Origin of the sequence: Candidatus Villigracilis proximus (assembly GCF_016717045.1) — a bacterium.
Lineage (GTDB): Bacteria > Chloroflexota > Anaerolineae > Anaerolineales > Villigracilaceae > Villigracilis > Villigracilis proximus.
In genome coordinates this window covers 1-57,671 of the sequence record NZ_JADJUO010000016.1, presented here as the reverse complement: position 1 = coordinate 57,671, position 57,671 = coordinate 1, and the positions used below count along the sequence as shown (strand labels likewise).

The 57,671-nt window shown below is 49.0% G+C and carries 51 protein-coding genes, 6 pseudogenes and 1 riboswitch (1 of these 58 running past the window's edge); of the genes and pseudogenes, 28 read left to right on the top strand and 29 right to left on the bottom strand.

The window, feature by feature from the left end:
- The 5 genes and pseudogenes from IPL71_RS16695 to IPL71_RS16675 all read right to left on the bottom strand — a co-directional run.
- Positions 1-739, bottom strand: partial view of a M24 family metallopeptidase gene (locus tag IPL71_RS16695; protein ID WP_345323582.1) — the 5' portion only. The gene continues 368 nt to the left of window position 1, outside the view; the window shows 739 of its 1,107 coding nt (coding positions 1-739); the start codon lies at positions 737-739; its stop codon lies beyond the left edge, outside the window.
- A gap of 15 nt (positions 740-754) precedes the next feature.
- Positions 755-1,557 (bottom strand): annotated as a pseudogene (locus IPL71_RS16690) (SDR family NAD(P)-dependent oxidoreductase).
- A gap of 91 nt (positions 1,558-1,648) precedes the next feature.
- Positions 1,649-1,894 (bottom strand): S16 family serine protease, encoded by a 246-nt coding sequence (locus tag IPL71_RS16685; protein ID WP_345323580.1) that lies wholly within the window; start codon positions 1,892-1,894, stop codon positions 1,649-1,651.
- Positions 1,869-4,124: an endopeptidase La gene (gene lon / locus IPL71_RS16680; protein WP_345323578.1), complete on the bottom strand. Its 2,256-nt coding sequence runs from the start codon at positions 4,122-4,124 to the stop codon at positions 1,869-1,871. Before lon ends, IPL71_RS16685 begins: the two co-directional genes overlap by 26 nt.
- Positions 4,124-5,458: a bifunctional folylpolyglutamate synthase/dihydrofolate synthase gene (locus tag IPL71_RS16675; RefSeq protein WP_345323577.1), complete on the bottom strand. Its 1,335-nt coding sequence runs from the start codon at positions 5,456-5,458 to the stop codon at positions 4,124-4,126. Before IPL71_RS16675 ends, lon begins: the two co-directional genes overlap by 1 nt.
- A 60-nt stretch (positions 5,459-5,518) precedes the next feature.
- Here IPL71_RS16675 and IPL71_RS16670 point away from each other — a divergent pair, with 60 nt between their 5' ends.
- The 9 genes from IPL71_RS16670 to IPL71_RS16630 all read left to right on the top strand — a co-directional run bounded on the left by IPL71_RS16670 (position 5,519) and on the right by IPL71_RS16630 (position 10,517).
- Positions 5,519-5,890 (top strand): hypothetical protein, encoded by a 372-nt coding sequence (locus IPL71_RS16670; RefSeq protein ID WP_345323575.1) that lies wholly within the window; start codon positions 5,519-5,521, stop codon positions 5,888-5,890.
- 4 nt (positions 5,891-5,894) lie between these two features.
- Positions 5,895-6,179, top strand: coding sequence for a DUF503 domain-containing protein (locus IPL71_RS16665; RefSeq protein ID WP_345323573.1), 285 nt, complete (start codon positions 5,895-5,897; stop codon positions 6,177-6,179).
- 81 nt (positions 6,180-6,260) lie between these two features.
- A complete protein-coding gene (locus IPL71_RS16660) occupies positions 6,261-7,049 on the top strand; it encodes an SDR family oxidoreductase (protein ID WP_345323572.1) in 789 nt (262 codons plus the stop codon).
- Positions 7,050-7,179: 130 nt separating this feature from the next.
- Positions 7,180-7,371, top strand: coding sequence for a hypothetical protein (locus tag IPL71_RS16655; protein ID WP_345323571.1), 192 nt, complete (start codon positions 7,180-7,182; stop codon positions 7,369-7,371).
- A gap of 3 nt (positions 7,372-7,374) precedes the next feature.
- On the top strand, positions 7,375-8,874 hold the full coding sequence (murJ, locus tag IPL71_RS16650; RefSeq protein WP_345323569.1) for a murein biosynthesis integral membrane protein MurJ: 1,500 nt from the start codon (positions 7,375-7,377) through the stop codon (positions 8,872-8,874).
- Between the two features lie 107 nt (positions 8,875-8,981).
- The gene (locus IPL71_RS16645; protein ID WP_345323567.1) at positions 8,982-9,767 is read left to right on the top strand and encodes a hypothetical protein; all 786 of its coding nucleotides are present in this window, start codon (positions 8,982-8,984) and stop codon (positions 9,765-9,767) included.
- Complete coding sequence (locus tag IPL71_RS16640; protein ID WP_345323565.1) at positions 9,749-10,009, top strand: hypothetical protein; 261 nt, start codon at positions 9,749-9,751, stop codon at positions 10,007-10,009. The genes IPL71_RS16645 and IPL71_RS16640 overlap by 19 nt, the downstream gene beginning before the upstream one ends.
- Before the next feature lie 3 nt (positions 10,010-10,012).
- The gene (locus IPL71_RS16635) at positions 10,013-10,315 is read left to right on the top strand and encodes a hypothetical protein (protein ID WP_345323563.1); all 303 of its coding nucleotides are present in this window, start codon (positions 10,013-10,015) and stop codon (positions 10,313-10,315) included.
- The gene (locus IPL71_RS16630; protein ID WP_345323561.1) at positions 10,293-10,517 is read left to right on the top strand and encodes a hypothetical protein; all 225 of its coding nucleotides are present in this window, start codon (positions 10,293-10,295) and stop codon (positions 10,515-10,517) included. The genes IPL71_RS16635 and IPL71_RS16630 overlap by 23 nt, the downstream gene beginning before the upstream one ends.
- Positions 10,518-10,636: 119 nt before the next feature.
- On the opposite strand, the gene rimO is transcribed toward IPL71_RS16630, so the two are convergent.
- From rimO to rplI, 3 genes are read right to left on the bottom strand one after another with little or no spacing between them, the layout of a single operon-like run.
- Positions 10,637-11,986: a 30S ribosomal protein S12 methylthiotransferase RimO gene (gene rimO, locus IPL71_RS16625; RefSeq protein WP_345323560.1), complete on the bottom strand. Its 1,350-nt coding sequence runs from the start codon at positions 11,984-11,986 to the stop codon at positions 10,637-10,639.
- A gap of 21 nt (positions 11,987-12,007) precedes the next feature.
- Positions 12,008-13,681, bottom strand: a complete 1,674-nt coding sequence (locus tag IPL71_RS16620) for a helix-turn-helix domain-containing protein (RefSeq protein WP_345323558.1) — start codon at positions 13,679-13,681, stop codon at positions 12,008-12,010.
- Between the two features lie 29 nt (positions 13,682-13,710).
- Positions 13,711-14,292, bottom strand: coding sequence for a 50S ribosomal protein L9 (gene rplI, locus IPL71_RS16615; protein ID WP_345323556.1), 582 nt, complete (start codon positions 14,290-14,292; stop codon positions 13,711-13,713).
- Between the two features lie 130 nt (positions 14,293-14,422).
- On the opposite strand from rplI, the gene IPL71_RS16610 reads away from it, so the two are divergent.
- The 4 genes and pseudogenes from IPL71_RS16610 to lysA all read left to right on the top strand — a co-directional run bounded on the left by IPL71_RS16610 (position 14,423) and on the right by lysA (position 18,681).
- Entirely contained in the window at positions 14,423-14,800 is a 378-nt protein-coding gene (locus IPL71_RS16610; RefSeq protein ID WP_345323554.1) for an FtsB family cell division protein, read from the top strand.
- 40 nt (positions 14,801-14,840) lie between these two features.
- Positions 14,841-15,664: pseudogene (locus IPL71_RS16600) on the top strand (histidine kinase N-terminal 7TM domain-containing protein).
- Entirely contained in the window at positions 15,661-17,379 is a 1,719-nt protein-coding gene (locus IPL71_RS16595; protein WP_345323548.1) for a sensor domain-containing diguanylate cyclase, read from the top strand. The pseudogene IPL71_RS16600 and the gene IPL71_RS16595 overlap by 4 nt, the downstream one beginning before the upstream one ends.
- Entirely contained in the window at positions 17,380-18,681 is a 1,302-nt protein-coding gene (lysA, locus tag IPL71_RS16590; RefSeq protein WP_345323546.1) for a diaminopimelate decarboxylase, read from the top strand.
- Here lysA and IPL71_RS16585 read toward each other — a convergent pair.
- Positions 18,678-22,684 (bottom strand): annotated as a pseudogene (locus IPL71_RS16585) (GAF domain-containing protein). The gene lysA and the pseudogene IPL71_RS16585 overlap by 4 nt on opposite strands.
- A gap of 322 nt (positions 22,685-23,006) precedes the next feature.
- On the opposite strand from IPL71_RS16585, the gene cyoE reads away from it, so the two are divergent.
- Both cyoE and IPL71_RS16575 read left to right on the top strand, forming a co-directional pair.
- Positions 23,007-23,885, top strand: coding sequence for a heme o synthase (cyoE, locus tag IPL71_RS16580; RefSeq protein WP_345323544.1), 879 nt, complete (start codon positions 23,007-23,009; stop codon positions 23,883-23,885).
- Positions 23,886-23,887: 2 nt separating this feature from the next.
- Positions 23,888-24,493 (top strand): hypothetical protein, encoded by a 606-nt coding sequence (locus IPL71_RS16575; protein ID WP_345323542.1) that lies wholly within the window; start codon positions 23,888-23,890, stop codon positions 24,491-24,493.
- A 63-nt stretch (positions 24,494-24,556) separates the two neighbouring features.
- Here the strand turns inward: IPL71_RS16575 and IPL71_RS16570 are convergent, their stop codons facing one another.
- The 3 genes from IPL71_RS16570 to recG all read right to left on the bottom strand — a co-directional run bounded on the left by IPL71_RS16570 (position 24,557) and on the right by recG (position 28,283).
- Entirely contained in the window at positions 24,557-25,042 is a 486-nt protein-coding gene (locus IPL71_RS16570) for an ATP synthase subunit B family protein (protein WP_345323540.1), read from the bottom strand.
- 103 nt (positions 25,043-25,145) lie between these two features.
- Positions 25,146-25,661, bottom strand: coding sequence for a pantetheine-phosphate adenylyltransferase (gene coaD, locus IPL71_RS16565; RefSeq protein WP_345323539.1), 516 nt, complete (start codon positions 25,659-25,661; stop codon positions 25,146-25,148).
- A gap of 69 nt (positions 25,662-25,730) precedes the next feature.
- A complete protein-coding gene (recG, locus tag IPL71_RS16560; RefSeq protein WP_345323537.1) occupies positions 25,731-28,283 on the bottom strand; it encodes an ATP-dependent DNA helicase RecG in 2,553 nt (850 codons plus the stop codon).
- Positions 28,284-28,369: 86 nt separating this feature from the next.
- Here recG and IPL71_RS16555 point away from each other — a divergent pair, with 86 nt between their 5' ends.
- Positions 28,370-29,317 (top strand): CPBP family intramembrane glutamic endopeptidase, encoded by a 948-nt coding sequence (locus IPL71_RS16555; RefSeq protein ID WP_345323535.1) that lies wholly within the window; start codon positions 28,370-28,372, stop codon positions 29,315-29,317.
- 240 nt (positions 29,318-29,557) lie between these two features.
- Here IPL71_RS16555 and IPL71_RS16550 read toward each other — a convergent pair whose 3' ends face one another.
- Positions 29,558-30,400 carry a DegV family protein gene (locus IPL71_RS16550; protein WP_345323533.1) on the bottom strand — a complete coding sequence of 281 codons (843 nt, stop codon included), beginning with the start codon at positions 30,398-30,400 and terminating at the stop codon, positions 29,558-29,560.
- A gap of 107 nt (positions 30,401-30,507) precedes the next feature.
- Here IPL71_RS16550 and IPL71_RS16545 point away from each other — a divergent pair, with 107 nt between their 5' ends.
- A complete protein-coding gene (locus IPL71_RS16545; RefSeq protein ID WP_345323531.1) occupies positions 30,508-31,872 on the top strand; it encodes a helix-turn-helix transcriptional regulator in 1,365 nt (454 codons plus the stop codon).
- A 55-nt stretch (positions 31,873-31,927) separates the two neighbouring features.
- On the opposite strand, the gene fakA is transcribed toward IPL71_RS16545, so the two are convergent.
- Both fakA and IPL71_RS16535 read right to left on the bottom strand, forming a co-directional pair.
- Positions 31,928-33,589 carry a fatty acid kinase ATP-binding subunit FakA gene (gene fakA, locus IPL71_RS16540; RefSeq protein ID WP_345323529.1) on the bottom strand — a complete coding sequence of 554 codons (1,662 nt, stop codon included), beginning with the start codon at positions 33,587-33,589 and terminating at the stop codon, positions 31,928-31,930.
- Between the two features lie 15 nt (positions 33,590-33,604).
- Entirely contained in the window at positions 33,605-33,961 is a 357-nt protein-coding gene (locus IPL71_RS16535) for an Asp23/Gls24 family envelope stress response protein (protein WP_345323527.1), read from the bottom strand.
- Between the two features lie 174 nt (positions 33,962-34,135).
- Here IPL71_RS16535 and rpmB point away from each other — a divergent pair, with 174 nt between their 5' ends.
- Positions 34,136-34,321 carry a 50S ribosomal protein L28 gene (gene rpmB, locus IPL71_RS16530; RefSeq protein ID WP_345323526.1) on the top strand — a complete coding sequence of 62 codons (186 nt, stop codon included), beginning with the start codon at positions 34,136-34,138 and terminating at the stop codon, positions 34,319-34,321.
- Between the two features lie 58 nt (positions 34,322-34,379).
- Here rpmB and rpe read toward each other — a convergent pair whose 3' ends face one another.
- From rpe to IPL71_RS16515, 3 genes are read right to left on the bottom strand one after another with little or no spacing between them, the layout of a single operon-like run.
- Entirely contained in the window at positions 34,380-35,042 is a 663-nt protein-coding gene (rpe, locus tag IPL71_RS16525; RefSeq protein ID WP_345323524.1) for a ribulose-phosphate 3-epimerase, read from the bottom strand.
- An 8-nt stretch (positions 35,043-35,050) separates the two neighbouring features.
- Positions 35,051-35,671: a serine/threonine protein kinase gene (locus IPL71_RS16520; protein ID WP_345323522.1), complete on the bottom strand. Its 621-nt coding sequence runs from the start codon at positions 35,669-35,671 to the stop codon at positions 35,051-35,053.
- Positions 35,616-36,173: a protein kinase domain-containing protein gene (locus IPL71_RS16515; protein WP_345323520.1), complete on the bottom strand. Its 558-nt coding sequence runs from the start codon at positions 36,171-36,173 to the stop codon at positions 35,616-35,618. The genes IPL71_RS16520 and IPL71_RS16515 overlap by 56 nt, the downstream gene beginning before the upstream one ends.
- A 103-nt stretch (positions 36,174-36,276) precedes the next feature.
- On the opposite strand from IPL71_RS16515, the gene IPL71_RS16510 reads away from it, so the two are divergent.
- The 4 genes and pseudogenes from IPL71_RS16510 to IPL71_RS16495 all read left to right on the top strand — a co-directional run.
- A complete protein-coding gene (locus tag IPL71_RS16510; RefSeq protein ID WP_345323518.1) occupies positions 36,277-37,218 on the top strand; it encodes a diacylglycerol/lipid kinase family protein in 942 nt (313 codons plus the stop codon).
- 2 nt (positions 37,219-37,220) lie between these two features.
- Complete coding sequence (locus tag IPL71_RS16505) at positions 37,221-37,697, top strand: hypothetical protein (protein WP_345323516.1); 477 nt, start codon at positions 37,221-37,223, stop codon at positions 37,695-37,697.
- A gap of 61 nt (positions 37,698-37,758) precedes the next feature.
- Positions 37,759-37,908 (top strand): hypothetical protein, encoded by a 150-nt coding sequence (locus tag IPL71_RS16500; protein WP_345323515.1) that lies wholly within the window; start codon positions 37,759-37,761, stop codon positions 37,906-37,908.
- Positions 37,845-38,102 (top strand): annotated as a pseudogene (locus tag IPL71_RS16495) (gamma-butyrobetaine hydroxylase-like domain-containing protein); the annotation flags it as partial. The gene IPL71_RS16500 and the pseudogene IPL71_RS16495, both read left to right, overlap by 64 nt.
- 232 nt (positions 38,103-38,334) lie before the next feature.
- Here the strand turns inward: IPL71_RS16495 and IPL71_RS16490 are convergent.
- Genes IPL71_RS16490 through IPL71_RS16470 form a run of 5 tightly spaced genes read right to left on the bottom strand, consistent with a single transcriptional unit; the run spans position 38,335 to position 41,365 of the window.
- Positions 38,335-39,300: a tetratricopeptide repeat protein gene (locus IPL71_RS16490; RefSeq protein WP_345323513.1), complete on the bottom strand. Its 966-nt coding sequence runs from the start codon at positions 39,298-39,300 to the stop codon at positions 38,335-38,337.
- Entirely contained in the window at positions 39,281-39,490 is a 210-nt protein-coding gene (locus IPL71_RS16485; protein ID WP_345323511.1) for a tetratricopeptide repeat protein, read from the bottom strand. Before IPL71_RS16485 ends, IPL71_RS16490 begins: the two co-directional genes overlap by 20 nt.
- Complete coding sequence (locus tag IPL71_RS16480) at positions 39,487-40,230, bottom strand: tetratricopeptide repeat protein (protein WP_345323509.1); 744 nt, start codon at positions 40,228-40,230, stop codon at positions 39,487-39,489. The genes IPL71_RS16485 and IPL71_RS16480 overlap by 4 nt, the downstream gene beginning before the upstream one ends.
- 25 nt (positions 40,231-40,255) lie before the next feature.
- Positions 40,256-40,825 (bottom strand): AmmeMemoRadiSam system protein A, encoded by a 570-nt coding sequence (gene amrA, locus IPL71_RS16475; protein ID WP_345323507.1) that lies wholly within the window; start codon positions 40,823-40,825, stop codon positions 40,256-40,258.
- 51 nt (positions 40,826-40,876) lie between these two features.
- Positions 40,877-41,365: a flavin reductase family protein gene (locus tag IPL71_RS16470; protein WP_345323505.1), complete on the bottom strand. Its 489-nt coding sequence runs from the start codon at positions 41,363-41,365 to the stop codon at positions 40,877-40,879.
- 168 nt (positions 41,366-41,533) lie between these two features.
- On the opposite strand from IPL71_RS16470, the gene IPL71_RS16465 reads away from it, so the two are divergent.
- The 6 genes and pseudogenes from IPL71_RS16465 to IPL71_RS16445 all read left to right on the top strand — a co-directional run bounded on the left by IPL71_RS16465 (position 41,534) and on the right by IPL71_RS16445 (position 49,965).
- The gene (locus IPL71_RS16465) at positions 41,534-42,772 is read left to right on the top strand and encodes a C39 family peptidase (protein ID WP_345323503.1); all 1,239 of its coding nucleotides are present in this window, start codon (positions 41,534-41,536) and stop codon (positions 42,770-42,772) included.
- 563 nt (positions 42,773-43,335) lie between these two features.
- A complete protein-coding gene (locus IPL71_RS16460) occupies positions 43,336-44,280 on the top strand; it encodes a formylglycine-generating enzyme family protein (RefSeq protein ID WP_345323501.1) in 945 nt (314 codons plus the stop codon).
- Between the two features lie 102 nt (positions 44,281-44,382).
- Positions 44,383-44,490: riboswitch (SAM riboswitch) on the top strand.
- Positions 44,491-44,562: 72 nt separating this feature from the next.
- A pseudogene (locus tag IPL71_RS16455) lies at positions 44,563-45,643 on the top strand (methionine adenosyltransferase).
- Between the two features lie 1,557 nt (positions 45,644-47,200).
- Complete coding sequence (locus IPL71_RS16450; RefSeq protein WP_345323499.1) at positions 47,201-47,719, top strand: S-layer homology domain-containing protein; 519 nt, start codon at positions 47,201-47,203, stop codon at positions 47,717-47,719.
- Positions 47,720-48,030: 311 nt separating this feature from the next.
- Positions 48,031-48,087: pseudogene (locus IPL71_RS26095) on the top strand (SBBP repeat-containing protein); the annotation flags it as partial.
- 126 nt (positions 48,088-48,213) lie between these two features.
- A complete protein-coding gene (locus IPL71_RS16445) occupies positions 48,214-49,965 on the top strand; it encodes an S-layer homology domain-containing protein (protein WP_345323497.1) in 1,752 nt (583 codons plus the stop codon).
- A 107-nt stretch (positions 49,966-50,072) separates the two neighbouring features.
- Here IPL71_RS16445 and IPL71_RS16440 read toward each other — a convergent pair whose 3' ends face one another.
- The 6 genes from IPL71_RS16440 to IPL71_RS16415 all read right to left on the bottom strand — a co-directional run.
- Positions 50,073-51,518 carry a trypsin-like serine protease gene (locus tag IPL71_RS16440; RefSeq protein WP_345323495.1) on the bottom strand — a complete coding sequence of 482 codons (1,446 nt, stop codon included), beginning with the start codon at positions 51,516-51,518 and terminating at the stop codon, positions 50,073-50,075.
- 107 nt (positions 51,519-51,625) lie between these two features.
- Positions 51,626-53,065: an S-layer homology domain-containing protein gene (locus IPL71_RS16435; protein ID WP_345323493.1), complete on the bottom strand. Its 1,440-nt coding sequence runs from the start codon at positions 53,063-53,065 to the stop codon at positions 51,626-51,628.
- 85 nt (positions 53,066-53,150) lie between these two features.
- Positions 53,151-54,854, bottom strand: coding sequence for an S-layer homology domain-containing protein (locus IPL71_RS16430; RefSeq protein WP_345323491.1), 1,704 nt, complete (start codon positions 54,852-54,854; stop codon positions 53,151-53,153).
- Positions 54,832-55,323: a hypothetical protein gene (locus tag IPL71_RS16425; protein WP_345323490.1), complete on the bottom strand. Its 492-nt coding sequence runs from the start codon at positions 55,321-55,323 to the stop codon at positions 54,832-54,834. The genes IPL71_RS16430 and IPL71_RS16425 overlap by 23 nt, the downstream gene beginning before the upstream one ends.
- A gap of 525 nt (positions 55,324-55,848) precedes the next feature.
- Positions 55,849-56,418, bottom strand: coding sequence for an S-layer homology domain-containing protein (locus IPL71_RS16420; RefSeq protein WP_345323489.1), 570 nt, complete (start codon positions 56,416-56,418; stop codon positions 55,849-55,851).
- A partial coding sequence (locus IPL71_RS16415) for a choice-of-anchor Q domain-containing protein (RefSeq protein WP_345323487.1) occupies positions 56,340-57,671 on the bottom strand: 1,332 nt, incomplete at its 5' end. The genes IPL71_RS16420 and IPL71_RS16415, both read right to left, overlap by 79 nt.

Sequence of the window (57,671 nt, the reverse complement as noted above, 5' to 3'; positions counted from 1 at the left end):
CCTCACCCACAGCGAAAGTGCGTGTCAGGTCTGAGATATAGCCTTCGTACGCAGCGCCCCAATCCACAACCAGAAGATCGCCGGCTTGTAATTTTCTTTCGGTCGGTGATGCGTGCGGATTTGCGCCATTCGGTCCGCCGGAGATGATGGGGAAAAATGGCAGGGCAGAATCAGAGCCGTGCTTTAATAATTGCATCACCAGTTCAGAAGATAACTCACGCTCAGTCATACCGATCTTAATTAAGGGAATGGTTGCTTCAAGTGAGTCCTGCGCGATCTTCACCGCGCGGCGCATGGCATCAATTTCGGCTTTGTCTTTTTTCAAACGCAGACCCGAAAGCACTTCACTTGCATCTGGATATTCAGCCTCAGGCGCGCCTGCTTTTACATGACCGAATTCCATTAAGCGCAGTTGACGTGGTTCGACGCCGATGCGCTTCCCATCCAGACCGAGAGACTGGGCAGCTTTTCGAAAGGCATCATCCCACTCTGAAGGAAGTTCGCCATACGCGAATGCTTGTATTTTGTAGGGAAATAAATCCACTTTGGGGAGTTCCAGTTCGGGCAAGACAAGCACCGGGTCTTTGCCGGGTGCGACAAATAAAACAATCGGGCGTTCCATTAAATGAAATTCGACACCGGCGAGATATGTCAGCGTGGGACCCGGATTCAGAATAACGGCATCCAGGTTCGAGGTCCGCATTGATGCGGTGAGGTTGTTAAGTCGCGCTTGATTCATGAGAGTCTCCTAATTCTATTTATGTTTAATTTTTGAGAAGGCGTATGAGATCCAATCAACGATGACTGGAAACAGCATGTCAAAAGTTGTGAGGATGCGAAACCACCAAGGGATGATCAAACTGCGGCGCGGACGTTTGGCAACATCCAGCACGCGGCGGGCGACATATTCGGAAGTCATGTGGATGTTGAACATGGACTTGACCGAACTATAGGCTTCGTTCTTGCCTACGTGCTGACCAAATTCAGTGGAAGCCGGACCGGGATAAATTCCGCTGACTTTGATACCGAGTGGAGTCACTTCGCGGCGCAGGGCGTCGGTGAATCCGCGGGCACCGTGTTTGCTGGCGGCATAACTTGTGATAAGCGGAGAAGCAAGCAGACCTGCAACGGAGATCATATTAATAATATGACCTTCTCCGCGATTAAGCATGTACGGCAAAACCGCGCGTGTAACTTGCATCAGGGCAATGAGATTAACCTGTACCAGCGTATTGATATCACGTTCAACGGAATGATTCTCAAACCAATCCACGCGGCCAATGCCGGCGTTGTTAAAAGAATATCAATGTGCCCATACAGATCGATCGTGGTCTGCACCATGTTATCCACTTCGGCCGGGTCGACAATATCCACGGGCACGGCGATGGCTTCGCCGCCAAGTTCCTGTATTTTTGCGGCGAGGTTTTGCAAACGGTCTAAACGGCGCGCGGCCAGAACGACCTTGCAGCCTTCTTTTGCAAAGAGCAAAGCGGCGTCTTCGCCAAAGCCTGAGGAGGCGCCTGTAATGAGAACGACTTTATTTTCTAGTGTGGTCATGGGTGAGTTTCCGTTAAATATCAAGTGACGTGGATATTTTATCATCCACGTCACTTGAGTTGGGGATTGTTATGAAATAAAGACGTAAAAACTACTCGTCCTGACTATCATCTCCGCCGCGCTTCTTTGGCCGTGGCGGTTCGACAGTCACTTCCTTGGAAAGCGCAATTGCCAGCACATCATCCATGTGTTTGATCGGGATTATTTTTAGCTCAGATCGGGCAGTCTTGGGAAGTTCCACCAGATCTTTCATATTCTTTTCCGGCAGAAGCACGGTCTTCAAACCCGCGCGATGTGCGGCGAGAACTTTCTCACGTACGCCACCAATAGGGAGCACGCGCCCGCGCAGGGTGATCTCGCCGGTCATGCCCACGTGACGTAGACACCGGACGCCCGGTCAACGCGGAGATGATGGCCGTTGCCATCGTAATCCCAGCCGAGGGACCATACTTCGGGATGCCGCCTTCAGGCATGTGGATATGAATATCCAAACGCTCGAAAATATCGAGTTCAAGTTTCAACGCACCAGCACGTGACTTGATATAAGTCAGCGCGGCCTGAGCAGATTCCTGCATCACCTCACCCATCTGACCTGTCATCTGCATGCCGCCTTTGCCTTCGAGAATGGCAACTTCAACAGACATGATCTCGCCCCCAGTTTCAGTCCATGCAAGACTGGTAGCGACGCCCACTTCGTCAGTCAGTTCCGCTTCGGATGGGAAGACTTGCTGCGGGCCGAGCATTTTCTCGATCATCTCAGCCGCGATCGAAGCGGGATACTTCTTCCCTTCCGCTTTGAGGCGTGCGATCTTGCGGCAGACTCGTCCGAGTTCACGTTCCAGATTACGCACGCCCGCTTCATAGGTATATTCGCGGATGATGCGTTTTAGTGCGGCAGGCTCAAATACAATTTCAAGACTCTCGATTCCATTCTCTTCGATCTGGCGCGGAATGAGATAACGATTCGCGATCTCGATCTTTTCCTCTTCGATATAGCCGGGGAATTCGATCACTTCCATGCGATCCAACAATGGAGCAGGGATATTCGCCAGCGAATTGGCGGTGGTCACGAACATGACTTTGGAGAGATCAAACGGTAATTCAAGGTAATGATCGCTGAACGCGTAATTTTGTTCAGGGTCCAGCACTTCAAGCATGGCCGAAGCAGGGTCGCCGCGGAAGTCTGAATATAACTTGTCAATTTCATCCAGCATAAAAAGCGGATTCGCCGTGCCGGCGCGTTTCATGGTTTGGATAATTCGTCCGGGCAGTGCGCCGATGTACGTGCGGCGATGTCCGCGGATCTCGGCTTCGTCACGCACGCCGCCGAGCGAGACACGCGCAAACTTGCGTCCGAGCGCATCTGCGATGGAACGTCCTAATGAAGTCTTACCCACGCCGGGAGGTCCCACAAAACAAAGAATCGGCTGACGTTCCTTTTTCGGCTTGAGCGAACGCACAGCGATATATTCCAAAATTCTTTCTTTGGCTTTCTTCAATCCGTAATGATCGCGTTCCAAAATCTTGGCAGCGTTCTTGACATCCAAATTATCAGGCGTGGAATTATTCCACGGCAGGTCAACGATCCAATCAATATAGGTGCGGATAATGCCCACTTCGGGCGCCATGGGCGGCATTTGATTCAACCGCTCTAATTCTTTAAGCGCAACCTTCTTTGCTTCTTCAGGCAGGTTGGCGGCATCCACTTTTTTCTTGAGATCAGATGCATCACGCGTAAAAATATCGCCTTCCCCCAATTCGTTTTGGATCTGCTTCATTTGTTCGCGCAGATAAAACTCACGCTGACTCTTATCCACTTCACTTTGTACACGTGAATGAATTTCGTCTTCCAACTCAAGCACATCCACTTCCTGTGCCAGAATATTATTTAATTGTCCCAAGCGTGCTTTGGGGTCAAGGATCAACAGTAATCTTAATTTTGCTTCGTAAGTTAATGAAAGCGAGGTGGCAACCATATCCGAAAGCCAGCCCGGTTCGGCGATGTTCAATGCAAACAAATGGGCTTCTTCAGGAATTGAACGATCCAGTTGTACGCAACGTTCGAACAAACTTAATGCAGAACGCATCAACGCCTGCGCCTGTCTATCGGCGGTTTGCGGTTCGTTGATCACGCGCGCGCGTACTTTGATGTACGGCTTCACGCTCAAGAATTCAACGATCTCCACCCGCTTACGTCCCTGCACCAGCGCGGAGTATGAACCGTCGGGCATGTGCAGCAAGCGCCCCACCGCCATCTCCACACCCACCGGCATAAAATCATCGGCGCCAGGGTCATTCAATTCAGGGTCTTTTTGAGTCAGCCCGATCACGGTCTGCTCTTTGCGTTGCGCTTCCTGCACCGCAAGCAACGATGCTTCGCGCCCTACAAAGATCGGAGAAACCATGCGCGGAAAGATCACCATATCGCGCAGCGGCAATACCACGGCCTCGATCAGCCCGTCAGCGTTGGGTTCCATATTCGGAATGCGATACAGTTCCTCGGTCCGCTGTGAGAGCGTGAGGTCAAAATTATCTTCTTCTTCGTTCCAGTCAGATTGATGATTCATTAAGTACTCGTTTTCCATGCAGACATGACTTCCGCGGTGACAAACATGCTTCCAGCGGATAAGACGATGCTACCATCTTTTGATGACAATTCCAGCGCCCGCGCCAATGCGGACTTTACGGGAGTGACCGCTTCAGACTCCGCCCCAGCCTGCTCAGCCAACTGTTGAATTCGTTCCACTTCAAGCGCCCGCGGATGATCGGCACGCGTGACAATGATTTTCTTGATCTTCGATTTTAGTGCCGCAAACATCCCGGGGATATTCTTATCTTCTGATGCGCCAAAGATCAGATACACTTTTTTATCAGGGAAATAAGCATCAAGTGTTTCAGAAAGTTTCTCGAACGAATCCTGATTATGCGCCGAGTCAAAGATCACCGGAGGTTCGCGCCGCGCAATCTCAAAGCGGGCGCGCCATTGTACTTGAGAAAACCCTTTTTGTATCTGCTCATCTGTGATGGGAATTCCACTGGCTTTCAAAGCTGTGTAAGCGGTGGTGGCGTTTTCGATTTGGTGATTTCCAAGAGGGACTGGTGACCATAGCGATGGACCTGCTGAACTGCGTCCAATTCGAATTTGATTTCTTTCCCGATCGTCCCCGTCCAAGGACGACTCCTGCCATCCAGACTCAAACTTTACATCTCTTCCTACAAGTGTTAACTCTGCATTATTTTCTTTGGCTACACGCTCCAGCACTTCCCAAGCCTCATCCTTTTGCGGGGATGAAACCACGGGCACACCAGGTTTGATAATGCCGGCCTTCTCCCCTGCGATCAAAGCCAGTGTATTGCCCAACACGGCCATATGGTCATAAGACAATGAAGTAATCACTGAAACCTTGGGCGTGACAATATTGGTCGCATCCAGTCTACCACCGAGGCCTACTTCAAACACAGCCGCAGTGACGCCATGTTTCGCAAAGGCCATAAATGCCAGCGCCGTGGTGATTTCAAAGGTGGTCAATTTTTCGATCTGCGCTACAAACGGCTTGATCTCTTCCACTAAGTCAATCAACTGCTCATGTGAGATCGGTGCGCCGTTAATTTGAATCCGCTCCACATAATCCAATAAATGCGGTGACGTGTACAAACCCACCGTGTAACCCGCCGCCTGCAAAGCCGCCGCACACAACGCCGAAGTGGAGCCTTTGCCCTTCGTCCCCGCCACATGAATGACGGGATACTTCGTCTGCGGGCTGCCCAGTAACTCCATCAACGCAAACATACGGTCAAGATTAAAGTCTGCCTTGGCAAGCTCCGAGGAATGTTTAAGGCTATAATCCACGAAGGAATACAGGTAATCGAGGGAATTGTTATATGAAGTTTCTATGTCCATGCGTGAGATTGTAAGGCGTAATTCATAATTCGTAAAATAAGAAAATATTATAAATAGACCATGAACATTCACCCCGATAAAGAATCCCCTTCTGTACAATCAGCGAAACAAAAAGCAAAGGAAATAATCTCCTCCTGGTGGGGAGATATTCCGTTCGTTATTTCGATTTTTCTACTTCTCATGTATGCCATTGTGATCACGATCCTTGATCGGTTCGGCATAAAGGTTGCCCTATGGACGTTTCAACTTGTAATCAGTATTATGCTTTTCCTATGGGGTACAACAGGTTTATTTATCATTGTACGTGGGGAATACAGGGATAGACACAAGGGAATTCAACGCGGCTTTCCAGCCTATGTACTTGGCAGCACCTTGATATTGATAGGGTGGCTGCCCATTATTGCCATGCTCTCTTCAGTTTTCTTCAAATAACATCATGATCGCCACCCTCATCATTCACCTGCACCTCCCCACTTGTGCTTCTCTCAAAGAAAAGCGCGGACGAATCAAGCCGCTCATCTCACGTTTGCATCGTGAATTTAATGTCTCTGTTGCAGAAATGGATCTACAGGACAAATGGCAGGAGGCCGTGATCGGCTGTGCCATGATCAATTCTGACGGAGTCACCCTGCGACAGTCTCTGCAAAGTGTGGCAAAATGGGTGGAAGCAAATTGGACAGATGGTCAGGTTATTGACGAAAAGATCGAGATCATTGCGTAGGGGCGACCCTTGTGGTCGCCCTATTTGTATAACATACATAAGGGCGGGGACAAGCCCCGCCCCTACGAATATGGAGACAAAATGGACTTACACCTAAAAGACAAAATCGCACTCGTCACTGGCTCCTCTCGTGGACTTGGATATGCCACCGCGCTGGCTTTGGCAAAGGAAGGCTGCAAGGTCGCCATTAATGGACGGGATGAGGCAAAGATCAAAAATGTGGCTGAAAAATTAAGCAAGGAAACAGGTACACAAGTTATTGGGCTGGCAGGCGATGTGGGTTTGACCGATGTGCCCGAAAAGCTAATTCAACAAACTGTGGATGCCTTCGGCGGGTTGGATATTCTCATCACCAACGCCGGCGGACCTCCGCCCGGGTCGATCGATTCACTCGACGAAGCCGCGTGGCAAAAAGGCGTGGACTTGTGCCTGATGCTGCACGTCCGCTTGATTAAGGCGGCGCTGCCTCATTTGCGAAAATCAGATTCAGCGAGTGTGTTGACGGTGACTTCGATGTCGGTCAAACAGCCGATCGCGAATTTACTACTATCAAACAGCATTCGCATGGCGACGATCGGATTAACCAAATCGCTGGCGCTGGAACTTGGCCGCGAGAATATCCGCTTTAATTCCATACTACCCGGCTGGACGGAGACGGAACGTGTCACAGAGTTGATGACTGCCCGGGCAACAGCGAACAGCTCAACGGTAGAGGAAGAAACGCGCAGGCAGTCGGAGCAGAGTCCGCTTGGGAGGTTGGGTCAACCTGAAGAGTTCGCGAATGCCGCAGCGTTCCTCGTCTCGCCTGCGGCTTCCTATATTACAGGTGTGATGTTAAATGTGGACGGCGGGATGTATAAGGGCATTTGATTTACATCCTGAGCGGAGTGACGAATGCTCTTTGAGGCATGCAGCCGAAGGATAGTTTGCAGTAAATTATAATTTTGTATTACGTCCTTCGACTATGCCGCTCAGGATGTAATACAAAATTGGAGAAACCATGAACGAACAAAATGAAAAGATTTGCTTGAACTGCAACCGTACAGATGAACAGGTGCCGCTATTACACTTAACATTTAAGAGTGAAGCAAAATATATTTGCGCACAATGCCTGCCGGTCTTGATCCATAAGACTCATTTACTGGCTGATAAATTGCCCGGCATGGAAATCGCGCCGCCCGCGGATCATTAATCAATGAATAAACTTTCACGCCTTACCCGTAATTCGCTGACCATCGCGTTTTTGTTCCTATTCGACAAGGTGATCGCTTTTTATCGCACGCGCATTATTACAACTCAGTATTCCACTGACGTGCAATTGTTGGATACCTTCAACGCCGCAAATAATTTACCGGATGTGCTGTTCGCGCTGATCTCCGGCGGCGCGCTGGCGATGGCGTTCATTCCCTTGCTGACGGAATATCTCACCACCAAAGACCGCGCCGCCGCATGGGATTTGTTTTCACGGGTGGCGAATGTTGCCTTTCTGGTAACGACTTCCTTTGCGATCGTGATCAGTATTTTTGCGGTTCCAATTGCGAAGCTGGGTATTGCGCCGGGTTTTAGTGATGAACAACTTACCTTGCTGGCTGAGTTGATGCGGCTCAATTTGATCGGCACGGTGATCTTTTCGGTCAGCGGACTGGTGGCTGCTTCATTGCAAGCGAATCAACATTTTATTTTTCCTGCGCTCGCACCCAGTTTATACAATGTGGGACAGATCATCGGCGCGATCTATTTTGTGCCGCGCTTCGGTATTCGCGGGCTGGTGTATGGTGTGATCCTCGGCGCTGCGTTTCATTTGCTGATTCAATTGCCCGCACTTTTTAAGTTTGGCTTCCGCTGGACTCCATCTTTAGACATACGTCACATAGGGTTGATCGAAGCGTTGAAGTTGATGGCGCCGCGCTTGCTTACGATGGGCGGGATTCAATTCATTGTGCTTGCACGTGATAATCTGGCTTCGCGGCTTGATCAAGTAGGCGCAGTCTCTTCACTCACCTACGGCTGGATGATCATGCAAGTACCTGAGACCATTCTCGGTACGGCGATTGCCACAGCCATGCTGCCTACACTTTCAGAGTTCGCGGCTCGCGGCGACTGGGCAGGTTTCCGCTCAACGATAGAACGCGCTCTGCGGGTTTTGATCTCGCTCACCATTCCCATCGCAGCAGTCATGTCGGCTGGGATTCATCCACTGGTGCGCGGATTCTTCGGTTTCGATGAAGCCACTTCCACACTGGTCACATGGACAACCCGCGCCTATTTAATGACACTGACAGGTTTCACCATTCACGAGATCGCGGCGCGTTCGTTTTATGCGCGCAAGGAACCGATGTTTCCGTTATACGCTGTTATTCTGCGTCTGATCATGTTTTTAGGAATCGGCGCAGCAGGGTTAATATTTTTCAGGGAGATCGGCGCGCCGGTCATTGCCTTTGCAGAAATCACGCTTTTAATAGAAGCCATCATTTTATTCGGCTGGCTGTCCAAACGCACACATGAACCGATCCATGTCGGCGGAGCGGTTTTCAAGGGACTGATTGCAGCTGTGGTCGGCGGCGTGATCACGTATTTCATCGCTTTATATTTGCCCGGCGGGGCGATCGTCACTGCGTTAATCGGCATGTTCATCGGCGGACTTGCTGCTCTGGCAATTGTCTGGTCTGATGCGAAACAGATCTTTAATTTGTAAATAAAAATTTAGTTATCCCCAAAGGTCTTTAAAACCTTTGGGGATCATTTGATAAATCAAAAATAAGTGGTTTTTTGAGCAATTCAAAGGGAAGTATAATAATTATTATGTCTGAAAATATTGAAAGCACACAACCTTCTCTACCCATCAAAGAAGATGATACACAGCCGTTTAAACCCGTGAAGAAACCCACACGCTGGAAGTCCATGCTTATTAGCATCCTCGGCTTTCTGCTGTTGATCGGGCTGGGCGCATTCGGCGGCTACTCCTCCGGCATCGGTGACCGCAAAGCGGCGGAATACGACATCGTATCAAAACAACTTTCCGAACAATACACATTCGCATTGGTGGATATTGAATCCGGCCGCTACGAAGCTGCGATTCAGCGCCTTGAATTCATCATTGCCAATGACCCGAGTTATCCGGGTGTACAGCAAAAACTAACCGAAGTATTGGTCATTAGCGTCATCCCCACTCCCACCACCACACCCACACTAACCGCCACTCCCGATTTCAGCGGCGCCGAAAGTGCCTATCAACGCTCGCAACAACTTATCAACGCACAGGATTGGCCGGGCGCATTGGCCGCTCTGGATACAATCCGCAAACTGGATAACACCTACAAAACTGCGCAAGTGGACGGGATGTATTATTTCGCTCTGCGCAATTACGGTTACGCTCTGATCACCCAACAGGGCAATCTTGAAGGCGGTATCTATCAACTAACGCTTGCCGAACGCTTTGGCCCCTGGACAACACCGCCAATGGACTGCGCGAAGGCGCACGCATGTATATCATTGGCGCAAGTTTCTGGGAATTGGACTGGAAACAGGCGGTTGATTATTTCTATCAAGTCGGCAACGGCTGGCCTGCCATGTGGGACGGCACAATGACCGCCTCCGAACGCTTATATATCGCATCCATGCGCTATGGTGATGATCTTTATAATCGTCAGGCGTTCTGTGAAGCCTATGACATATATAAAAGCGCTCAAGCAATTGGCAATCTGGATAGTACCGCCGCAAGAAATTCGGCTGATGCTTTTAATCAATGCTACCCGCCCACACCCACACTTGAGGTTTTTCCCACCACCGAAGTTATCCTCCCGACCGATGTGCCTACTGTCGGCCCATAAAATATGACAACCCCTCCCACATGGATCATAGCGCTGATCTACTGGCTGCACATGCTCGCAACCGTCGCATGGATCGGAAGCCTCGCCGCCATCAACCTGCTCGTCCTCCCCGCATCACAGCGGACCTTGAAACTGGTCGACCAACTCAGCTTTATCGCCGCTGTTCAAAAGAGACTCGAACCACTTGCGTGGTTCTGCATGGGATTACTATTGGTAACCGGTTTATTTCAACTAAGCACCAGCCCGCATTACGACGGCTTTCTCTCTCAGCACGCAATGGTCATTGTCCATTCTTATCAAACATAGTCTGGCCGCCATCATGGCAGTTGTCAGCGCCATTCAAACCTGGGAAGTGTTGCCCGCCATCCATCGCACATTGATGAAAAAAGAAAATGCAGATGCCGGCGAACTGGCAAAACTTCAACGCCGCGAATTGATCCTGCTCAGGGTAAATCTAATTCTCTCAGCATTGATCCTCGGCGCAACTGCTTTTGCAAGAACGTCATAAACAACAAAAAATCCGCTGTCTTGTTGACAGCGGATTTTTTGACAACTTATTCTACATCCTCCCGAAAAATCATCGGGACCATGCGAGCGGAGCCGAAGAACGGTTAAATCTACCAGCCGTTATAACTTGATCAACGGCTGAGTCGCCAACACACCGGTTAGGTCATAAGCCATTGCGCCACCGATTCTCACCGGCACAATATCACCGATCTTTGCCTGTCCTTCAATGAAAACCATACCATCAATTTCAGGTGCATCACGATAGGAACGACCAATCGAAATGCCGTTATCAAAGCCCTCAACCAGCACATCCAAAGTCTTGCCTACATACGATTGATTGACCTGCAAAGAAATCGTCTGCTGTAATTCCATCAAACGCTCATAACGCTCCTGCTTCACTTCAGCAGGCACGGGGTCACCCAGCGGCGCCGAAGTTGTCCCTGCCTCAAACGAAAACTGGAACGCACCCACCCGGTCAAAGCGGATCTCCTTCACAAAATCATACAAGGCTTGATATTCCTCATCCGTCTCACCCGGATAACCCACCAGAAAAGTCGTGCGAATGGAAAGATCGGAAATGGTGGAACGCATTTTCGCCAATGTCTTATGTACCCATTCAATATTAGACGGACGTTTCATGCGATACAAAGTGTCATGATGCGCATGTTGCAGCGGCATATCCAGATATGGCAGAATCTGCTTGCGGGTTGCCATCACTTCGATCAGACGATCAGTCACATACCCCGGATAGGCATACATCACACGCACCCAATCCATATCCGGCACAGAATCGGTCAACTGCTCAAGCAAAATGGCAAGACCATCTTTCATGCCCAGATCATGGCCATAGTCGGTTGTATCCTGTGCGATCAACACCAATTCACGCACACCTGAGTCGCGTAACTTACGCGCTTCATTAATGATCGATTCAACCGGACGGGAAACTGCCGTGCCCTTGATCAGCGGAATGGCGCAAAATGCACATGGGCGTCGGCAGCCATCGGCCACTTTGAGATATGCGCTCGCCCCGGCTACACTGACACGCAGCGCATTATTTTCATCCGTACCAACAGTTGCATCGTCGGGTAAATGATAGAGCGGTTCAGGGCGTGGTCCCTTGCGCACTTCGCGCACCACCTGCACAATATCCATCCAGCGGCGCGTGCCGAGAATACCGTCAATGCCCTGCACCTTCTGCGCCACTTCCACACCATAGCGCTGTGTCAGACAGCCCGCCGCGATCAGCACCTGCCCGCTATGTTTTGATTTGGCAAGTTCACCCAACACACGATAAGATTCTTCCTTCGCCGGACCGATAAATCCGCAGGTGTTCACGATCAACACAGCGGCCTGATCGGGATCGTCCATTGAAAGATAACCATCCCGCAGCAACAACTGCGCCATCGAATCAGAATCGACTGTGTTTTTTGCACAACCAAGTGAAACCAAATGAAATGTATTTTTTGACATCTTATTTTCCTAACTATAAAATTATTTTGCAGTCACTATCCACCAGCAGGCGGCGTAACTGTGGGGGTAAAAGTAGGTGTAGACGTGGGGAGTCGCTGTATCGGTAACTGGCAATGTATTCGTCGGCGTCGGCGGAATGGTCGCAGTCGGCGTCACTACCCCCGAGATCAAATAAACTCGATTAACCACTTCCCCAATACCGCCCATCAAACCCAGATCGCGCCCGTTATATGTAACGCGCAGCGCGGCGGCATTGCCGGTCAAAATAACCACCTGATCCACCGCATCAAAAACCTTCGTCTCACGCGGTGAAATGCGTCCTTCAAACTTAATCTCTCCATCCGCTGAAACACGGATAAAAGCCCGCTCCACTGCGAAAATACTGACCACCACATTGGCATTCTCATCAGGGATCGGCAGCGCCTCCAAAGTAGTGGCGCCGTCTACCAGCGGAGTCTCGGCAGGGAAAGCAGTCAGATCCAGCGTAGCTGTTGGTGAAGGTGTACCGTCCAATATATTAATCGCAGGCACAGTCACTTCAACATTCGACTCTTCCTGAGAATTAACCACACGCCCCACACCCCAGATCGCCAGCGCCGCCAAAATCGCGATCATCACCATACCGAAGATCAAATCACCTGCAATAAAACTCCGCAAAAACGGCATGGAGGTAATCACTTCTGTTTGAATTTTTTCACGCGGTGTTTCTGCGTATTTCTCATAACGCCGCGCCTGCAGCCCATCTGCAAAACGCAGCAAAATGGTATCTGTATTCAGATCAAGAAATGTTGCGTAGTTTGCCAGCATACCGCGCGTCTGCACCGGCGACGGTAATTTATCAAACGCACCCTCTTCCAATGCCTTAATAAAAGCCGCACGCAATTTTGTATGACGCTCCACTTCATCAAACGTCAGGCTGATCAACTCGCGCCGTTCGCGCAATTGCCGCCCGATCTCGGCAAAGATCACATCAGCAGGCTGAGACGGAATATTTTTCTGCGCCTCAGGTTCAACCATCACAGGGATTTCAGACTCTGGTTGTGGTTCTTTTTTTTCAAAGCGGAATCGGAAGATGGACCTGAGCTTTGAGAATAGACCCGGCTCCGCTTCATTCTTAACCTCAACCTGCTCTGCCTCAACCGGCTGAATCAGCTCTTCGGCTTTGATCTCCACCACAGGTTCCACAATCACCGGCTGTGAAATTTCTTCCACCACATCCAAAACATCTGCTTTCTTTTTCTTCCTGCCGCGCGGCTTGGGCTGTTCAACTTCAACTGCAAGCACAGCGGGCGCGGGGTCTTGGGGAATCTCCACCTCAGGCGCTGACTCTGCTTTCGGACGGCGGCCCAACAATGAGCTTAAGAAAGACTGCGCCGGTTTTTCATCCTCAACTTCAACCAATGGCGGAATCTCCGTCTCAACCAAATTCACTTGAGGCAAAGGTCCGCTGACTTCAACCGGCTGAATATTGCGTTGAATTTCAGCGATCATCTCGTCAACATTTAATTCGAGATACTCAGCATAGTTGCGCAGAAAGCCGCGCCCCTGCGCCGCAGACGGCATGACAGAATAATCATCTGACTCCAATGCCTGCAAAAAGACAATGCGAATACGCGTGGCCGCTGACGCTTTTTCAAGTGTCAGAAAACGGGCTTCGCGTTCTTTTTTTAATTGCTGGCCTATGGATGCAAACATGAATATATTTTACTGCCTATTACACAACATCACCGACTTGCGCCGGTGATGTTTGTATATTGCTTATTCGGCTGTGGCGGCTGGTTCTTCTGCAGCAGCTTCTTCTTTGCCTTGCTTTTCTTTGGCTTTTCAGCGGCTTCGGGTTCGGCGTGTTCTGTTGCGCTTTCAATGCTTTCCCCTTCACGATGGACGATGATCTTGATTTCAGGAACCAGGTCCATGGTCAGGCGGATGTGAGCGACGAATTCACCGAGGTTGCGAATGGGTTGAATATCCACTTGCTGGCGTTTCACTTCAAAGCGGACTTTTTCAGTGAGCGCGCTGGCAACATCCTGTGTAGTGATGGAGCCGTAGAGTTTGCCGGTATCGCCTGCTTTTGCAGCGAAAGTGAGGACTACGTCCTTGATCTGGTCGGCAAGACCCTTGAGTTCGTTATTTTGTGAGCTGCGACGGACTTCAGCCTGTGCCTTGATCTTCTGCACCTGCTTTAATGCGCCTTCTGTGGCGAGCACGGCCAATCCCTGAGGAATGAGGAAGTTGCGGCCATAACCATCAGCCACTTTCTTGATATCCCCGGCGCGCCCCAATTTGTAAACGTCTTTAACAAGCATGATTTTCATGTTCTTTAAGCCCTTTTCTATTTGAGAGTCAGAACGAAGGGTACTACGCTCTGCGGGAGAAGATTGTACCATAAAGAAATTTTTTCTTGTCAACGCGGGGAATTCCGATTAAGATAAAGCCATGCCAACTCTTCCTCTTAATCTTAGACGCGCAGCGACCTTTCTGGGTGTGTTTCTCCTGATCATGGTTGTGATCGAATTCAATACACGCCTTGAAGAGTTAAACCGTTTAAACGATCAGCGCGAAGAAGTACGCGCTGTTGCCACACAAGCCATACAAACCCAGATGGCGTTGAAAACACAGGTGGCGTATGCCGGGTCAACTGCAGCGGTGGAGGAATGGGCACGCACGGAAGGCCACTATGTGCGGGAAGGCGATCAACCCGTTATTCCTGTTGGGCAACCCGGCAGCGCGCCTGTGATCGTTGCCACCCCAATGCCCCTCCCCACCCCAATGCAAAACTGGGAGGTATGGTGGAAATTATTCTTCGGCAAATAAAATTTCCTTTTACGGGGTCAATACATTAACTTTAATTTTCATGTTGACCTTTTTACTGATCTATTCCGTTCTTCTTGGACTATTGATTGTCCTTATCGCCGGTATCGCCTATCGCGCGCTTTTTGAATGGGAAAAGCCGGGTTCGCGCACACTAGGCTTTATGATGTTATCGATGCTGGTCTGGGCGGTTTTTTATTTTCTTGAGATCGGCATCCCCTCTCTTCCGTTTAAGATCCTTTCCAGAAAAATTCTATACCTTGGAATGACCACATCTGCGCCGCTCTGGCTTGGGTTTGCTTTAAGATATACAGGCCTGAACCCATGGTGAAACCGCGTGGACGCATCTTTATTCTGACAATTCCCGCCGGTATTTTATTTTTACTCGGACTCTCCAACGAATCACATCATTTGATCTGGCGCACAATGAGCCTGCCTGCGAACGGCAATTTTGGTCCGCTGCAGCTTACTTATGGGCCTGCATTCTGGTTTTATGCAATAATTTGCTACACGCTGATCGCAATCGGAATTCTCGTCTACCTTACCGCGTATTTGCGCTCGCCCAAGAATTTACGCAAACAAACCAGTCTGATGTTATTAGGCGGGTTTGTCACCGCAGCACCCAATATATTCTTCCTGGCTGGTATTTTTCCAAATAATATAGACCCCACTCCGCTCTCGTTCCTGCTTTCAGCGCCTTTATTTGCCGTTGCGTTGTTCCGTTTTGGTTTACTTAATCTCTTCCCAATTGCCGCGCCCATGATCATTGAAAACCTGCGCGATGCCATTCTGGTCGTAAATGAGCAGGACATCATCACCAACATTAACCTCGCTGGAAAAAATGGCTGGATACAGATAAAGAAGTGATCGGTCTGTCCATCTTTGATATTCTGCCGGAGCCAGAGAAATTCAAAACGGAATGGAATACTTTAAGCACAAAAATAAAACTAAAACAAAATAAAAACGGAAGGCACTTATGGTCTGAATCCACGATCACCAAATTATACAAGGACGACAAGACCTTCCTTGGGCGCGTCCTTGTCGTCCATAACACCACACAGGAACAGGAACTGCTTGAAGAGGAATTCCGCCGCTCTGCCCAGCTTGGGCTTTTGGAAGAAGTAGGCCGGCAGATCGCTGCCAGCTTTGACGAACAGGAAATATTACAAAAAGCCATCGACGCGGTCGTTGATCGGTTTGGCTACGCAGAGGCTGCGATCTCCCTATTGGTCAACGATAATCTACTCAAAGTCACAGCGATCAATGGTTCACAGGATTTTGGATACAGACCCGGGTTTCAGCAAAAAATGGGAGAAGGGATCATTGGGCACACAGCAAAAATGCGAACAACCTATGTAGCCAATGAAATCTTCAATGACCCTTATTATTTTTCAACCGATAAGCGCCACGGTTCTGCAATGGGAATTGCGATCTTAAACAACAAAAACCTACTTGGGGTTTTATATATTGAAAGCGTCAGATCTGATGATTTCAGCGCGGCTGATGTTCAAACCATGGAAACCCTTGCTAATCAATTATCCGCTTCAATTCAGCGGGCAAGGCTTTATGCCAGCACACAGGAACATTTACGGGTCATGTCTGCGGTGCAATCCATTTCAGATGTGATCTCCAACTCGCTTGAATTGGAAGTCATTTTTGAATCTGTCGTAAAAGTTCTCAAGCGTTCTTTTGGATATACCCACATCAGCATTTACCAATTAAAGGAAGATCATCTTTATTTGGGCGCGCAGATCGGATATCCCGAAGAGCTGGTGATCCATAAAATCAGCATCAAGCAGGGCGTCAGTGGAAAAACAATCGAAACAAAAAAAGCTCAATTTATCGAAGATGTAACCAAGAACTCCAATTTTTTGCGGGCAGCAAATGATGTAACAAGTGAGATCTGTGTTCCGTTATTAAAAGAAAGCGCCGTACTCGGCACCTTGAATGTGGAGGGGAACGCCAGCACCCCGCTTACACAGGCAGATGTGGATATGCTCATCACCATTGCAAGTCCGATCGCGCTGGCCGTGGATAATGCCCGTCTGCACGCCCAGGTAAAAGCCATCGCCATGACAGACGCCGTCAGCGGCCTCTCGAATCGCCACGCATTTGAAGAAGCGCTCCTCGCAGAAGTACAACGCTCCATGCGCGTCAACACTCCGCTCTCGCTGATCATTTTCGATATTGATTCATTCAAAGATTACAACGATAAATGGGGCCACCCCGCAGGAGATACACGGCTTAAAGCAACTGCCAATCTCATCCGCGACAATCTAAGAAAATACGATATTGCCGCGCGCTATGGCGGCGATGAATTCGCGATCATTCTGCCAAACACAAACAAAACCGGCGCGTTGATATTTGCAAAACGTCTGTTAGCCGCAGCACAAGCCGGCGCGCCTGACTCTGAAATTGCAATTCAGAACAAAGGAATCTCTGGTTACACATTGAGCATCGGGATCGCAACCTTTCCAGAAGATGCACATTCACTGACCACCCTGTTACTCGCGGCTGACCAGGCTGAATTAACAGCGAAGCGGCTCGGCAAAAATCAAATCTTTGTTGCAGGTGAAAAATAAATGAACCGTTTACAACTCTTCCCCGTCTCTGCCAAAATCGAAAATGAATCACTGACCATCGCCGGGCATTCGATCTCAACGCTCGCGGATTCATACGGAACCCCTTTATATCTTTACGACCGTGAGACGATGGACAACGCGGCAGGCGGATATAAATCCGCGCTCGCTTCGCACTACCCGATACCTGCTTCTGTTACCTATGCAGGAAAAGCCTACTTTTGTAAAGCCATCGCGCAATGGGTGGATTTGCATGGCCTATGGGCTGATTGCACCGGTGAAGGAGAGATTGCCATCGCCCGGGCTGGCGGCGTACCGCGTGAACATACGCTTGTGCATGGCGTGAATAAATCCACAGTGGATTTGGAATCGGCAATTCAATATGCAGGTACGATCGTTGTTGATAATTTAACAGAGCTCAAACGACTCTCAGAATTATTCGCCATGCATTCCTTAACCTTCCCTGATCTTTGGCTTCGCCTTTTACCCGGGGTTGCAGTTGAAACACATCATGCACACACACAGACCGGTCAACATGACAGCAAATTTGGCATGACCCGTGAAGAGATCATGGAAGCCGCGCAATTTTGTAAAATAAATAACCTGCCGTTAAAAGGCATTCATTTTCATCAAGGCTCCAACTTCCGTGATGCAAGTCCGCTCAAGGCTGCGATTGAACTGGGGCTTGATCTTGCCAAAGAAATCGGGCTGACAGATGATTGGCACTTTAGCCCGGGCGGCGGATGGGGTGTGGCCTATCACGAGGACGAACTTCCACAGCCGGATATTGATGAGTATGTGCGTGTGATCGCGGAGAATGTCATTGAAGGCTGCAAAGCGCGCAACCTTGCCCTCCCCCATTTGCATTTGGAACCCGGCCGCAGTTTGGTGGCACGGGCAGGTGTTGCTGTTTATAGAGTGGGGGCGATCAAAAAACGCGGCGATAAAATTTGGGTATTAACCGATGGCGGCATGACGGATAATCCGCGCCATGCAATGTATGGAGCAAGATACTCTTGTTTAACAGTATCAAGCCCGGGCGCGGAAAGAAGCGAGAAGGTGTCCATTGCGGGACCTTATTGTGAGTCAGGGGATGTGGTCATCGAGGATTTGCCGATGCCAAAGATCGAACCCGGAGCATTGATTGCCATTCCTGCTGCGGGCGCGTATCACTTGAGCATGTCGTCCAATTACAATGGCTCACGCAAACCGGCTGTTTTGTGGCTGGAAAATGGCGCGGTCAAATTAATGCAAAGACGGGAAACCATCGAAGACCTGATGCGCCGCGACGAAAATTTATTCTAAACTTCCAGCAGGAAAAATGCATCCACAATGCGCGGGTCAAATTGTTTGCCCGCGCGTTCGATTATATATTCACGGGTTTTTTCTTTTGACCACGCGGGGCGGTAAGGGCGGTCGGAAGTAAGCGCATCCCAGACATCGACAACTGTAAAAATACGGGCGGAGAGCGGAATTTGTTCACCTTTTAATTTGCGTGGATATCCGTTGCCGTCCCAATGTTCATGATGACAAAATGGAATATCAAGCGCAGGCTGTAAAATGGAATGGACGAAAGCATATCGTACGCGTATTGTGTGTGCTGTTCCATGATGAGACGCTCCTGAACAGTGAACGCGCCGGGTTTGTGTAGAATGGAATCTGGAATTCCCATTTTTCCAATGTCATGTAAAAGCGCGCCGCGCCGGATATGAATGATTTCACTTTCTGAAATACCAAGCGCGCGCGCCAGACTCAAGGTTAACTCGGTAACACGGCGTGTGTGGCCTTCGGTAATTTCATCACGCAGTTCAAGGGCACGCGCCCAGCCGGCGAGTGTATTGTCGTATGCCATGGCAAGTTCACCGGCATGTTGAAGTGTTTGCTCAAACAAGGTGGAACGATGAATGGCGCTGCTGGTCGTTTCTGCAAGGGCGATCAATAAGCGAATATCCGTTTCATTAAAGATGCGGGGAGTCAAAGACCAGATATGCATGATACCGATTATCTTTTCCTGATTGCGGAGTGGTAACGATATACCGCCATGCACGTGCTTAAGACGCTCACGCTCCCCTTCCAAAATTAAAATGATAGGGTCTTTTTGAATATCCTCAGTAAGATAAATTTCGCCGGTTAATGCAATACGGCCCGTGATTCCTTGATTGGGAAATTGACGCAGGAGCGATTCTTCCGGCGAGGGAAGATCAAACGGAGTATCTACAGCATACCAGCCGCGCGAGACGAATTCACCGGTTTCTGGTTCAAGCAGGAAGATGGATGCATAGTCTGCGTTGACTGCGCGCAAAGCCTGCCGCGCAAGGATCGGAACCATTTCCGTCACATTTTGCGCGGTCCGCAAGGCAGAAGAGGCGGAGGCCAGCGTTTCAAGTTCCATCGCGTGACGCCGCAGTTCCTCTTCAGCATGTTTGCGTTCGGTAATGTCTTGAAAAATAACTGTAAAAAAACTCTGACCGTCTATCTGGGACTGGGAAATAAAGCCTTCCATTGGAAATTCATCACCATTGGTTCGCAAACCGTATAACGTATCCAACAATCCTTTATTGCGGCTTGACATACCTGTATCAGCGTAATGACGAATATTATCCTCGTGCTTGTGACGAAAACGCTCCGGCATGAATTTTTCCAATCTTTGGCCGATCGCGTCGCTGGCCGAACAGCCAAAGATTCTTTCAGCAGATGGATTAAAAAGTATGATGCGTTGTTCTGCATCGATAGTGATAATACCGTTCAAGGCAGTTGTGATAACCGCCTCAAGGCGTGATTCATTTTCGCGTAATGCCTGCTCTGGATGTTTGCGTTCCGTGATGTCACGATAGTTCAAAACAACACCATGCAAATGCGGGTCATTCAACATATTATGACCTGTGGCTTCAAAATAGCGCCACTCCCCATCCTTTCGCAGCAAGCGATACTCAACGGTTCGGATCACCCCCGGAGTTTTCACACTCTCCGTAAATGTTTCCAACAGACGGGAACGATCCTGCGGGTCAATATATTGGAACACGGATTTTCCCATAATTTCATCGGGAGGATATCCGGTCAACTGCTCCTCTGAAGGAGCAATATAGCGGACGATGGCCTTTTCATCCAAAATGGCAACGCCGACGGCAGAATTTTCAATGAGTGCGCGGAAGTACGCCTCGCGCTGTTCCAATGCCTCAAACAACTTCACATTTTCAATAATACTGGCCGCATGACCCGCCATAGCCTGAGCCATGCGGATCTCAGCCAGCGTAAAATCTCGTTTTCTGCGGCTCTCCCAAATTTCAATATTGCCCAATAACTTTCCATGCGCCAGAATGGGCACAAACAACATGGACTGAATACCGTACTCTGCAAACTGTTCCCGTTCCTCTTTCGTCAGATTTTCAGAATCAGCATGCAGGGTGATGATCTTCCCTGCGATCATGGCATTAAGAACAGTGGAAAAATCACTGATGGAATAAAATTTACCAAGATCAGAATGGTTTTCCATGGGCAGGGCTGCACTGCTCCAATATTCGGCAGACACTTGCATCACAGACACAGACAAATCAATCGACATAATATTTCCGCTGGTGGCTTCAAGCGCTTCGACCATGTGATGTGCCAGTTTATTCAACAAAGCCGGCGGATCCATAATGCTGGAAGCCATATCCTGTGCCGCGGCATACATGCGCCCAAGTTCAACCGCCCTTTCGCGGGTGGCAGAGTCAAGGCGCGCCTTCAAAATGGCGAGCGCAATTTGTTTGGATATTAAGTCGCACAAGTCAACTTCATCCGGCATAAAGATATGCGCTTCACGAAAACCCATCACGAGCGTTCCAAGTTTCTGGTTATTGGCGATCAAAGGCAACCCCAATGCAGAACGAGCCGGGAACAAGGCAGCCACGCGGGGGCTGATATAAGGCGTATCCATAATGTCGTTCACTACCAACGCGCGGCCGCTTTCAAGAATGGATTTACTAAATATGCGATCGCCTGCTTCCAGGGTAATGTTGGATGAAAAAATTTCACGAAGTGAAGCTGAGCTGAAAAATTGCGCAGGCAATTGACTCGCTGAATCCCAGAGCGCAATATAGTATCCATCCGCGTTCATTACTTTTTCAAGACCGTCAATAAATCTTTGCAGCATGGTGTCAAAATCGGAAGTTTCAAGTGCGATCTGAGTGATCTCATTCAAAAGCGCCTGATGACGGGCGTATATTTGCAGACGCTTGTCTGACTCAAGATTTCCCAGCGCATACGCCAGGTCATCTGCCAGTTCCTGTAATAATTTGATCTCTTCATCATCGAACATTTCAGCATCGAGCGCATGATCCACAACCAGAACACCAAATATGCGTTCATCCCTCAAAAGCGGCAGAGAAATTGCAGAGCGCGCAGGATGTTTCTCACGGCGGGGGCAAATCAAACATGGATCTACATCAGCAGAAGCATCCACTCTCAAATATTTACGGGATCGAATTGCGATTGTTGCGCAGGAGAATTTCGCCTCTTCCTCGTTAATACTTATCGTAAACGGTTCGGAATCGACCGCATCTCCGGCAGATGCCGCCAATTTAAGTGTGACGCCATCGGCTTCCAATAGACCGATCCAGGCGAAGGAATATCCGCGCCCGGAGATGAGCTTTTCACAGGATTCAGAAAGTAATTTTTCCTGATCCTGTTCACGGACGATCAATTGATTGATATCGCTTATGGTGCGCAGTGTGCGGCTCAGGCGCTGTTCACGATTCAAAGAGGCGCGAGAATCAGACAACCCGGCATTTAACGTCTGTAAAAGATAGGAGATGGAAATCAAAGCGGCGATGCCCAGCACAAGAAAAACGATACCACCGCTTATCCACGCGCCTGAGTCTGTGGCATTGATCTGTCTTTCGGCAGGCACAACCAAAATCTCTGAAATTTGCAGTCCGCCAATGACTACCAGTGTCAAAAAAGTAAAAATAAAAGCGGGCAGGCTGTAACGCAGGTCAAAAAACACGGCCGATAATATGATAAATGTAAATAAGAACAAGCGTCCATCGCCGCTGAAAGATGAAAGCGCCATCCCTAGCACGCCAAGTATATAGAAAAGGAAAAGCAAAAGCCCTGCACGCTGCTCAAATTTTAGTGTTCGATTATCAAATGTAATAAAAACAAGAACGGCTGTTGCACCAAGATAAATAGAGACAACAAAAACGGCAATCGCAAGTGGATTCTCATAGAATTCTGCCTCACGATTGTATGTAGCAACCACGTTGTTAACCCCGCTCACCAAAGCAAACATCCAGATCACAAAAATGCCGCGCAATATCCCATTAAGCACGCGTACACGCCATTCGTACAGATCACGAACGGTACTGGAATCAAACTGAGCGGATAGAGCCTGAAAAAATTCATGGGCATGAACCTGATTACGCCCATTATACAGCCCATCAAAGCCTATTTTGGGGAAGTCACAAAGCGGCCCGCCAATTGTCCAACTCGCCCGTCACAGTCCTCGCATGGGCTTCGATATGTGAGAGACCAGCAGGAAAGTAGACAGGTACACAGATAGACAGGTATACTTGCGAACTGTAAATATAGAACTTTCATCACCTCTCAACCGATTTCCGTATTTACCTGCATATATCTTTCAGGAGCCCTTCATGTCCGTTCAATCGCCCATCGTAAATCAAAAGTCGAAAATTAAACTTTACTGGCCGCTCATTAAATCCTCACAGACCGGCTTGCTCCTCGCCACAGGCATTGCAGGCTATCTCAGCGCGGGCACTCCCATCGGTCTGTTGACCTTGCTCGGTATGTCCTTCAGTCTGTTCTTTGCCATCAGCGGCTCAACCATCATGAACATGTGGTATGACCGTGACATCGACGCGAAAATGAAGCGTACACACAAACGTTCGGCTGCATCAGGCGAGTTAAATCATAACGAAGTATTCATGGTGGGTATGGTAATTTCGATTCTTGGCATGGGCTGGGCATTCATCATCGCGCCTCTTTATGGTCTTGTCGTCTTCGCCGGCTGGTTCTTCGATGTAGTTATTTACACCCTTTGGCTAAAACGCCGCACCGCGTGGAGCATCGTCTGGGGCGGCATCTCGGGCGCCATGCCCATCCTCGCCGGACGCGTCCTTGCCACCGGTCACATTGACCTGGTCGGCATCCTACTCACACTCGCCATCCTTTTCTGGATCCCCACCCACACCTTAACCTTCTCGATCAAATTCCGCGAAGATTACGGCAACGCCGGCATTCCCACTTTTCCATCCACCTACGGCGACACATTCACACGCGCCACGATCACCGTCTCATCCATTCTCGCCGCGCTTGCCATCGGCTGGGCAAGTATGTTGATCGGCATCAGCGCAGGCTATTTACGTCTTATCGCTGTGCTCACCGCAGGCTTATTACTGCTGGCCTTTGCAACTTTTCAAGTCAAGTCTGAGCGCGCGAATTTTGGGTTATTTAAATACGCTTCACTCTATATGCTCTCATCCATGATCATTCTGGCAATGAAAGCATTTTAAAAATGAAGATGACCACGCTCGACCGTCTCCTGTTACTCTTTACCGTTTTCCTTGCCGCCTATCAGATCGTGGTCGGCATTGACAATCTTTCCACTGAACCGATTATCGCTTACACCATCGCCTTTGGAGTTTTACTCCTCGCAGGGCTGCTCCTTATCATTCTCGGATTCGATGTTTTGGACTCGCCCATCGTGGTCATCGTCTCAACGATCATTCCACTCGCCCTTTCATTGGGACTGATCTGGGAACATCTCGCATCTTATCGGACCCTATACCTGATCTTCTCCATCATCGGTTTCGCCGCTGTGACATTAACCCGCGCGATCCCCATGCAGAATAAACTTCCAACCATCACAATCGCCATTGTACATGGCATATCAGGTGTGACCATTTTCCTGCTGCCCATCCTCCTCTCTGCACAGGGAATCATGAAACCTGCCTTCGCCCTGGTAGGCATCGGCGGCGCCTTGATCGGCCTCGGCGGACTCATACTATCCTTCTTCAAAACCGGCCATCCACTATTTTCAAAAGAAACTATTTTGAGAGTTTTCTCAAGCCTGCTCCTGCTGGCAACCATTTTTTTTGTAACAGGTTTCAAACTGGGATAAAAGCATGATAAGTTAAATAAAAAAATCCCGTCACTAACAAGTGACGGGATTTTACTTTTATTGTTATTCGTGCTCAGAAGTTCCGGAAGCCGAGGCCTTTCGCATTTGGTCTTCCTGCACCATACGAATGCCATTGCCAACCTGACCACTCAACTTGGAAATTTGATCCTGTAACTGCATAAGTGTGTCCACCACATAATTATCCGCATCAACACGGGTGGCTTCAGCTTCATTGCGCGCCTGATTGATGATCTGATCTGCACGGCGCTGGGCTTCCTGCACGATCATATCTTTTTGCACCATTTGCTCGGCTTTATCACGCGAAAGCTGCAAAGTACGGTTGGCTTCTTCCTGTGCCTGCGCCATCACACGGTCACGCTGCGCCATCACTTGCTGCGCCTTCTTCACTTCTTCGGGAATGGCGATGCGCATCTGGTCAATTAATTCCAACATGCGATCCTCATCCACGACAACATTATGCGTAAATGGCACAGCCTTGGCTGAGTTAAAGAGTTCTTCCAGTCGATCGATGAGTTGCAGGATATCCATAGAGTACTCGTTGTGTAAAGGGATTGCAGACTTTAGTCTGCTTTGTATCGCGGATTGAAGTCCGCAATTTGAATATTTTACTTAAGGCCAATTCTAGCACAAATTAATCACGAAGCGCATTGGGCGGAGATTGCTCTCCCATGTTAATTACCTTGGCATGCAAAGCCGCCTTTACATGCGGCGGGACCATGCTGGAGACATCGCCATTCAGCATGGCAATTTCGCGCACCGTGGACGAGGATAAGAATGTATGCTGTTCAGCTGTGATAAGCGCAACAGTTTCAATATCTTTGGCAAGGCGTTGATTCGCCAGCGCCATGCGGAATTCAAATTCAAAATCAGAGAATACACGCAAGCCGCGCACCACCACCTGTGCATCCACTTTATGGGCAAAGTCAACGGTCAAACCGCTGTAACCCGTGACCTTGATCTTGGGATTATCCTTAAAGGCTTCCTGAACCAGAGAAATTCGTTGTTCGGGTGAAAACATCAAGCTCTTTAAAGGCTTATCATACACAGCCATCACAACTTCATCAAAGAGCCGTGATGCACGCGATGCGATATCAATGTGGCCAAGATGGATCGGGTCAAACGTGCCGGGAAATAATGCTCTAACCATTTTTTTGAGAACCTTTAACCACGAGAGTCGCCAGGGTTGGAAGCCTTAGAAACTTCGTGTCCTTTGTGTTTAAGATACATCGCCCTTGCCTTCGCCCCAGAATCTTTCAAAGGCTTCTGCAAGCAAGGCATGTTCGGGTAGTTGTAGATATGGATCACGCTCAAACAAGACTTGCGCCTGTGTGCGTGCTTTTTCGATCAAAAGCACATCAGTAATGCTCGCCATCTTCAAAGTGGAAGCAAAACCAGCCTGACGCGTGCCCAAAAATTCGCCAGGACCGCGAGTCTTAAGGTCGAGGTCTGCCAATTCAAAACCGCTGTTCGTTTGTGACATGGCTTGTAATCTTTCATTTTCAGCCGCATCTTCATGGGTTGGGATCAGCAAACAATACGATTGATCCGCACCGCGGCCAACACGTCCGCGCAATTGATGGAGCTGGGCAAGACCAAAACGGTCGGCGCCTTCGATCAACATCACAGTCGAATTTGGCACGTCCACGCCTACTTCAACGACTGTGGTTGAAACAAGAATGTCATACTCGCGGTCACGGAACTTCATCATCACTTCATCTTTTTCAGCGGGCTTCATACGTCCATGCAAAAGGCCAACTTTGAGGTCGGGGAAAATTTCCTTGGAGAGTGTTTCAAAATCATCCACAGCGGCGCGGGCTTCGATCTTCTCGCTTTCATCGATCAGCGGATAGACAATAAAAGCCTGCTTGCCATCTTTGATCTGCCCACGGATGAGCGTAAATGCGCGCTCGCGTTCCTGCGGACGAAGCACATAGGTGTTGATCGGTTGACGCCCGACAGGCATTTCGTCGATCACGGAAATATCGAGGTCGCCAAAAACAGTCAACGCCAGTGAGCGCGGAATAGGAGTCGCAGTCATCACCAGCAAATGCGGATTGGTGCCCTTGCTGCGAAGTTCCTTGCGCTGTTCCACACCGAAGCGATGTTGTTCATCGATCACGATAAATTGCAAATCTTTAAATAAAACGTCCGGCTCGATCACTGCATGTGTACCGATCACCAGTTTCACAGTGCCATCATGCAAGCCCTGACGAATTTCTTCCTTGCGAATATCGGGCGTGCTGCCCACCAACAAGCGGATCTCACTCTCTTGCAGCATTCCGCCTTCGCCCGCCAGCAGACGAGTAAAGTTACGATAATGCTGTTCAGCCAAAATGGAAGTCGGTGCCATGATCGCAGCCTGCGCTCCCCCACTGACAACAATCGCCGCACCCAACGCAGCCACAACAGTCTTACCCGAACCGACATCGCCTTGCACGAGTCTGTTCATTGGCTTGCCAGAGTCTAAGTCGGCACGAATCTCTTCGAGCGATTTTTGCTGGGCAGCTGTTAGAGCGAAGGGCAAACTGGTTAAACGGGCATCCAGCCACTCGGTCGAGACGGTGAAGCGGCGGCCGTCTACAGATTTCCAATCCCGCTTCTGGCGCAGCACTCCCATTTGTAAATAAAAAATTTCGTCGAAGCCAAGCCGTTCACGCGCCGCTTTGAGTCGATCCTGCGAAACAGGGAAATGAACCTGCATCAACGCTTCGCCAAGCGAAACAAGCCGCGCCGCGAAACGCACCGTATCAGGCAGCGCATCTACCACGGCAGGCGCCCAGTGCGAAACCACTTGATTCATAATTCCGCGCAGCCCTTTTTGCGTGATCTTTTCGGTCAACGCATAGATCGGCACAATGCGCGCAGTGTGTAAATTTTCAACTTCAACCGGCTCCCAATCGGGGCTGTTCATCACGAGGCGGCCAAGATATTGATCAACCTTGCCGGAGACCGCAATCGCATCACCCTGCTTAAATCGATTCGCAAGCCACGGCTGATTAAAAAATGAAATGCGCAATGATCCCGTGCCATCACTGATGACAACTTCAATGATCGAAGATTTCCCACCGCGGATCGGGCGATTATGAACCGTTTGAATTGTGCCCAGCACGGTCACAACATCATTATAAAAAAGCGCTTTGATCGGTTTGAGTTGACTGTAATCTTCATAACGGCGCGGGAAGTAATACAACATATCGCCGAGATTATTCATGCCCAAACTGGAAAGCGTTTCAGCGTGTCTTGGCCCCACACCTTGAAGCACAGTAAGCTCCGCATTTAAAGCCGCCGGAGTCTGGCTGGTCTTCGCACCGGGCACCACGTCAGAACGTGAAGGCGCGGCCTGACGCGGTTTTTGCTGCGCTTGTTGTTGAGGAGGATTTTGCTTCTGCTGTTGCTGCGGACGCGGCGACTCAGATGCTTCAGCATTTGGCGTCGCATCCGGCGCGGGTCGGGGCGGACGGGGAGGCTGGTTGCCCACTACGGGCGGAGTCTGCGCTTTTGGTTTTTGCCCTGCTTCAGGATAGGTCTCACCGATACGTTTCCACAAGCCCTTAAGCGACTCAGCCCGTCCATCAGGGCTGATCTTTTCATAGGAACGCAAACGCGCCACAACAGCCTGAATCACTTCCTCGGCAACACCATCAGCGCGCGCTTCGCCTTCCCAAAAGTCGAGCATCTTGGCAAGTCCGCCAATGATGGCTGTATTATCGTATTTGTTTTCGTGTTCGAGACGAAAGAATTTTCTAAGTTTTTCCAGGGATGGTTGCATAGGGTCAATTTTATCATGGGGCAGGTTGTGAAAGGCGCAACAATTTGCTATTATCAACGTATTAATCCCAAAGGAGATATACAACTATGGAATGGTTTACAAAAAGCAGGTTATTTGATCTGGCACGTCAGGGACAGCGCCTGACCTCACATCGCGGTGGTCATTCCGCTCTCATTTTTATTTGCGCTTTTCGCTCAACTCGGAGTCATTCCTCTGGTAATTATCATGGGATCAATTTATGGGTTTACCGAAACCGGCATTTCCATGAAAGGCGTCCCCCACTGGAAGCCGGCTTTTGGATGAGTTTGCAATTAATTTTGTCTTTTGTTCTGGTCTACGCCATCCTTTGGGCATGGCTTAAGTTCTTCGAAAAACGTCCCTTCTGGACCCTGGGTTATGAAGCCAAAAACGCCCTGATGCAATACGGCCGTGGGTTTTTAGCCGGCGCATTGATGTTCGGCGGCGCGGTTGCAATTCTCGCGGTCACTGGCGGCGTAGTCTTTGAACAAGGTGACCCAACGCAACAAGGATTTGCCGCACTCGGCGGCGTCATTATCGTCCTGCTCGGCTGGATCGTACAAGGCGGCGCGGAAGAAGTCCTCATTCGCGGCTGGGTCTTGCCTGTCATCGGCGCACGCTACAAACCGTGGATCGGACTCCTCGTCTCATCCTTGATCTTCGCCCTCCTGCATGGACTTAATCCCGGCTTGAGTGTTATCGCCCTGATCAACCTTGCTTTATTTGGCGTCTTTGCCGGTTTATACGCCATGCGTGAAGGTTCGATGTGGGGCATCAGCGCCTTGCACAGCGTCTGGAATTGGGTGCAGGGAAACTTCTTCGGCTTCGAAGTCAGCGGCACAAATGCAGGCGGCGGCACATTGCTCAACCTGAAAGAAACCGGCGCAGACTGGCTGACAGGCGGAGCATTCGGCCCCGAAGGCGGGCTGGCTGTAACCATTGTTTTGGTAATTGCAATTGCAGTGACTTTGTTTTGGAAATCAAAAGCAATAATACAGGAAGTAATTGTGGAATAAAAACTAGCCACCTGACAGTTTTAAAATAGGACGCAGATGAACGCTGAAAACGCTGATAAAAACTTTTTGCTCACGTTTTAAAAAAATCTGCGTTCATCTGCGTTTATCAGCGTCCAAAAAATGTGTCGGGTGATGAAAATAAACTATTTTCCCAAAATTAAAAACTTACCACGGACTGCACCAATTTTCACGGATGGATTAAAAAATCCGTGTTCATTCGTGAAATCCGTGGCGAATGTTTTAAAGATTATTTTTAACAGCCGCGAAGCCAATCCCATTCGGGCCGAGATGCGTGCCGATGACTGCGGTGACATTCACAAAAAGAATATCTCTCGGCACAGATTGGCGTACACGGGACATCATTTCGTCGAGTAATTTTTTGGCACGCAGTTCAGCATTGGTGTGCATAATGGCAAGGCGTTGAAGTTCACCTTGCTTGAGCAACAAACTCAAAATACGTTCGTCGGCCTGGCTGGTCGTGCGGACTGCGCCGATCGGCTTGACTTCCCCATCTATTAATTCGATCATCGGTTTTATAGAGAGTAATCCGCCGAGCGTGGCAACTGCGCCGGGGACTCGTCCGCTACGTTTGAGATATTCCATCGTATCCAACGCAGCGGTGACTTGCAACCGTTTGCGTGTTGAGACGATCGCATTCAACACAGATTGCAAACCATATTCTGATTCTTCGGCGGCGGCCAACACTTGAAAGCCAAGTCCCAGTGAAAGCGATCCGCTGTCAATGCAGGTGACTTTATCAGGAAACTCATTCGCAGCCTGACGTGCCACATTGACGATGGTGGTGAGTTGACTCGCGGAGTGAATCGAGATGATATGGTCACAGCCTTGCGAGAGCAGAGTCTCATACGGGGCGGTGAAATCTCCGATCGAAGGCGCAGCAGTTGTCGGCGGAGTTTGAAACGAGGGCAGGCGTGTATAAAATTCCTCGCGCGTGATTCCGATTCCGTCTGAATATTCCTTTCCCTCTAAAACTAAAATCGTAGGGACAACTTGAATCTGATGTTCTTCAACCAGATATGCGGGGAGGTCTGAGGTGGAGTCTGTCACAATGCCAATTTTCATAGTTTACCTTTTCCGAGTTTAACACACGAGCTATACAAAAGGTTTCCGTCTCATCTTCCTCTTGACATACTGTACAACACACAGTATCATGCGATAAAGGTAAATATATGACAAACAGTGAATCGCTCGATAATGTTGTCCTTGAACTGCGGCGCGGCGTGATCGTGCTGGCAGTGCTCAGCCAATTGAGTGGCGAGCAGTATGGGTACTCCCTGCTTAAGTTGCTTTCAGATCAAGGGCTGGAAGTGGATCAGGGAACGTTATATCCGCTGCTGCGGCGGCTGGAAACGCAGGGATTGTTGGAATCAGTTTGGAAACTCGAAGAGGCACGTCCGCGCAGGTATTACATCATCAGCGCGGAAGGAAAGAAATTACTGCCCAAGTTAAAAAAAGGAATGGGCCGGTATTGTGTCTGTGATGAATGGCTTATTGAAATAGAAAGGAGAATCACAATGAACTTAATTGATCGTTATGTTACAGAAGTTGGAAAGAACCTGCCGCTCTTGAAAGGGCGTGAGGATATTGAAAAGGAATTACGTTCCACATTGGAAGACATGCTGGAAGACCGCGTCTCCACTACGGGACGCTTGCGCGATGAAGCGATGGAGATTGCGCTGCTGAAGGAATATGGCTCACCTCAACAAGTGGCTGCCACCTACAACTCACAACCATATTTGATCGGACCGCGTCTGTTCCCGACCTTCCTGATGGTGTTGAAGATCGTTACCACTGTGCTTGTTACAGTACTGTTGATCTTGATGGGCATCCGCGCTGTGACAGATACTCCATTCATGGGTATGGAATTTGTGAGCATTATCGGCAAAGGATTGGCCGGAATCGTCTCTGCCGTGATTACGGCTTTTGGTCACATTGTGCTGGTCTTTGCCATTTTAGAACGGGTCCTGCCCGACTCACAAATTGCAGATTTGAAAACAGATGATGAATGGGATCCTACATCTCTCGCGAAGGAGCCTGACCCCGACTCGGTGAAGCGTGGCGAGTTGATCGCGGAAATCATCTTCACATTCCTTGGGCTTGCCTTGTTGAATTTGTACCCTGAGATTTTGGGCGCCTTCATCTTCACAGAAGGCGAGCAATTCTTCATCCCCATGTTCTCGAATGCATTCTTCAAGTTCCTGCCGTGGATCAACGCCATCTTCTTTGCTGAGATCGTGTTGGATATTTACCTGCTGCGTAATGCGTTGTGGACTCCCATCGCCCGCATTGCAAAGATCCTGATCGAAGCGGTCAGCATCGCATTGACCGTCATCATCCTGCGCACACCAGGTATCGCCGGCTTCACGGCGGATTCTTTCAAGAACTTTCCCGAAAGTTCAGTCAATGGCGAACTACTGATGCGAATCTTCGAACTCTCCTTCTCTATTTCTTTAATTATTGTCATCATCGTGGCAGGTGTTGAGTTGGTAAAAGGGATTTATGGGTTGATCAGAACGAGCCACAGAACAAAATAATTTGTGGCAACAAAAAAGAGACGGCGCCTTTCGGCAGCCGTCTCTTTTAATATCTTTATTCTATCGAGATCACAAATTGATAGTGAGGCTGTCCGCCTTCCTGCACTTCAATTTCGAGATGTGAATATTTTTTACCGACCACATCTTTGATGCGATTCGCTTCTGCGTGAGTCATTCCTTCGCCATAGAAAAGCGTGACCAATTCGCTCTCAGCCGCGTTCGCTTTTTCAAGCAATTCCATCACACCCTGCTCTACTGACTCAGCCGAAACCACCAGCTTGCCATCCAGCAGAGCAATGACCTGACCATCCTTCACGCTCACACCGTCAATATCCACAGTACGTGTGGCGACGGTGATCTCGCCTGTCTTTACATTCGACATGGCCTTCGTCATTTTCTCGGCCACCGCTTCCAGTTCACCATCCGGGATCAGGGAAAGCATGGCGGCAAGTCCTTGCGGAACATTGCGTGTTGGCACAACAGCCACCTGCTTCACAGTTACTTCCTTCGCCTGATTGGCCGCAAGGATAATATTTTTATTATTCGGCAGAATGATGACCTTATCAGTCGGCAGATTCTCAAATGAGTTCAAAATATCCTGAGTGGATGGATTCATCGTCTGGCCGCCGGGGACAATCGCCGCTACACCCAAACTTGCAAAAATACGGCTCAAGCCTGTACCCGGAGAAACCACCACCACGGCGATCTGTCCCGGCTCGACTGTTGCAAATTGCAGCTTGGACGCTTTCTGAATATCATCCATTTGCGCGAGCAGATTTTCAATCGCAACTTTGGTCACCGTGCCAATGCCCATAACGTAATCGATCGGCTCATAACGCTTCTCGGTCGGCACATGGATGTGCATGCGATACATACCTTCGCCCTCACCCACCTGAATCGACGTGCCCATTTCTTCAAGCCGTCCATAGAACGAAATCAAATCCAATTCACCGGTCGGCACAAAATCCACGACGATCTCGTAGTCCTGCCCCTCTTCCACTTCTTCCATCGCGTCTTGAAAATTCATCGCAGAAAGCGACTGCACGCTCATGGTCGGCGTTTCCAAAGATTCGCCATACACATGGCGCAGCATTCCTTCGAGGATGAAGAATAATCCTTTGCCGCCTGAATCAACCACACCTGCCTGTTTGAGGACTGGAAGCAGTTCCGGCGTCCGTTTGACTGCCTCGTCCGCGGCTTTGACCGCCACTTCGAGAATCTCTATCGCATCTTTCGCGGACCCTAAAGCTGCCTCTGTTGCGATGGCAACTTCCTTGATGACGGTTAAGATCGTCCCTTCCACCGGGCGGACGACTCCTTTATAGGCGGTATCGCGCGCTTCGCCAAATGCCTTGACCAAAGCCTCTTTATCCAACGTGGCCTTCTCATGCACACCACGCGAAAATCCGCGTAGGATCTGGCTGGTGATCACACCTGAATTTCCACGCGCGCCCATTAATGCGCCCTTGGAAACCATCGCGGCCATATCACTCAAATTGTGCACACCAGAATCTTTAACCTCATTCCAGGCGGCTTGCAGAGTCAACACCATATTGGTGCCTGTATCTCCATCGGGAACAGGGAAAACATTCAACGCATTAACAATCTGTTGATTGGTACGCAGCCAGGTCAGCCCGGCGTCAATGAGACGCTTAAGCGATTGGCCGTCAATTGGCATTCTTCGAAATTTCTCAACACGTGCGAGATCCACACCCATAAGATTTCTCTGCTCCTAATCTGTATCGCTAATGCGCAGTCCCGCTACATGCACATTGACGGAGTTAACGCGCAATCCAAGCGCTTTTTCAACATGAAAACGCACGGTATTCCCTACACTCTGGGCCACCGAATTAATGCGCGTTCCGTACTCGACAATGACGTTGATATCAATATCAATGTCCTCACCCTTATAGCGGACTGTGATTCCGCGTGAAGGTTCACGGGTGATGGTGGATACGATCCCATCGGTCAGGTTTTTCGGCGCGAGTCCAACGACGCCATATGATTCCAGGGTGGCATAATATGCAATCGTAGCCACCGCATTTGGCGAGATGTGAATCCCGCCCAAAGTAGTTGTGTCTTCGCCCATAATTTTCCTCTTTTGGGGTTTTCTACCCCAAGAATTCTTTCGTGTTTCTATTTTAACATCTTATCTTGAATAAGGTTGCGTTATATGGTAAAATCCCGTGCCTTTGAAAAGAGGTTTACCCTTCGACAAGCTCGGGACGAGCTCTCGGAATCATTGTATTGAAAGGATACTACCATGGCTAAATGTAACACTTGTGGAAAAGCAACCACCTTCGGTCACAACCGTTCATTCTCTCAACGTGCCACCAATCGTACGTTTAAACCAAACCTGCAAAAGGTTTCGGTGATGGAAAAAGGACGCTTGGTCAAGAAGACGTTGTGCGCTAAGTGCATCAAAACACTCGGCAAATCTGCGAATTAAGGTTTGTTTTTTCTTCACATCAAAGGTCACGGCGCGAGCCGTGATTTTTGTTTTAAAACTACGCAACAGACTCACGCAAGGCTCTCACCCCGCCCGCTACACCCTGCGGATGTTTGAAAGCAGCGTTGCCGGCCACAAAAACATTCGCGCCAACTTTATACATTAGCGGAAGTGTGTCGGCGGTAATGCCGCCATCCACTTCCAGCCAGGCTTGTGAGCGCAGCGCGTTTAACTTATTGCGGATCTCTTCCACTTTGCCGATCATTTCAGGCATAAAGACCTGACCTGAATAACCCGGGGTAACGCTCATCACCAAAACAAGATCAACGATTGGCAAAACTTCATCCAGAGCGGAAGCAGGCGTCAGCGGGTTTAATGTGACACCAGCTTTACAGCCGAGGGATTTTATTTTCGCAATGGTTTCCAACAGATTGGGGCAGGTCTCTACATGAACTGTAATATTGTTCGCACACGCTTTGGCAAATACTTCCAAATATTGGTCAGGATTGGAAATCATTAAATGTACGTCAAGCGGAAGTTTGGTGACTCGTTTGCAGGCTTCCACAAACAGCGGGCCAATGGTGATGGTCGGCACGAAATGTCCGTCCATCACATCCATGTGGAGCCAATCGGCGCCGGCGGATTCAGTGGCGGCAATTTCATCAGCCAGGCGGGTAAAATCTGAGGCGATAATAGAGGGAGCGATCAGAAATTTATTCATGTAGTGAATTAGGGATTATACGCAAAATAAACCATGATCCAAAATGGAATCAGGCCGCCAACAGCCAGGAGCATAAACAGGCTGAGTCCCACAGTGATCCAGTCAATTTCCTCGAAGACAGAAACAGGCTCGGGTGAGTCCAGAGGCGCTGTGTACGGTTGAGTGTAACGCGGCACAGGAGCAGATTCCTGTCTGGGAGGTTGTGGTTTGTCTTTGGCAAGAAGTCTATCTGCGATTTCAGGCGAGAGGGCAACAACTGGCGCAGGCGCGGCTGGAGCCGGAGCAATGACGGGAACGGGCGCATCACGCTGCGTGCCAAATTTTTGAAGGACACGGCCAAGTTGATCTGCGGTGCGATAACGCGCGGCGGGTTCCTTGGAAAGTACCTTCATGATGATTTCTTCCAGCGCAGTAGGGATATCTGGAATGTATTCGCGGATCGGGATCGGGCGTGCGGAGATGTGCAGGCGTGCCAATTCGTCCGCAGTTGAGGCTGTAAATGGAGGTGTGCCGCATAATAATTCATACATGACCACGCCAATGGAATAGACATCAGACGCGGGAGAAGGCGCTTCACCCTTGAGCCTGTTCGGGCGCAAAGTAAAGCGGTGAGCCCCAAACAATATCATTGCGTTCACCAATGGCAATGGTGGCAAGCGCGCGCGCAATGCCAAAGTCGGTCACTTTGAGTCGGCCATCAGGCGAGACAAGCATGTTATGTGGTTTAACATCACAATGGACCAGACCCGCACGATGGGCATAGCCCAACCCGGCGCAGGCCTGAATAATCAGCGGAATGCCTGCCTCTACAGTAAACCGCCCACGTTCACGGATCAACTGCTTGAGGTCTTTACCGGGAATAAATTCCATAACGATGAAAAGCAGATTATCTGCGAATCCAAAATCATGCACGGTGACAATGTTGGGGTGCGAAAGATTCGCAGCGGCACGCGCTTCCATGCGAAAATTACTTTGAAAATCAGGGTTGCTTGAATAATCTTTTCGCAAAACCTTAATGGCAACAATGCGATCCAATACAGGATCGCGAGCGCGAAAGACATCTGCCATCCCCCCGGAGCCGAGTTTTTCAAGTAATTGATAACGATTGTTGAGAAGCGCTCCTTCTTCCATTGAAGAAGATTATATCATTAGGAAATAAATGAAATGCCCACCCATACGCTTTTTACGTTTTGCAAATCACGCATCACGAATCCCCTCAGGTATAATCACCTTTATGCGAAAGGGACTTTTACTCTACAATCCGGCAGCCGGACGTTACCCCGTGAGACAGTTTGTGCGCGGCATCATTCATCCGCTTAAAGAAGCGGGCTGGAGCATGGAGATCGCCGAAACCTTAAGCGGCACCCACGCCACACAAACCGCACATCAAGCCGCAGCAGAAAAATATGATGCGGTCTTCGCCATCGGCGGCGACGGAACCATGGGCCAGGTCGCCAGCGGATTAATAGACTCAGAAACCGCACTGGCCGTACTCCCCGCCGGCACAACCAATGTCTGGGCGCTCGAACAGGGACAAAAACCTTTCAGTATCTTTAATTGGGGGGCTTTACGCGAGAATGCCGCTTTACTGGCAAATGTCGAACCGCAGCAAGTGGATGTAGGCATGTGCAATGACCAGCCATTTTTATTGTGGGCAGGTGTCGGGTTGGATGCGCAAGCCATTAATAAAATAGAGCCTCGTCACCGCTTCTTCAAACATATTTCCGTTCCGCATTTTTTCGCCACCACGGTTTGGGAAGCCACCTTCTGGCATGGCCTTGACCTGCGTGTGTGGACAGACGGTCAACTGGTGGAAGGTCATTATCTTGTGGCTGTTGCCACCAACATCCGTCACTACGCCGGCGGTATGTCTCTGCTCTCACCCAATGCCCTGCTCGATGACAACGAAATGGACATGTGGCTTCTGAGCGGCAACAACGTAGCCGATGCCCTGCGGCACTTCTTTGATCTCGTTGCCGGTCGTCACCTCACCTCAGATCAGGCGCGCTGTTTGCCATTCCGCACAGCGCGGGTTGAATCAGATGCGCCCTTCTCGGTTCAAGTGGACGGCGACCCCGCGCTCAGCGGCCATCATGTGGATATGACCATCAAGCATCGAGCTTTAAAAATTCTCATGCCAACAGACGCCCATCATTTATTAAAAAACAAACAATAACCATGGACATAAAATCATATCTCAATCGCTGGGTGATCTTCGGCGCAATCGGATTTGCCAGCCTCCTGCTGCTGATCACTCTCATCATCATCGGCTGGACTTCTCCCCGTTTCACCCCTGACGTTGGGTTTGCTCCCGCTGACCTGACCATGATCCCAGCCCCGACAAATACCCCCAACGTGACCGCCGTACCCACCTTCGACCCCAATCTTGTCACCCCAACACTCGCGGCAAACACACTCGGCATTAACGCCTATGTCCAGATCACCGGCACCGAGGGCGAAGGATTACGCATCCGCTCTGCCGCAGGGCTGAACGGCGAGACCGTCTTCCGCGGCGAAGAAGCAGAAGTATTTCTCGTCAAAGACGGCCCACAAACCATAGACGGATACACCTGGTGGTATCTCGTAGCGCCGTATGACGAAACTCGCGCTGGCTGGGCCGCCGCTGACTTCCTTGCAGTTGTACCAGCGCCATAATTTTGTAAAGACAGGGCTCATCCCCATCCAAATTAAAACAGCCACAACATTCGGAGAACACATGTCTGAAAAACCAACCGGCGTCAGCGCCAACAAAAGCAAAAAGAATTTACCGTCACCTGGAACGACGGACACACCAGCGTATATCCTTTCGGATTATTACGCGCAGCCTGTCCATGCGCCTCCTGCCGCGGCGGACACGAAAACATGAAATCAGAACCCGACGCAGATATTTTCACCAGACAGATCACAGAAGATAATTCAACGACAAGATTATCCAACATCGTCGCAACCGGCTCCTACGCCTTGACCATCGTCTGGGAAGACGGCCACGACTATGGAATTTTTAACTGGCATTATCTCAGAGCCTTATGTCCGTGTGACGAGTGCAGAAAAGAAAAGTAAAAAAACTACCTCCCGATAGTTTTTACATAGGACGCAGATCGCTACGCGCGCAGAAAACGCTGATTAAAAAACTGCATTTTCTGCGAGCGAAGCAATCAGCATCCCGATTTTGAAATATACGATAGAGAAAAAAAGAGAGACCGGCCAAAAACCAGTCTCTCTTTTCTATTATCTACTTATCTACCTATCTACCTATCTACTTCTTACCCATTTACCTAAACCTGATTCCCCTCTACGGCGTCCGTGTCGGGGTTGGGGTCGGCGTCCGCTTGGGAGTTGGCGTACGTGTTGGCGTTGAACCGCCTGGCTTCGGGGTTTTTGTCACCGTCACAGAACCACTCACCTTCGGTGTTGAAGTTGCCGTCAGCGCCTTGGGCGTATTCGTCGCTGTCACAACTGCCTTAAGATGCTGCTCCGCTTCGGCGCGCATTTCAGGCGTCATCACATCCGGGTCCATGGCAAGTAACTCCTGCCAATCGTCAACCGCTTCCTTTGATTCTTCACGCTTCTCCTGGATTAATGCGCGCCAGTAAAGCACATAAGCTGTTTGTTCATCAGTCTCAGCCAAAGACTTGAGCGCTTCCACTTTCAGGAACGCTGTGCCAAACTTCTCCTGCACAAAATAAGCGCGGACCAAAGCCAGATTGATCTCAAAAGAACGCTCATCCACTTCGTAGGCTTTTTCAATGTCTTCAACCGCCTGATCTATATCATCCAACTCAAGATGAGCAAGACCACGATAAACATAATATCTTCTCAGACCAGAAGGATTCAACGTATACGCCTGATCCAGATATCGCACAGCAGACTTGTAGTCTTTCAATTCAAAATAAGCCTGCCCCAACATGGCAAAAGCAGTCGCATCTTCTGTTTCATAGACAACATACAACTCAAGCGCTTCAATCGCCTGTTGATATTTTCCATTATCAATATACAACCCGCCCAAAAGTGAATAAACCGGCAGCGCGGTAATATCCAACGAATAGGCTTTCTCTGCCGCTTCGAGTGCCTTCTTTTCATCTTCAAGCGCGATATAGGCATTCGCATACGTCATATAGACCGCCGGTGAATCGGGCATCAGATCGGCAGCCGTTTCAAGATCTACAATAGCCGCTTCAGGGTCTTTCCTGTTTATAAAATAACGTGCGCGCTCAATATAGATCTCGCCAAAATCCGGTTCAAAGCCTGATGGCTTCATCGAACAGAAACTCGGCTTTAAACCCTGGCTCATTCATTAATCGTGCGCGTGCCAGCCCAAGATACGCCGCACCAAAATTCGGATCAACTTCCAGAGCGCTGTTGTAGGCTTTCAACGCATTGGTCCCCTGTCCTTTAAATCGATAGGCTTCACCGATCAGGTAATATACATCTGGAGAATCAGGGCTCAAGCGGAATGATCAATTCCATATTTGAGATATAGGCATCCCAATCCTGATTCTTTAAAGGCAATTTCTGCAGAGCGATACTGATCTCTTGATTGAGGCGGACGCTGTGTATTCACATATAAAGCAGTGGGAGTATACGTTTCGGGCAGCATCATCCACAATGGAGTTGGGCCCACAAAGGATTTTGTCGGTGCGGCGGTGGCCCCGAAGACAGTCGGCGTGGCAGTATAGGTGGGTGAAGGCCCGGGAGTATTTGTCTCTGTCGGGCGAATGGTTGATTGGCGCGGCAACACAAAGCCAAACACCACAGCCGCACATAACCCCACCCCCACCATAACCACACCCGCCAAACGAGTGACAGGATTTTTCGCAAGCGCCTTCAAGCCTCTTTCCTTTGGCTTTTCATTCGCAAGCAAAAGTTTTTCCTCCCACGCACGCGGACGGTTCATTTGAAATGGTTGAACGGTTTCGTCAGGAGTTAAAGCTCCGAGCAAGATCAAACCCCGTTTCGCCGTACCATTTTCAGGGTCCAATTTGAGCGCTGTTTGCAGGCAGTAAATGCGCTCCTTGGCGTTATCCATTGAGGCGCTTAACCAAACCCAATACGTCGGGTTATTCTGATCCGCCTTAAGCAGAAGCGTAAGAAGTTCCTTGGCGCGCGGTTTATCTCCACGCCGCAGTGCATCCACCGCATCCTGAAACATTGTATCGTCGGGTTTATCACCTTGAGAAAAATCAGCCATGCACGTATTTTACCGCTTGTTGTCTTTATTCGTGGAATTCTTCAACCTGATAAATATAAACCTGCAACTTTGTTTTTTGCCACAGATCAGACCGCGCGCCCATCTTGACACACAAATGATCCAGGAAATCTTCGGGGCTGGGAATCTTCTGCCAAACCTGCGGCAAAAATGTTGCGCGGCGATGATCGCTTTTTAAGATGACGCCATCCACATGCGGATTCAGCTTTTTGAGCAGGTCTTCACTGGAAGAATATTCCAGCGCATGAGGAGCGGTCAAACGCGACACCTCAAGCCTGATCCTGTTTAATTCAGTTTTATCTACGGGTGGGAAGCGCGGATCTTCAAGCGCAGCAGCGACTGCGTGTTCACGCACATCTTCAGCCAATGATTGATGCGCTTCAAGCGTACCGATACAACCACGCAATTCATCGTTAATGGTCAGTGTTACAAAGGACGCGCCATTCTCACGCAAGGGCAAAGACAAAGAGTTCAAATCCAAAGGCGGCAATTTATTCCCCATTACCGCAAACGTCATGGCTTCGCGCGCCAGGCGCAAAAGAATTTTCTTCTCCCCAATTGTTAGTGAATCAGTCATGGTTCCCTCCCGCAGACCGGATTACTCCTCGAATATGACGACCAATCCGGGCTACTCCAATTGTGCCAGCTTCCAATATTTACGATTGTGATACATCAATGGCTCACCGCCAATTCCGCGCGCAGCAAGCACTTGAGCGATAAATAAAATGTTCATGCCCGCATCATAGGTTTCCAACACACGGCAGTCGAGCCAGGCCAGTCCGCCCACGATCAAAGGAGAACCAGTGACAAGCGTCTCTGTTGGAAGGTCGGCAAAGCGGTCTTCGATCTCAGGCATACGCCCGGCAAACATATCTGAAATTTTTGTCTGTTCAACAGAAAGCATGGTCAACCCAAACGCGCGCGATTTGGATACAAGCTCATACGTGCGCGTGGAAGCCTGCAACGAGATGGTGATAATGGCAGGCTCCAATGAAATGGATGTAAACGAGTTAACAGTCATGCCGTGTGTATTTCCTTCATGGACAGCCGTCACAACGGTCACACCCGCAGACCAGGCACGCATGGCAGTGCGCAGTGCTTCAGAATCAAGAGTCATAACTGATAAATTCTCCAATAATTTTTATGATAATAGCGAGAGAGAAGAGCGTCAAGTCAAAAACTGCTTTCGGTATGTTTATGCAATTTTAACGTATCAAAACAGACTTCCAAAACACGCATCTTCTTACCTAATTTTCATTTCATAATCGCGTGGTAAACTCCCCACATGTCCAAACGTATAAAAATAACCTTTTTCGGGCTGGCGGGTTTGCTCCTGCTGGCGGTCTTACTCTATCAAATACCGTATATAAACTCAGTTGTATCATGGCGCATCGAAAAATTTGCGATCTACGCAAAAAACGTGATCAACCCTGTTGGTCCTGTACCCACAGCGCTGCCCGTCACCCCGCCACCTGCCACACCAACCACCCTCGCAACAGCAACCCTCACACCCATTGTTAATCTCACACCTTCCATCACACCCACTGCCACTTTTGCCCCATTACCTGCGCAGGCTTCCATCCAATCGCCGGCATATGAACAGCAGACGCCCAACAACTGCGGACCCGCTGCGCTCTCCATGGCATTGCACATGTATGGCTGGGAAGGCAATCAAACCGGGATCGCCAATTTCATCAAACCCATTACAGGCGATCGTAATGTAAACCCTGAAGAATTACGTTACTACGTCCGCACACAAGCGGGATGGTTAAATCTTGAATATCGCGTGGGCGGAAGTGTTGAATTACTCAAGCGTTTACTGGCAGCGAATTATCCGGTCATTGTTGAAAGTGTCACATCACTCGACCCGAACGATGCCCTCGGCCCCACTGATGATCTTTGGGCGGCGCATTATCTTTTGATCACGGGCTACGATGATGGCGCGCAGGAATTCACCATTCAGGATTCCTACCACGGCGCAGATCTAAAAATTTCCTACACCAAACTGGAAGAGGAATGGCGCCCCTTCAACAACCTCTACATCGTGATGTATTTCCCTCAATTTGAAGAGGAGATAAAAACCCTGCTCGGTTCAGACTGGGACCCAAGCCTGAATCGGCAAAATGCATTGGACTCATCCCAAGCCGCTGCCGGCAAAGACTCGGCTGACGCGTTTACCTGGTTTAATCTTGGCAGTAACCTTGTCTACTTTGACCGCTATGAAGAAGCAGCACTGGCTTATGACAAAGCGCGCGAGCTTGGTCTGCCTTTGCGTATGTTCCGCTATCAATTCGGGCCGTTCCTGGCATACTTCCACTCAAACAGAAATGAAGACCTGCTTGTCTTAACCGATTACGCCAGAGGCATAACAGATATGTCTGAAGAAGCATGGCTATGGTATGGCTTTGGTTTATATCGTAACGGCGATTACAGCGGCGCACTCAAAGCATGGGAAAAAGCGGATAAAATTAATCCTAACTTTTTTGAAGATCAGGCACAAAAGGCAATTGATCTGGTTCAATGATCTGTTTATGTGACGTAACATTATGTCACCCCTTCGGGGTTGATATTTCTACCACGCGTTATATCTACAATCATTTCATCTCTTCGAGATTGGTGTTGGGATCATCAGACCTCTTGCAAAAGTCTATTTTTTTCACAACCTGCAGGGTAATAAGACACAAAGCCTCGACACTTACACCGCGTTACAGTTCAGTGCAGTGAAACTCAAGGGCAAAAAACTTAGTGATTTTGTAGTTTACAGCGCTTTACTTATGCAAGAGGTCAAATCTACTAATTCAAGTTGCCGTCATGTAAAAAGTCCGGGACCATTGCCATAGATTTTGTATTGACCGGAAAAACCCCGAACATGTTTACTGCGGAGCGCATACAGAATAAATTTATAAAATCCTCGAAGATCTGTGGGTTTCGAGGCAAAAGCGGGTCTCCTAAAACGTCCCAACTTTAAGCCAGCAACTTGTAATACGCAATTCATTTCGATCAAAAAAAAAATTATCCGGGTCTTAAAATCAAACTATCAGGTCGCTACCATTCAATAAAAATATTTTATATCCTTACAAGGTATCCATGAAAAAAACGTTTCTCCCGCTTATTATCTTGTTCCTCGCAGCTTGTCAAAGTACGAATACGCCTTTCGCGCCAACGGCTACGGCAGAGGCGATCATGACATCCACGGCCACAGTGGTTCCATTGACGGCGACACCTGTCGCCACATCCACCCCCATCCCTACCGCTACCCCTGAGACGGTGAAAATTTCACCGATCGACGGTATGACTCAACTCTTTGTTCCGGCTGGGACAGTCAAGATGGGCGGGTTGGATGTGCTGCTTGAAAACGATGAATTGCCCGCGCATTCGGTTCAGATCAACGCATTCTGGGTCGATCAAGTGGAAGTGGTCAATGGCATGTATGCATTATGTGTTGAAGCCGGAGTGTGCAGACCGCCGGCCAACGTTACCTCAGATAATCGGCTGGATTATTATGGTAATCCTGAATTTCAAGATTACCCCGTGATCCAGGTCACATGGTATGACGCGAACGCATATTGCCAATGGGCAGGCCGCCGCCTCCCCACCGAAGCGGAATGGGAACGTGCTGCGCGCGGTGACAGTGTAAACACCTACCCTTGGGGCGGGGAATTGCCGAATGCGAATAATTCCAACTCGTTAAATATTGTCGGGGATACCACGCGTGTTGGCACGTATGCGACAGGGATCAGCCCATTTGGCGCGTTGGATATGGCGGGCAATGTTTGGGAATGGGTGGCTGATTTTTATAAAGGGAACTATTACGCAGAGTCTCCGGCGGATAATCCCACGGGCCCGGAGAATGGAGGGTTGAACTCCATGCGCGTAATCCGCGGTGGGTCGTTTCAAGACGATGCTTCGATGTTAAGAATTTCAAACCGTGGATATGAAGCAGGGCCGGACCCTTCCGCTTTGCAAAATGATGCCGCATACTATGGACGCAGTTCTGCAAAGATCGGATTCAGATGCGTGAGTGATCATTAAAACAGAATCAACCAACAGTTAAGTAAGATGCGGTGCTTTATCTTTACTCATCCACCTGCTTATGGTATTATCCCGACACAATTCAATAGCCCCAATACGGCGCTCTTATCCAGAGAGACGGAGGGAACGGCCCTGCGATGTCTCGACAACCAGTCAGCGAAAGTTGAATATGGTGCCAAATCCGACAGATACATTTCTGGGAGATGAGAGGGTAGATAGCATTATGCATAATTGCCCTTTCGCACGCTGAAAGGGCAATTATATTTTCTTAAGGAGAAACAAATGAGTAACACTTTTATGTCTTCACCGAGTTTGATGTTCACATCAGAATCGGTCACCGAAGGACACCCTGATAAGATCTGCGATCAGATCTCGGACGCAGTTTTGGATGCCTGTCTTGAGCAGGATCCGATGTCGCGTGTGGCTTGTGAAACCGCAGTGAAAACCGGTTTCGTGGCATTGTTGGGCGAAATCACAACCAATGCGTATGTAAATTTTGATGAGCTCGTGCGCAAAGTGGTGAATGAGATCGGCTACGATAGCAGCGACAAAGGCTTTGACGGCAATACTTGTGCCGTGCTTTCAGCCGTTGCCAGCCAGAGCGCAGATATCGCTTTGGGCGTTGACCATGCGATGGAAGATAAAAGCGGTGAAATGAAAGACGCCGGCATTGAACATGTGGGTGCGGGCGATCAGGGTATGATGTTTGGCTTTGCCTGTAATGAAACCCCGACCTTAATGCCGATGCCAATTTACATGGCTCATAAATTATCACGCCGCTTAAGCGAACTTCGCAAAGACGGCACACTCCCCTGGCTGCGCCCCGATGGCAAGAGTCAGGTCACTGTTGAATATTCACAGGGCAAGCCCAAGCGCATTGATACCGTGTTGATCTTTTGTTATCGGCGGTCCAATGGGCGATGCGGGTGTGACCGGCCGTAAGATCATCGTGGATACCTACGGCGGCATGGGTCGTCATGGCGGCGGTGCGTTCTCAGGGAAAGACCCCACAAAGGTCGATCGCTCTGCTGCGTATGCCGCGCGCTATGTAGCCAAGAACATTGTGGCCGCTGGTTTGGCTGACCGCGTGGAAGTGCAGGTGGCGTACGCCATCGGCGTGGCTCACCCACTCTCTGTCAATGTTGAGACTTTTGGCACCGCTAAAATTGCGGATGAGAAAATCTCTGCACTCGTCAGCGAATTCTTTGACCTGCGCCCCGGCGCGATCATCCATGACCTTGACCTGCGCCGCCCGATCTATCGCAAGACCGCCGCGTACGGTCACTTTGGCCGCGACGATATCGAGTTCCCATGGGAAAAGACTGATAAGGCCGCTGCTTTGAAGAAGGCTGCGGGGTTGTAAGGTAGTAATTAGGTAATTGGTAATTAGAAGAGGCCACGAGACCATGGTCTCGCGGCTCTTTTTACGATCATCTATCAAGATGTAGCTGTCTCATTTTTCTTAAAATCAATAATTTAATACCCCATTATAATTTTACTATTCTTCAAAAATCAAATACATAAAATCATCCAAACCAGGGAGACTAAAGTAAATTTATTCGTAAGTTTTCAGCCACGGTAATAACGTTTCTCTTCGCATTCATCCTAGTTACTTCTGTCTTGGTACTGCTGGCAACACAACAATGATATCTTAAGCACAAATGGCACCCAAAAAAATAGCGGACTCTGTTCTCCCTGCCATTTCTCTAGATGGACGCGCTATGTAACATTTTACTCTTATGCTTGGAGTTTAATAAGTAACGATCAAAAGTTGGCTTCAGATGTTTTCGTACATGACCTTGCCACAGGAATACCTCCTTGTTTCAGTCCAGTTCAAGTGGCGTTCAAGGAAGGGAATTCCTCATCCATCTATTTCAATAGATGGACGCTACATAGCATTCCAATCAGATACAACAATCTCGTAATCGGCGACACAAACAACAGAAGCGATATTTTCGTACACGATCTTGTGGCCAAAACTACTGTTCGTGTATCAGTCAACTCAAAAAGAGAACAAACACTTATTGCTGGCCTGCATCCTTGTGGATTTCTTTAATGGGCGGTATGTTTCATTTATCAGATCAATCGCTAACAACCTTGTGGATGGAGACCAAAAGGATGGGAAGATATTTTGTACGAGATTTACAACTGGAAGCACCACACGGGTTCAGTTAACTCAGGGCGTAGAAGGAAACAGCGACTCTTCTATTTCCTTCTATTTCATCCGACGGACGTTATATAGCATTTCTCTCAAAAGCTAGTAATTTGGTAAATGGTGACACAAATTTGTAGATGACATCTTTGTTTACGATAATTTAACCGGAACCACGACTCGAGTTTCAATTAGTTCAAGTGGAACACAAGGTAATGACGACGCAGGAGAATATGATCTTGCTATCTCCGCTAATGGCCGCTATGTTGCTTTACTCTTATGCGAGCAACGGTTGACATGAAGACACCAACGATGTAAGAGATGGCTTTGTACATGATCTCTTGCGGGGTATAACCTACTACGTTCATTAGAGATTCAACTGGAAATCAGGGAAATAACATTTCCTATTACCCAATCCATTTCAGCAGATGGACGCTACGTGGCATTCAACCTCTACGCTAACAACCTCGGTAAGCAACGATACTAATCTAACGGAAAATGGCCTCTCGGATGTCTTTGTACATGATCTTGTACACGATTCAGGCTTCTACACGGGCTTCAGTTGCGCAACAAATGGCACTAATCAAATGGTGGCTCTGGTGTAGGGCATAGTTCCCTTTCAGCGGACGGTCGATTCGTTGTATTTCAATCATCAGCCACAAATCTGGTAATGCAGATTAAACAACATAGCTTTTGGACATATTTATTCATGAAACTGGCGCTCCGTCTTGGCAAACATTTACAGATGTGTCACTTAGCTTATTGGGCGTGAAATTACATCGAGCGTCTTGCCACGCCGGCATCACCGGTGGATGTAGCACAGGTATTTACTGCCCTGATAACACCGTCACACGCGCACAGATGGCAGTCTTCTTATTGAAAGGGATTCATGGCTCAGGCTATACCCCACCCGCCGTGGGAGGCAATACCGGCTTCGGCGATGTAGCAACCGATTACTGGGCTGCCGCGTGGATCAAATTAGCTGCCGAAGGCATCACCGGCGGCTGTGGCGGCGGGAATTACTGTCCTGATAACACCGTCACCCGTGCGCAAATGGCAGTCTTCTTAATGAAAGCGAAGAACGGCTCCAACTATAGTCCGCCCGGCGTGGGAGGCAGCACTGGCTTTGGTGATGTCGCAACCAATTACTGGGCCGCGGCTTTCATCAAGCAACTCGTGGCAGACGGCATTACCGCTGGCTGCGGCAATGGGAATTACTGTCCTGAAGACTCGGTCACACGGGCACAGATGGCGGTGTTTTTAGTGAAGGCGTTTAATTTGCCGTAGAGACAAGTAGTTCATGAATCAAAAGAGCCGCGAGACCTTGGTCTTACGGCTCTTTTGATTCCCCATCCCGATAATAAACATCTTATTTGTCATAGTACAATGGTTGCTTATGTTTGGAAAACTTCATCCAAATCATTACAGCCAAAAAAGGAGAGGGTATGTTTACAAAAAATAAGATTTCCAAAATGTTCTCAGCATTATTCATCGTGATGTTTTTATTGGCAGGTGTATTCCCCGCCTAAGCGGGATCGCTTGCAAAACCATTATCCTCCAGCGGAGATTTCCTCTGGGCTAAGGGTTTTGGCGGAACGGACCTTGATTACGGCAGATCCATCGCTGTAGACTTAAACGGTAATGTTTACACAACCGGGCATTTTCAAGATACTGTCGACTTTGACCCCGGCGCTGCCACATTTAACCTGACCAGCATCGGTGGAACTGATATTTTTATCTCCAAACTTGATAGCAGCGGAAACTTTGTCTGGGCTAAAAGAATGGGGAGTACAAACTCAGACAGTGGCAGTCAATATGATGATTCCAATGACATCGCCCTAGACTCAAACGGCAATGTCTATGTCACCGGGCAATTTCAAGGGACTGCCGACTTTAACCCTGGCGCAGCTACATTTAACCTGACCAGCGCTGGTATAGTGGATATATTCATCGCCAAACTCGATACCGACGGAAACTTCGTCTGGGCCAAAGGCATCGGTGGATCAAGCTGGGATTACGCATCATCCATCGCCATAGACTCAAACGGAAACGTCCTCACAACGGGGCGCATAGAAAGTGCGTCTGCCGACTTTGACCCCGGCGTAGGTATTGCCACCGTGAATACCATTGGCGATGGTGATGTCTTCATTTCCAAGCTCGATACCAACGGAAACTTCGTCTGGGCAAAAGTCATGGGCAGCGTTTCTTCTGAGGGCGGACTCGGCATCGCCGTAGACTCAAGCGGTAACGTTCACACGACGGGCTACTTTAACCAAACTGTGGACTTTGACCCCGGCGCAGGCACATTCAATATAACCACTGTTGATCAAGCCTCCTTCACTTCCAAGCTTGACAGCGCCGGTAATTTTCTTTGGGCTAAGAGCAACGGCGGCGACGTATCCGTGGATATTGCCTTAGACTCAAATGGCAATGTTTACACAACAGGATATTTCTACGGCCTCACTGATTTCGATCCCGACGCAGTGGCCGTATTCAATCTGAACAACATAGGAGACCTGGGCATCTACATCTCCAAGCTGAACAGTAACGGCGGCTTCGTTTGGGCCAAAGCATTGGATGGAAACGGAACAATCCCTCCCACTGGTGATAGCTTTAAATATAGCTACGGCATCGCCGTAGACTCAATCGGTAATGTTTACACAACAGGTGAGTTTGACGGCATTGCAGATTTTGACCCCGGTGCAGCTACCTTCAACCTAACCAACCCAAGCATCTATACGGATGCCTACCTCTCCAAGCTGGATACCGACGGCAACTTCGTCTGGGCCAAGAGCTTAAGCGGTATGGACTATACATCGGGGCGAGCCATCACATTAGATTCGCAAGGCAACGTCTACACAACCGGAGCCTTTGACGGCACCGGAGATTTTGACCCTGGCACAGGCACAGCCAACTTAACCAGCCTTGGTGATGTTGATGTTTTTATCTCCAAACTTGAAAACAAACTATCTACATTTGCAGATGTGCCAACATCCTATTGGGCAAATAGCTACATCGAACGCCTATACGGCGCTGGCATAACTGGTGGCTGCTCAAACATCCCGTTAAATTACTGCCCCGATAGTACTGTCACTCGCGCGCAAATGGCGATCTTCCTATTGAAAGGGATTCACGGTTCAAGTTATGCGCCACCCGCAGTGAATGGCAATACCAACTTTGGTGATGTCACCACCGATTACTGGGCAGCCGCATGGATCAAGCAACTCGCTGCCGAAGGCATCACTGGCGGATGCGGCGGCGGAAACTACTGCCCCGATAGCACCGTCACCCGGGCACAGATGGCTGTCTTCTTAATGAAAGCCAAGAACGGCTCTAGTTACAGTCCGCCCGCTGTGGGAGGCAGCACTGGCTTTAGTGATGTAGCAACCGATTATTGGGCTGCGGCTTTTATCAAGCAATTGGTTGCCGATAGCATCACCGCTGGTTGCGGCAATGGGAATTACTGTCCCGAAGACTCGGTCACAAGAGCACAGATGGCGGTCTTCCTCGTCAAGGCTTTCAACCTGCCATAGAAGTTATTCGTTCATGAATCAAAGAGCCGCGAGACCATGGTCTCGCATCCCTTTTTGATTCATAATTATTTCAGAAATTTCTTAACTACAAGACAGCGGTCAATTCTTTATGGCAGATTAAACGTCTTCACCAGGAATACAGCCATTTGAGCACGCGTAACAGAACTATCCGGGCAATAGATACCCGTGCCGCATCCGCCGGTGATGCCTTCAACAGCAAGCTGTTCGATCCATTTATCAGCCCAATACCCTACGGGCACATCTGTGAAAACTCCTGAAGCATTGGAGGGAGAATAAGAGGAAGTGTACTTGGCTTTCAAAAGGAAGATCGCCATTTGCGCCCGGGTAACCGTTGCATCGGGGCAATAGACACCCGTGCCGCATCCACCAGTGATGCCTTCAGCGGCAAGCTGTTTGATCCATGCTGCTGCCCAGTAATCAGTGGCAACATCTGTAAATCCAGTGCCGGCGTTCACAGCAGGCGGGACATAGCTTGAGCCATGAATCCCCTTCAATAAGAAGACTGCCATTTGCGCGCGAGTGACTGTATTATCAGGGCAATAAATACCTGTACCGCATCCGCCGGTGATGCCGGCATTGGCAAGGCGTTCGATGTAATTATTCGCCCAATAATCCATGGGGACATCAGAAAAAACGGATATATAACTACTTATCCAATTTACATATTCAGATACACGAGTGTAAACGCCCGGCAGGAATGGCTCAGCGCAGCCAATACCAAATGAAACAACTCCGGCAAGTTTCCACTGGCTGCCATCAAATATAACCAGAGGACCGCCAGAATCACCCTGACAGGAGTCTTTTCCGCCTGCATCAAAGCCAGCACACAACATATTGCCTGTTATTCCGCCGCCATAGTGATTGGAATCAGCGCATACTGAATTTGTAATAATGGGAACCTGCACTTCATATAGCTCTTTAGGATAGCCAGCTATTTCAGTATTTCCCCATCCCGTAACCGTTGAGTTAACACCTGCCAGGCTCCCAACTGAGGAGGAGACCAGAGGAATTAAAGCGGTTTTGGTTGCACCGCTGCCACCGATCGTTACTGGAGATTCCAGTCTCAGCAAGGCAATATCATTGTCTTTTGTAGAAGGATTATAGGACGGATGTTTAATGATCTCAATGACATTCCGTTGTTGATACCCAGCGGTAGGAGTGAACAAATTATATATACCAGCGACGATATCAACACTGGATGGGCTCACCACTGTACCGAAATCATCTGCTATACAATGGGCTGCGGTGAGAACCCATTCCGGGTCAATCAATGAACCACCGCAGAATTGCCAGGTGGCGGAATTGCTATAAAAATCATTTACAGCGTTTCCGCCTACTAATGCAACCTGCCACGGATATTCACCCTCACTCGCAAGTACACCACCTACGATCTGCCCGCCAACTTCGGGTGTAGGGGGCGTATTATCCTGAGCCAGAGCGCCTGATACAGGGCTAAAGATAACCATGAGCATGGCAAAGATCAACACGATTGAAAAAACGAAAAAAGGTGTTCTTTGTTTATGTGAATGCATTTTTATCTCCTATTGAACAAATATTGAATAGATTAACGGACTACGTCATTTTCAATTGGAAGCCCAATTGAAAATATTCAAAACATTATACGCCACATATTTATTTACTACGGTAAATTAAAAGCCCTGACAATAAAGACTGCCATCTCTGCGCGAGTAACAGAGTTATCGGGGCAATAATTCCCATTACCACAGCCAGAGGTGACTCCTTCAGCAGAAAGTTGTTCGATCCATTTATCGGCCCAATACCCCACGGGAACGTCGGTGAATATTCCGCCAGCATTGACAGGTACATAGGCTGCCCCGTGTTTGGCCTTCAAGAGGAAGATTGCCATTTGGGCGCGGGTAACCGTTGAATCTGGACAATAGATACTCGGACCGCATCCGCTGGTGATGCCTTCAGCGGCAAGTTGTTTGATCCATGCGGCTGCCCAATAATCGGCAGAGACATCCGTGAAGCCTGTGCTGCCATTGACTGCGGGCGGCACATAATTGGAACCGTGCATACTTTTTAAAAGAAAGACGGCCATTTGTGCGCGAGTAACTGTGCTGTCAGGGCAGTAATTCAATGGGACGGTCGAACAGCCGCCTGTGACCCCGGCGCTATATAAACGTTCAATATAATTATTTGCCCAATACAAGGTGGGAACATCATCAAACACCCAGACCTTTGTAACACAGGTGTTTCCAACTGACAGGGTTGGGTTGGTGTATCCGGTAAATACAGGAACACCGTGGGTAACATGCAGCATTGTTTTTATGGCTGAAATCACCCAGGCATTCCAATCGACATAACCACGCGTCCCATGTTCACCGCCTGATGGACAAACGCTAAAGACATTGTCATCGCCGCGCGCCAGATGAGCATTGCTTAATTCCCGCGCACCACAATTTCCCCAGGTACACTCATCCACAGGGAATGTTGTGTCGCCCAAATTCTCGATCATGGCAATGCTATAGGAAGCCGTATCAGCCAGCCCCGTACGGGTAAACGCGCCGGTATTATTGTCGGTGATATAGCCGGGAGCTGCATATCCGGCATCCTCCGAAAGAAATCCCAATGCTCTGCCTTGATAGCCATTACTGTGCAAATATTCCATCACCCAATAATTTTGCGCCCCGCCATAGGAACTTCCCACTAAAATAATTGCGTTGCAATTCGCAGGGATCGAAGAATCGCCGCACAATGCATCAAGCCCTTGCAAGGTTCTTGCGCTAATATCACTGACCCATGGGCTGATCTCGTCAAACCCAATCGATAAAGTGACATATCCTTCATTTATAAAACTTGAATTCTGACCAGATACTCCGGCATTCACGAAACCCGACCCGCCCCAGCCGGGTAAAAACACTACTACAGGACGTTTTTCTCCGTTTGGAATTTCCGACGACCAGCCGGCGATCGCTTTATTGGCAATCAATGTTTTATTGTTGATTGCCGTACCGGGTCTGGCTGCAACCATGAATGATGTCTGGCCGATCAGTGTTAACGTCAGAAGAATGATGAACAAGATGGATGAAGTTTTATAAAGCCGGTAATTTTTCATTTTTTTGCCTCAAAGATTCAATGCTACTCATTAATCCGGGAGCATCTCAATTTTTCGAGACACTCCCGGATTGAAAAATTTTTATTTACGGCAAATTAAATGTCTTTACTAAAAAGATCGCCATCTGTGCGCGGGTGACATCTGATTCAGGACAGTAATTGCCATTGCCGCATCCGCTGGTAATGCCGTCTGCCACGAGCTGCTTGATGAAAGCCGCGGCCCAGTAATCGGTTGCGACATCACTAAAGCCGGTATTCCCTCCCACGGCCGGCGGACTATAACTGGAGCCGTTCTTGGCTTTCATTAAGAAGACTGCCATTTGCGCCCGGGTGACGGTGTTATCGGGACAGTAATTTCCGCCGCCACAGCCGCCGGTGATGCCTTCGGCGGCTAATTGCTTAATCCACGCGGCAGCCCAGTAATCGGTTGCTACATCGCCGAAGCCGGTACTGCCTCCCACGGCGGGTGGAGTATAGCTTGAACCGTGAATCCCTTTCAATAGGAAGATCGCCATTTGGGCGCGGGTCACACCTGAATCGGGGCAGTAATTTAATGGGGTGACTGAACAGCCTCCAGTTATGCCGGCAGCGTATAAACGTTCAACATATTGCCAGGCCCAATAATCAGTTGGCGCATCTGCAAAAATGGGACCTAAAGCTCCATATTCCACAGCGCCAATATCACACACGCCTACCCGGGATGCGCCGCGTTGATCGGTAGTACTGCAATTATCTCCGGCATTGATCAAGGGGCTGCCAGCCAGCGGCAGTATCGTTTGCATTGGGAATGCGCCGCCATTAAAAGTTAAGCTGCCCAAATTAAGATTGCCGCCAAAGTTGTTCTGGTCACTTGGTTGATCCAAAGCAGAACAAGTGCCTATGCTGATATTATGCCCAAGCGAGTCAAAAAGTGAACCATCGCAATTATTAGTACTGCCAAAGATCACGCTATTCTTAAGTTGAACCACGAACGAGTTTATAGAATCTTCATAGATGGCATTTCCAGCAACACCAGCCGTATTGTTTCCAATGGTGACATTGGTCAAAACCGCATAACGGCTGCTATGAAACAGACCACCGCCAAAATATCCCGCCTGATTATTTACCAGCGTTACATTTGTCAGCGTTAGGTTGCCGTCTGAGCTGTGATAAACGCCGCCGCCGCTTGCCGTGGCACCCACCGCGTGATTATCACTGATCGTAGCATTGGTAATAAAAGCCGTTCCCACACTAATATAAACACCGCCGCCGTTTGAACCAGTCGTCACGTTATTCATGATACTGGCATTGGTGATCTCAATATGAGTACCGTAGCTATTGATACCACCGCCTTCATAGGCGCTATTGTTGGTCACCCGCGTCCGCACCAAAGTAACAGTCCCAAACAAATTCCAAATACCGCCGCCGACACCGGTGACAACATTTGCATCAACCAGGCTGTCGTTTAGCGTTGTTGTGCCGGCATTCTCTAATCCACCGCCATAGCCACCCGTATTGGATTTCAAAGTAACAAAATTAAGCACAGAAACTGCCCCGAGATCATTATATAAACCGCCGCCATCCAAAGCGCTGTTCCCTTGAAGCAAACTATTGCTCATCGTGAGTGTGGAAGGTGCTGCATTATGAATAGCCCCGCCCAGCCCACCCGAACCACTACTGGCTTGATTTGCCTTAAAGATTGAATTACTGATCGTAGCTGTACAACCGTCATTATAAATTGCACCACCGGCCTTCGAAACATTCCCTTGAAACAAACTGCCGCTAACATTAAGTGCCGCCAGTTCCCACATTACAATACACTGCCCCGCCCTGATTTGTAGCATTATTATTAAGGAATTGCACAGACTCCAAAAACACCTGTGATCCGATTGAATAAACAGCAGCCCCTTCCTGCAAAGACTTGCCATTGCTCAAAGTAATATTTTGCAAATGAAAGACCAGACCACCATTTACATAAAAAAGGCGCGTGGTGTTTCCACCGCTAAGAATAATAAGGTTATTCCCATTAATAGTTACATTATTTGCAAAAATACTTTTCTGGGCAGTAAAGTTAATGGTTGTTACCGCTGCGCCACAGTTAAAGGTAATGGTACCGCCGCCACTATTCGCTGCAGACAACGCGGTATTAAACGCAGTTTCGGTACAGGAGGCGGGCGTGCCATTCCCCACCACTGCGCTGGCGGCACGCGCAGGCTGTACATTAAAAGAAGCCGCCAATAGCGTTAACACTAAAGTCAGTAGAATAATATTTTTTTTCATTTCTTTCTCCTTGAGAAGACTTGCTCCTCTTTAGAAATCTGTATAAAGATACATACAATGATATTGCCATATCCGTCACTGGGGATTTTTCAGCAACGATTCGTTCAACTCTGGTTATATAAATTGTATGCTAGACATCTCACAAACCAACGGCAACAGCAGAAAAACCAGAATGAACCATGATTTAACTTTAAAATATATTTTTGATCAATAAGATAATTATTCCGATCACCTCCATAACTGCGTCTGCCACACATAAAACAAATGACGTGATGTGCTTCAATTTATGTAAATTTTAGACATATCAACTTTTAATCAAAGCAACTTTTTCCAATTAATTCAGCCTAAATAACCCCATAAATATCACCTTCATTGTACTATTTCTTTACGCCTTTATTCATAAAACTACTGGCCTATTGGTACTAACAAAGCAGCTCAATTCTTATGAGAGATGACGGAGAAATCAAAAGAGCCGCAAGATTCATCTCATGGCTCTTTTGATTTAAAACCTGGTGTTTATTCTTTCTATGGCAAGTTAAATGTCTTCACTAAAAAGATTGCCATCTGTGCGCGGGTGACATTGGAATCAGGGCAGTAATTGCTGCTGCCGCATCCGCTGGTAATGCCTTCTGTTACCAATTGCTTAATAAAAGCGGCTGCCCAGTAATCTGTTGCCACATCATTGAAGCCCGTGCTGGCTCCCACGGCTGGCGTTGTATAAGATGAGCCGTATTTCGCTTTCAAGAGGAAGACCGCCATTTGCGCACGCGTGACTGTTGCATCAGGGCAGTAAACCCCTGCCCCACATCCACCGGTAATGCCTTCAATAGCAAGTTGTTTGATCCAGGCGGCTGCCCAATAATCTGCAGCAACATCGGTGAAGCCGGTATTACCATTTACTGCGGGTGGCGTATAGCTTGAGCCATGAATCCCTTTCAATAAAAAGATTGCCATTTGTGCGCGGGTCACACCTGAATCGGGGCAGTAATTTAATGGGGTGATTGAACAGCCTCCAGTTATGCCGGCAGCGTATAAACGTTCAATATATTGCCAGGCCCAATAATCGGTTGGCACATCCGCAAAGATGGGGCCCAAAGCTCCATATTCCACTGCGCCAATATCACACGCCCACGCGCGCCGCCGCGTTGATCAGTAGCGCCGCAGAGATTCCCGGCATTGATCAATGGACTGCCCGCAAGCGGAGCAATGGTCTGCATGGGATATGCGCCGCCATTAAACATCAACGCACTTAGGTTGAGGTTGCCGCCAAAGTTATTCTGGTCACTCGGCTCATCCAACGCAGAACAAGTTCCCTTGCTAATGTTGTAACCAAGCGAGTCAAAAGCCACGCCATCGCAATTGTTGGCACTCCCAAAGAGCACGCTATTTTTAAGTTGAACCAGAAATGAATTTGGTGAATCTTCATAGATGGCATTTCCAGCAGCGCCGGCGGTATTATCTCCAATGGTCACATTGGTCAAAATCGCATAACGGCCATAATGATAAAGTCCACCGCCCAAAGACCCTGCCTGATTATTCGCCAGAGTCACATTCGTCATTGTCAAATTATCATTCGAGTTGTGATAAACGCCGCCGCCATTGGCGCCTCCGCCAACCGCCTGATTACCACTGATCGTGGCATTGGTAATAAAAGCGGTCCCCGAGCTGATATAAACACCGCCGCCGTTTGAACCGGTCGTCACGTTATTCATGATACTGGCATTATTGATCTCAACGTGAGTTCCATAACTGTTAATACCGCCGCCTTCATACGCGCTATTATTGACAACCCGGGTGCGCGTCAAATTAACGGTTCCGCTCAAATTCCAAATGCCGCCGCCAGATCCCGTGACGATATTTGAATCGACCAGGCTATCGTTTAATGTGACCGTGCCATTATTCTCCAATCCGCCGCCATATCCGCTTGTGTTGGATTTCAACGTAACAAAATTAAGCACAGCAGCCGCCCCGGCATCATTATATAAACCGCCCCCATCATACAAAGCGCTGTTTCCTTGAAACAGACTATTGTTTACAGTAAGTGTAAGAAGGTCTGGTGTAAAAGGCGTGCTGTTATAAATAGCGCCGCCGTTGCCAAGAACGCCATTATCGGCCTGATTGGTTTTAAAAGTGGAATTACTGATCGTAGTCACGCAGCCATCGTTATAAATCGCGCCACCGTATCTAGAAACATTATTCTCAAATAAACTATCACTGATCGTCAGGGTTCCATCAGCGCCTACATAACAATACACGGCCCCGCCCTGATTTGGAGCATAGTTATTGATCAACTGCACAGTGACCCAAAACATACGCCCCCCGATAGCTTCACGGAACCGCCGCCCGCT

What these genes read in the sequence shown, in the direction of transcription:
- lon (WP_345323578.1), bottom strand. Translation starts at nt 4,124, where the DNA reads ATGAATCATCAATCTGACTGGAACGAAGAAGAAGATAATTTTGACCTC.
- IPL71_RS16675 (WP_345323577.1), bottom strand. Translation starts at nt 5,458, where the DNA reads ATGGACATAGAAACTTCATATAACAATTCCCTCGATTACCTGTATTCC.
- IPL71_RS16670 (WP_345323575.1), top strand. Translation starts at nt 5,519, where the DNA reads ATGAACATTCACCCCGATAAAGAATCCCCTTCTGTACAATCAGCGAAA.
- IPL71_RS16665 (WP_345323573.1), top strand. Translation starts at nt 5,895, where the DNA reads ATGATCGCCACCCTCATCATTCACCTGCACCTCCCCACTTGTGCTTCT.
- IPL71_RS16660 (WP_345323572.1), top strand. Translation starts at nt 6,261, where the DNA reads ATGGACTTACACCTAAAAGACAAAATCGCACTCGTCACTGGCTCCTCT.
- IPL71_RS16655 (WP_345323571.1), top strand. Translation starts at nt 7,180, where the DNA reads ATGAACGAACAAAATGAAAAGATTTGCTTGAACTGCAACCGTACAGAT.
- murJ (WP_345323569.1), top strand. Translation starts at nt 7,375, where the DNA reads ATGAATAAACTTTCACGCCTTACCCGTAATTCGCTGACCATCGCGTTT.
- IPL71_RS16645 (WP_345323567.1), top strand. Translation starts at nt 8,982, where the DNA reads ATGTCTGAAAATATTGAAAGCACACAACCTTCTCTACCCATCAAAGAA.
- IPL71_RS16640 (WP_345323565.1), top strand. Translation starts at nt 9,749, where the DNA reads ATGTGGGACGGCACAATGACCGCCTCCGAACGCTTATATATCGCATCC.
- IPL71_RS16635 (WP_345323563.1), top strand. Translation starts at nt 10,013, where the DNA reads ATGACAACCCCTCCCACATGGATCATAGCGCTGATCTACTGGCTGCAC.
- rimO (WP_345323560.1), bottom strand. Translation starts at nt 11,986, where the DNA reads ATGTCAAAAAATACATTTCATTTGGTTTCACTTGGTTGTGCAAAAAAC.
- IPL71_RS16620 (WP_345323558.1), bottom strand. Translation starts at nt 13,681, where the DNA reads ATGTTTGCATCCATAGGCCAGCAATTAAAAAAAGAACGCGAAGCCCGT.
- rplI (WP_345323556.1), bottom strand. Translation starts at nt 14,292, where the DNA reads ATGCTTGTTAAAGACGTTTACAAATTGGGGCGCGCCGGGGATATCAAG.
- IPL71_RS16610 (WP_345323554.1), top strand. Translation starts at nt 14,423, where the DNA reads ATGCCAACTCTTCCTCTTAATCTTAGACGCGCAGCGACCTTTCTGGGT.
- lysA (WP_345323546.1), top strand. Translation starts at nt 17,380, where the DNA reads ATGAACCGTTTACAACTCTTCCCCGTCTCTGCCAAAATCGAAAATGAA.
- cyoE (WP_345323544.1), top strand. Translation starts at nt 23,007, where the DNA reads ATGTCCGTTCAATCGCCCATCGTAAATCAAAAGTCGAAAATTAAACTT.
- IPL71_RS16575 (WP_345323542.1), top strand. Translation starts at nt 23,888, where the DNA reads ATGAAGATGACCACGCTCGACCGTCTCCTGTTACTCTTTACCGTTTTC.
- IPL71_RS16570 (WP_345323540.1), bottom strand. Translation starts at nt 25,042, where the DNA reads ATGGATATCCTGCAACTCATCGATCGACTGGAAGAACTCTTTAACTCA.
- coaD (WP_345323539.1), bottom strand. Translation starts at nt 25,661, where the DNA reads ATGGTTAGAGCATTATTTCCCGGCACGTTTGACCCGATCCATCTTGGC.
- recG (WP_345323537.1), bottom strand. Translation starts at nt 28,283, where the DNA reads ATGCAACCATCCCTGGAAAAACTTAGAAAATTCTTTCGTCTCGAACAC.
- IPL71_RS16555 (WP_345323535.1), top strand. Translation starts at nt 28,370, where the DNA reads ATGGAATGGTTTACAAAAAGCAGGTTATTTGATCTGGCACGTCAGGGA.
- IPL71_RS16550 (WP_345323533.1), bottom strand. Translation starts at nt 30,400, where the DNA reads ATGAAAATTGGCATTGTGACAGACTCCACCTCAGACCTCCCCGCATAT.
- IPL71_RS16545 (WP_345323531.1), top strand. Translation starts at nt 30,508, where the DNA reads ATGACAAACAGTGAATCGCTCGATAATGTTGTCCTTGAACTGCGGCGC.
- fakA (WP_345323529.1), bottom strand. Translation starts at nt 33,589, where the DNA reads ATGGGTGTGGATCTCGCACGTGTTGAGAAATTTCGAAGAATGCCAATT.
- IPL71_RS16535 (WP_345323527.1), bottom strand. Translation starts at nt 33,961, where the DNA reads ATGGGCGAAGACACAACTACTTTGGGCGGGATTCACATCTCGCCAAAT.
- rpmB (WP_345323526.1), top strand. Translation starts at nt 34,136, where the DNA reads ATGGCTAAATGTAACACTTGTGGAAAAGCAACCACCTTCGGTCACAAC.
- rpe (WP_345323524.1), bottom strand. Translation starts at nt 35,042, where the DNA reads ATGAATAAATTTCTGATCGCTCCCTCTATTATCGCCTCAGATTTTACC.
- IPL71_RS16520 (WP_345323522.1), bottom strand. Translation starts at nt 35,671, where the DNA reads ATGATATTGTTTGGGGCTCACCGCTTTACTTTGCGCCCGAACAGGCTC.
- IPL71_RS16515 (WP_345323520.1), bottom strand. Translation starts at nt 36,173, where the DNA reads ATGGAAGAAGGAGCGCTTCTCAACAATCGTTATCAATTACTTGAAAAA.
- IPL71_RS16510 (WP_345323518.1), top strand. Translation starts at nt 36,277, where the DNA reads ATGCGAAAGGGACTTTTACTCTACAATCCGGCAGCCGGACGTTACCCC.
- IPL71_RS16505 (WP_345323516.1), top strand. Translation starts at nt 37,221, where the DNA reads ATGGACATAAAATCATATCTCAATCGCTGGGTGATCTTCGGCGCAATC.
- IPL71_RS16500 (WP_345323515.1), top strand. Translation starts at nt 37,759, where the DNA reads ATGTCTGAAAAACCAACCGGCGTCAGCGCCAACAAAAGCAAAAAGAAT.
- IPL71_RS16490 (WP_345323513.1), bottom strand. Translation starts at nt 39,300, where the DNA reads ATGAAGCCATCAGGCTTTGAACCGGATTTTGGCGAGATCTATATTGAG.
- IPL71_RS16480 (WP_345323509.1), bottom strand. Translation starts at nt 40,230, where the DNA reads ATGGCTGATTTTTCTCAAGGTGATAAACCCGACGATACAATGTTTCAG.
- amrA (WP_345323507.1), bottom strand. Translation starts at nt 40,825, where the DNA reads ATGACTGATTCACTAACAATTGGGGAGAAGAAAATTCTTTTGCGCCTG.
- IPL71_RS16470 (WP_345323505.1), bottom strand. Translation starts at nt 41,365, where the DNA reads ATGACTCTTGATTCTGAAGCACTGCGCACTGCCATGCGTGCCTGGTCT.
- IPL71_RS16465 (WP_345323503.1), top strand. Translation starts at nt 41,534, where the DNA reads ATGTCCAAACGTATAAAAATAACCTTTTTCGGGCTGGCGGGTTTGCTC.
- IPL71_RS16460 (WP_345323501.1), top strand. Translation starts at nt 43,336, where the DNA reads ATGAAAAAAACGTTTCTCCCGCTTATTATCTTGTTCCTCGCAGCTTGT.
- IPL71_RS16445 (WP_345323497.1), top strand. Translation starts at nt 48,214, where the DNA reads ATGGGGAGTACAAACTCAGACAGTGGCAGTCAATATGATGATTCCAAT.
- IPL71_RS16440 (WP_345323495.1), bottom strand. Translation starts at nt 51,518, where the DNA reads ATGCATTCACATAAACAAAGAACACCTTTTTTCGTTTTTTCAATCGTG.
- IPL71_RS16435 (WP_345323493.1), bottom strand. Translation starts at nt 53,065, where the DNA reads ATGAAAAATTACCGGCTTTATAAAACTTCATCCATCTTGTTCATCATT.
- IPL71_RS16430 (WP_345323491.1), bottom strand. Translation starts at nt 54,854, where the DNA reads ATGTGGGAACTGGCGGCACTTAATGTTAGCGGCAGTTTGTTTCAAGGG.
- IPL71_RS16425 (WP_345323490.1), bottom strand. Translation starts at nt 55,323, where the DNA reads ATGAAAAAAAATATTATTCTACTGACTTTAGTGTTAACGCTATTGGCG.